General features: G+C 28.9%; 58 protein-coding genes (2 of these 58 only partly in view). 54 read left to right on the top strand and 4 right to left on the bottom strand.

What is annotated here, in order from left to right; genetic code table 11:
* The 48 genes from secY to FGL08_RS11375 all read left to right on the top strand — a co-directional run.
* Positions 1 to 744: the 3' portion of a preprotein translocase subunit SecY gene (secY, locus tag FGL08_RS11610; RefSeq protein ID WP_138210947.1), read on the top strand. The gene continues 534 nt to the left of window position 1, outside the view; only the last 744 of its 1,278 coding nucleotides appear in the window; its start codon lies beyond the left edge, outside the window; its stop codon occupies positions 742 to 744.
* A 19-nt stretch (positions 745 to 763) separates the two neighbouring features.
* On the top strand, positions 764 to 1,414 hold the full coding sequence (locus tag FGL08_RS11605; RefSeq protein ID WP_138210946.1) for an adenylate kinase: 651 nt from the start codon (positions 764 to 766) through the stop codon (positions 1,412 to 1,414).
* 174 nt (positions 1,415 to 1,588) lie between these two features.
* Positions 1,589 to 1,867: a KOW domain-containing RNA-binding protein gene (locus FGL08_RS11600; RefSeq protein WP_138210945.1), complete on the top strand. Its 279-nt coding sequence runs from the start codon at positions 1,589 to 1,591 to the stop codon at positions 1,865 to 1,867.
* Positions 1,868 to 1,874: 7 nt separating this feature from the next.
* Positions 1,875 to 2,093, top strand: a complete 219-nt coding sequence (infA, locus tag FGL08_RS11595) for a translation initiation factor IF-1 (RefSeq protein WP_138210944.1) — start codon at positions 1,875 to 1,877, stop codon at positions 2,091 to 2,093.
* A gap of 16 nt (positions 2,094 to 2,109) precedes the next feature.
* A complete protein-coding gene (gene rpmJ / locus FGL08_RS11590) occupies positions 2,110 to 2,223 on the top strand; it encodes a 50S ribosomal protein L36 (RefSeq protein ID WP_003373491.1) in 114 nt (37 codons plus the stop codon).
* A 193-nt stretch (positions 2,224 to 2,416) separates the two neighbouring features.
* Positions 2,417 to 2,785, top strand: coding sequence for a 30S ribosomal protein S13 (gene rpsM, locus FGL08_RS11585; RefSeq protein WP_138210943.1), 369 nt, complete (start codon positions 2,417 to 2,419; stop codon positions 2,783 to 2,785).
* 19 nt (positions 2,786 to 2,804) lie between these two features.
* The gene (gene rpsK, locus FGL08_RS11580) at positions 2,805 to 3,200 is read left to right on the top strand and encodes a 30S ribosomal protein S11 (protein ID WP_171012063.1); all 396 of its coding nucleotides are present in this window, start codon (positions 2,805 to 2,807) and stop codon (positions 3,198 to 3,200) included.
* 29 nt (positions 3,201 to 3,229) lie between these two features.
* Positions 3,230 to 3,850, top strand: coding sequence for a 30S ribosomal protein S4 (gene rpsD, locus FGL08_RS11575; RefSeq protein ID WP_138210941.1), 621 nt, complete (start codon positions 3,230 to 3,232; stop codon positions 3,848 to 3,850).
* A gap of 67 nt (positions 3,851 to 3,917) precedes the next feature.
* On the top strand, positions 3,918 to 4,865 hold the full coding sequence (locus FGL08_RS11570) for a DNA-directed RNA polymerase subunit alpha (RefSeq protein WP_138210940.1): 948 nt from the start codon (positions 3,918 to 3,920) through the stop codon (positions 4,863 to 4,865).
* Between the two features lie 12 nt (positions 4,866 to 4,877).
* Positions 4,878 to 5,219: a 50S ribosomal protein L17 gene (gene rplQ / locus FGL08_RS11565; protein WP_138210939.1), complete on the top strand. Its 342-nt coding sequence runs from the start codon at positions 4,878 to 4,880 to the stop codon at positions 5,217 to 5,219.
* Positions 5,220 to 5,314: 95 nt separating this feature from the next.
* Complete coding sequence (locus FGL08_RS11560) at positions 5,315 to 6,163, top strand: energy-coupling factor transporter ATPase (protein WP_415578609.1); 849 nt, start codon at positions 5,315 to 5,317, stop codon at positions 6,161 to 6,163.
* The gene (locus tag FGL08_RS11555) at positions 6,148 to 7,020 is read left to right on the top strand and encodes an energy-coupling factor transporter ATPase (protein ID WP_138210937.1); all 873 of its coding nucleotides are present in this window, start codon (positions 6,148 to 6,150) and stop codon (positions 7,018 to 7,020) included. The genes FGL08_RS11560 and FGL08_RS11555 overlap by 16 nt, the downstream gene beginning before the upstream one ends.
* Before the next feature lie 23 nt (positions 7,021 to 7,043).
* Entirely contained in the window at positions 7,044 to 7,844 is an 801-nt protein-coding gene (locus tag FGL08_RS11550) for an energy-coupling factor transporter transmembrane component T family protein (RefSeq protein WP_138210936.1), read from the top strand.
* A gap of 93 nt (positions 7,845 to 7,937) precedes the next feature.
* Positions 7,938 to 8,672 carry a tRNA pseudouridine(38-40) synthase TruA gene (gene truA / locus FGL08_RS11545; RefSeq protein ID WP_138210935.1) on the top strand — a complete coding sequence of 245 codons (735 nt, stop codon included), beginning with the start codon at positions 7,938 to 7,940 and terminating at the stop codon, positions 8,670 to 8,672.
* Between the two features lie 155 nt (positions 8,673 to 8,827).
* The gene (gene rplM / locus FGL08_RS11540) at positions 8,828 to 9,262 is read left to right on the top strand and encodes a 50S ribosomal protein L13 (protein WP_138210934.1); all 435 of its coding nucleotides are present in this window, start codon (positions 8,828 to 8,830) and stop codon (positions 9,260 to 9,262) included.
* A gap of 22 nt (positions 9,263 to 9,284) precedes the next feature.
* Positions 9,285 to 9,677 (top strand): 30S ribosomal protein S9, encoded by a 393-nt coding sequence (gene rpsI / locus FGL08_RS11535; protein WP_138210933.1) that lies wholly within the window; start codon positions 9,285 to 9,287, stop codon positions 9,675 to 9,677.
* A 302-nt stretch (positions 9,678 to 9,979) separates the two neighbouring features.
* A complete protein-coding gene (locus FGL08_RS11530) occupies positions 9,980 to 11,608 on the top strand; it encodes a Na/Pi cotransporter family protein (protein ID WP_171012062.1) in 1,629 nt (542 codons plus the stop codon).
* A 259-nt stretch (positions 11,609 to 11,867) separates the two neighbouring features.
* A complete protein-coding gene (gene cwlD / locus FGL08_RS11525) occupies positions 11,868 to 12,533 on the top strand; it encodes an N-acetylmuramoyl-L-alanine amidase CwlD (RefSeq protein WP_138211334.1) in 666 nt (221 codons plus the stop codon).
* 313 nt (positions 12,534 to 12,846) lie between these two features.
* Positions 12,847 to 13,830, top strand: a complete 984-nt coding sequence (locus tag FGL08_RS11520; protein WP_138210932.1) for a GntR family transcriptional regulator — start codon at positions 12,847 to 12,849, stop codon at positions 13,828 to 13,830.
* Positions 13,831 to 13,986: 156 nt separating this feature from the next.
* Complete coding sequence (gene glmS, locus FGL08_RS11515) at positions 13,987 to 14,409, top strand: methylaspartate mutase subunit S (protein ID WP_138210931.1); 423 nt, start codon at positions 13,987 to 13,989, stop codon at positions 14,407 to 14,409.
* A 42-nt stretch (positions 14,410 to 14,451) separates the two neighbouring features.
* A complete protein-coding gene (glmL, locus tag FGL08_RS11510) occupies positions 14,452 to 15,846 on the top strand; it encodes a methylaspartate mutase accessory protein GlmL (protein WP_138210930.1) in 1,395 nt (464 codons plus the stop codon).
* 24 nt (positions 15,847 to 15,870) lie between these two features.
* On the top strand, positions 15,871 to 17,328 hold the full coding sequence (locus FGL08_RS11505) for a methylaspartate mutase subunit E (protein ID WP_138210929.1): 1,458 nt from the start codon (positions 15,871 to 15,873) through the stop codon (positions 17,326 to 17,328).
* 110 nt (positions 17,329 to 17,438) lie between these two features.
* Positions 17,439 to 18,680 carry a methylaspartate ammonia-lyase gene (locus tag FGL08_RS11500; RefSeq protein WP_138210928.1) on the top strand — a complete coding sequence of 414 codons (1,242 nt, stop codon included), beginning with the start codon at positions 17,439 to 17,441 and terminating at the stop codon, positions 18,678 to 18,680.
* A gap of 137 nt (positions 18,681 to 18,817) precedes the next feature.
* Positions 18,818 to 19,660 (top strand): fumarate hydratase, encoded by an 843-nt coding sequence (locus FGL08_RS11495; protein ID WP_138210927.1) that lies wholly within the window; start codon positions 18,818 to 18,820, stop codon positions 19,658 to 19,660.
* Positions 19,661 to 19,757: 97 nt separating this feature from the next.
* Entirely contained in the window at positions 19,758 to 20,315 is a 558-nt protein-coding gene (locus FGL08_RS11490; RefSeq protein WP_138210926.1) for a Fe-S-containing hydro-lyase, read from the top strand.
* 18 nt (positions 20,316 to 20,333) lie between these two features.
* Positions 20,334 to 20,600, top strand: coding sequence for a citrate lyase acyl carrier protein (gene citD, locus FGL08_RS11485; protein ID WP_138210925.1), 267 nt, complete (start codon positions 20,334 to 20,336; stop codon positions 20,598 to 20,600).
* A gap of 12 nt (positions 20,601 to 20,612) precedes the next feature.
* On the top strand, positions 20,613 to 21,485 hold the full coding sequence (locus tag FGL08_RS11480) for an HpcH/HpaI aldolase/citrate lyase family protein (protein WP_138210924.1): 873 nt from the start codon (positions 20,613 to 20,615) through the stop codon (positions 21,483 to 21,485).
* 30 nt (positions 21,486 to 21,515) lie between these two features.
* Positions 21,516 to 23,054, top strand: a complete 1,539-nt coding sequence (gene citF / locus FGL08_RS11475) for a citrate lyase subunit alpha (RefSeq protein WP_138210923.1) — start codon at positions 21,516 to 21,518, stop codon at positions 23,052 to 23,054.
* A gap of 171 nt (positions 23,055 to 23,225) precedes the next feature.
* Positions 23,226 to 24,818 carry a MutS-related protein gene (locus tag FGL08_RS11470; protein ID WP_138210922.1) on the top strand — a complete coding sequence of 531 codons (1,593 nt, stop codon included), beginning with the start codon at positions 23,226 to 23,228 and terminating at the stop codon, positions 24,816 to 24,818.
* A gap of 157 nt (positions 24,819 to 24,975) precedes the next feature.
* Positions 24,976 to 25,533, top strand: coding sequence for a 5' nucleotidase, NT5C type (locus FGL08_RS11465; protein WP_138210921.1), 558 nt, complete (start codon positions 24,976 to 24,978; stop codon positions 25,531 to 25,533).
* A gap of 295 nt (positions 25,534 to 25,828) precedes the next feature.
* On the top strand, positions 25,829 to 26,122 hold the full coding sequence (locus tag FGL08_RS11460; protein ID WP_138210920.1) for a hypothetical protein: 294 nt from the start codon (positions 25,829 to 25,831) through the stop codon (positions 26,120 to 26,122).
* Positions 26,123 to 26,207: 85 nt separating this feature from the next.
* Complete coding sequence (locus FGL08_RS11455; protein ID WP_138210919.1) at positions 26,208 to 26,516, top strand: hypothetical protein; 309 nt, start codon at positions 26,208 to 26,210, stop codon at positions 26,514 to 26,516.
* 22 nt (positions 26,517 to 26,538) lie between these two features.
* Complete coding sequence (locus FGL08_RS11450; RefSeq protein WP_138210918.1) at positions 26,539 to 26,859, top strand: hypothetical protein; 321 nt, start codon at positions 26,539 to 26,541, stop codon at positions 26,857 to 26,859.
* A 697-nt stretch (positions 26,860 to 27,556) separates the two neighbouring features.
* Complete coding sequence (locus FGL08_RS11445) at positions 27,557 to 28,189, top strand: sugar transferase (RefSeq protein WP_138211333.1); 633 nt, start codon at positions 27,557 to 27,559, stop codon at positions 28,187 to 28,189.
* 33 nt (positions 28,190 to 28,222) lie between these two features.
* Positions 28,223 to 29,323 carry a UDP-galactopyranose mutase gene (gene glf / locus FGL08_RS11440; RefSeq protein WP_138210917.1) on the top strand — a complete coding sequence of 367 codons (1,101 nt, stop codon included), beginning with the start codon at positions 28,223 to 28,225 and terminating at the stop codon, positions 29,321 to 29,323.
* Positions 29,323 to 30,111: a DUF4422 domain-containing protein gene (locus FGL08_RS11435; protein ID WP_138210916.1), complete on the top strand. Its 789-nt coding sequence runs from the start codon at positions 29,323 to 29,325 to the stop codon at positions 30,109 to 30,111. The genes glf and FGL08_RS11435 overlap by 1 nt, the downstream gene beginning before the upstream one ends.
* An 11-nt stretch (positions 30,112 to 30,122) precedes the next feature.
* On the top strand, positions 30,123 to 31,079 hold the full coding sequence (locus FGL08_RS11430; protein ID WP_138210915.1) for a polysialyltransferase family glycosyltransferase: 957 nt from the start codon (positions 30,123 to 30,125) through the stop codon (positions 31,077 to 31,079).
* 31 nt (positions 31,080 to 31,110) lie between these two features.
* On the top strand, positions 31,111 to 32,349 hold the full coding sequence (locus tag FGL08_RS11425; RefSeq protein WP_243117982.1) for an O-antigen ligase family protein: 1,239 nt from the start codon (positions 31,111 to 31,113) through the stop codon (positions 32,347 to 32,349).
* On the top strand, positions 32,328 to 33,989 hold the full coding sequence (locus FGL08_RS11420) for a cytidylyltransferase domain-containing protein (RefSeq protein ID WP_138210914.1): 1,662 nt from the start codon (positions 32,328 to 32,330) through the stop codon (positions 33,987 to 33,989). Before FGL08_RS11425 ends, FGL08_RS11420 begins: the two co-directional genes overlap by 22 nt.
* Positions 33,990 to 34,023: 34 nt before the next feature.
* Complete coding sequence (locus FGL08_RS11415) at positions 34,024 to 35,091, top strand: N-acetylneuraminate synthase family protein (protein WP_138210913.1); 1,068 nt, start codon at positions 34,024 to 34,026, stop codon at positions 35,089 to 35,091.
* Positions 35,092 to 35,120: 29 nt separating this feature from the next.
* On the top strand, positions 35,121 to 36,038 hold the full coding sequence (locus FGL08_RS11410; RefSeq protein WP_138210912.1) for a GDP-mannose 4,6-dehydratase: 918 nt from the start codon (positions 35,121 to 35,123) through the stop codon (positions 36,036 to 36,038).
* Positions 36,039 to 36,078: 40 nt separating this feature from the next.
* A complete protein-coding gene (locus tag FGL08_RS11405; RefSeq protein ID WP_138210911.1) occupies positions 36,079 to 37,509 on the top strand; it encodes a lipopolysaccharide biosynthesis protein in 1,431 nt (476 codons plus the stop codon).
* Between the two features lie 1,080 nt (positions 37,510 to 38,589).
* A complete protein-coding gene (locus tag FGL08_RS11400; protein WP_138210910.1) occupies positions 38,590 to 39,270 on the top strand; it encodes a YveK family protein in 681 nt (226 codons plus the stop codon).
* Between the two features lie 10 nt (positions 39,271 to 39,280).
* Positions 39,281 to 40,051, top strand: a complete 771-nt coding sequence (locus FGL08_RS11395; protein ID WP_138210909.1) for a tyrosine-protein phosphatase — start codon at positions 39,281 to 39,283, stop codon at positions 40,049 to 40,051.
* 26 nt (positions 40,052 to 40,077) lie between these two features.
* A complete protein-coding gene (locus FGL08_RS11390; protein WP_138210908.1) occupies positions 40,078 to 40,767 on the top strand; it encodes a CpsD/CapB family tyrosine-protein kinase in 690 nt (229 codons plus the stop codon).
* Between the two features lie 190 nt (positions 40,768 to 40,957).
* The gene (locus FGL08_RS11385) at positions 40,958 to 41,263 is read left to right on the top strand and encodes a sugar transferase (protein ID WP_138210907.1); all 306 of its coding nucleotides are present in this window, start codon (positions 40,958 to 40,960) and stop codon (positions 41,261 to 41,263) included.
* A 631-nt stretch (positions 41,264 to 41,894) separates the two neighbouring features.
* Positions 41,895 to 42,359 (top strand): VanZ family protein, encoded by a 465-nt coding sequence (locus FGL08_RS11380; RefSeq protein ID WP_138210906.1) that lies wholly within the window; start codon positions 41,895 to 41,897, stop codon positions 42,357 to 42,359.
* Between the two features lie 255 nt (positions 42,360 to 42,614).
* Positions 42,615 to 44,213 carry a M4 family metallopeptidase gene (locus FGL08_RS11375; protein ID WP_138210905.1) on the top strand — a complete coding sequence of 533 codons (1,599 nt, stop codon included), beginning with the start codon at positions 42,615 to 42,617 and terminating at the stop codon, positions 44,211 to 44,213.
* Positions 44,214 to 44,581: 368 nt separating this feature from the next.
* Here the strand turns inward: FGL08_RS11375 and FGL08_RS11370 are convergent, their stop codons facing one another.
* A complete protein-coding gene (locus FGL08_RS11370; protein ID WP_138210904.1) occupies positions 44,582 to 45,082 on the bottom strand; it encodes a nitroreductase family protein in 501 nt (166 codons plus the stop codon).
* Positions 45,083 to 45,414: 332 nt separating this feature from the next.
* Here FGL08_RS11370 and FGL08_RS11365 point away from each other — a divergent pair, with 332 nt between their 5' ends.
* From FGL08_RS11365 to FGL08_RS11355, 3 genes are all read left to right on the top strand, one after another.
* Positions 45,415 to 46,629, top strand: a complete 1,215-nt coding sequence (locus tag FGL08_RS11365) for an exonuclease SbcCD subunit D (RefSeq protein ID WP_138210903.1) — start codon at positions 45,415 to 45,417, stop codon at positions 46,627 to 46,629.
* A 2-nt stretch (positions 46,630 to 46,631) separates the two neighbouring features.
* Complete coding sequence (locus FGL08_RS11360; protein ID WP_138210902.1) at positions 46,632 to 50,156, top strand: SbcC/MukB-like Walker B domain-containing protein; 3,525 nt, start codon at positions 46,632 to 46,634, stop codon at positions 50,154 to 50,156.
* A gap of 75 nt (positions 50,157 to 50,231) precedes the next feature.
* On the top strand, positions 50,232 to 51,590 hold the full coding sequence (locus FGL08_RS11355) for an MATE family efflux transporter (protein WP_138210901.1): 1,359 nt from the start codon (positions 50,232 to 50,234) through the stop codon (positions 51,588 to 51,590).
* A 72-nt stretch (positions 51,591 to 51,662) separates the two neighbouring features.
* Here the strand turns inward: FGL08_RS11355 and FGL08_RS11350 are convergent, their stop codons facing one another.
* Positions 51,663 to 52,631, bottom strand: a complete 969-nt coding sequence (locus FGL08_RS11350) for a CPBP family intramembrane glutamic endopeptidase (RefSeq protein WP_138210900.1) — start codon at positions 52,629 to 52,631, stop codon at positions 51,663 to 51,665.
* 188 nt (positions 52,632 to 52,819) lie between these two features.
* Between FGL08_RS11350 and FGL08_RS11345 the strand changes: the two genes are divergently transcribed.
* The 3 genes from FGL08_RS11345 (at position 52,820) to FGL08_RS11335 (ending at position 55,777) form a co-directional block, all read left to right on the top strand.
* The gene (locus FGL08_RS11345) at positions 52,820 to 53,014 is read left to right on the top strand and encodes a hypothetical protein (RefSeq protein ID WP_138210899.1); all 195 of its coding nucleotides are present in this window, start codon (positions 52,820 to 52,822) and stop codon (positions 53,012 to 53,014) included.
* Between the two features lie 232 nt (positions 53,015 to 53,246).
* Positions 53,247 to 55,067 carry a sensor histidine kinase gene (locus tag FGL08_RS11340; protein ID WP_171012061.1) on the top strand — a complete coding sequence of 607 codons (1,821 nt, stop codon included), beginning with the start codon at positions 53,247 to 53,249 and terminating at the stop codon, positions 55,065 to 55,067.
* Positions 55,068 to 55,078: 11 nt separating this feature from the next.
* The gene (locus FGL08_RS11335) at positions 55,079 to 55,777 is read left to right on the top strand and encodes a response regulator transcription factor (RefSeq protein ID WP_138210897.1); all 699 of its coding nucleotides are present in this window, start codon (positions 55,079 to 55,081) and stop codon (positions 55,775 to 55,777) included.
* A 52-nt stretch (positions 55,778 to 55,829) separates the two neighbouring features.
* On the opposite strand, the gene FGL08_RS11330 is transcribed toward FGL08_RS11335, so the two are convergent.
* Both FGL08_RS11330 and FGL08_RS11325 read right to left on the bottom strand, forming a co-directional pair.
* Positions 55,830 to 56,066, bottom strand: a complete 237-nt coding sequence (locus FGL08_RS11330; RefSeq protein WP_138210896.1) for a DUF2164 domain-containing protein — start codon at positions 56,064 to 56,066, stop codon at positions 55,830 to 55,832.
* 20 nt (positions 56,067 to 56,086) lie between these two features.
* Positions 56,087 to 57,671, bottom strand: the 3' portion of a protein-coding gene (locus FGL08_RS11325; RefSeq protein ID WP_138210895.1) for a phospho-sugar mutase. The gene runs 143 nt beyond the window's last position; 1,585 of the gene's 1,728 nt are visible here — the last part of the coding sequence; the start codon falls outside the window, past its right edge — the gene reads right to left on this strand; the stop codon is at positions 56,087 to 56,089.

The raw sequence follows: 57,671 nt of genomic DNA, 5'->3' as shown, positions 1-57,671 counted from the left end.
ATAATATTTATAAATATTATTTCTAGGTTTCCTAACTCTTTATCAAGAATATTTGCGACTAAACAAACAGGGGGAGCTACATTTGTAGCTGTAATTCTTTTATTAATAGTGTTTGCTGCTATGCTACTGATGGTTATAGTAGTAAACTTAAGTGAAAGAAGAATACCTGTACAGTATGCTGGTAAAGCAGCTGGAGGAAAAATGTTTAAAGGTCAATCAACTCATATTCCAATAAATATAAGTTCTTCAGCAGTAATTTCTATAATCTTTGCAATGTCAGTTATAAGATTTCCTATAACTATAGCAGATCTTATGCCAAACTCATCATTTGCTAAGTTTGTAAAAACAAGCCCATACAGTTTTTTTAGAGAAAATACATGGCAGTATGCATTATTATATACAGTATTAATAGTGCTTTTCACAATGTTTTATACTCAGATAACATTCAAACCAGATGAAATGTCTGAGAATATGCATAAATCATCAGGGTTTATTCCTGGAATTAGACCGGGTGAGCCTACTACTAGATACCTTGAAGGTGTTCTAAATAAAATGGCTATACTAGGAGGGATTTTTGCAGCTATAATAGCAATATTCCCAATAGTGGTTGAAGGGTATACACCTTTCAAAAATATAGCTTTAGGAGGAACTGCATTACTTATTGTAGTAGGAGTTGCTGTTGAAACAATGAGACAACTAGAATCACAATTAGTAATGAGACATTACGAAGGATTCTTAAAATAAAAGTTCGGAGATGATTGCATTGAAGATAATTTTATTAGGTCCTCCGGGGGCTGGTAAAGGTACTCAGGCTAAGTCAATAAGTAATAAATATTCTATACCACATATATCAACTGGAGATATATTTAGACAGAATATAAGTGAAAAAACCCCACTTGGAATAGAAGCCAAAAGATACATTGATAGTGGTGCATTGGTTCCAGATGACTTAACGATTAGTATTGTAGAAGATAGAATTGTTAAGGATGATTGTATAAATGGATTTTTACTAGATGGTTTTCCAAGAACAGTAAAGCAAGCTGAAGCATTAGAAAAAGCTTTATCAGAAAAAGCTAATAAAATTGATTTAGCTTTGCAAATTGATGTTCCGAGAGAAGATATTGTTAGTAGAATGACCGGAAGAAGAGTATGTCTATCTTGCGGAGCTAGCTATCATGTTGAATTTAATCCACCTAAGGTAGATTCACAATGTGATCTTTGTGGTGAGAAGGTTATCCAAAGAGCTGATGATACAATTTCGACTGTAAACAAAAGATTGGATACGTATGAAAATCAAACTAAACCATTGATTGACTTTTATAATAAAAGAAATCAATTAGCGGTTGTAGATGGAACAAAACCAATAAATAGCGTATTTAATGAAATTTGTGAGGTATTAGAGTCTAAAAGATAGATTCTAATAATGTTGCTTAAAAGGTAAGGGAGAGTGCAAAAGGTAATCTCCCGATCTATTGGATTATTCTATACCTTCTAAATATGAGAATATTTATGTAGAATAGTATTTTTAGGCTCATTGTGGGAAAAATAGTAATAATTCTTAGGTTTACTATAACAGAGGTGAAAAGTATTGGAAACTGATAATCCTTTAGGGCAAGTTGTGTACTCTAAAGTAGGAAGAGACAGTGACAATTATTATGTAATCATTGATGTATTAAATGATGATTATGTTTATATAGTGGATGGAAGATTAAGAAAGATTGAAAAACCTAAGAAAAAGAGATGTAAGCATCTTATTTTTACAGGAATTTTTTCGGAAGAGATAAGAGCTTCCATTCTAAATGGAAAGAACATTAGTAATTCTAAGATTAAAAAGATCTTAGATACTATTGCCAATAAGGAGGTTTGATTACCTTATGTCAAAAGACGATGTAATTGAAATGCAAGGTGTTGTTACCGATTCTTTACCTAGTGCAACATTTCAGGTTGAATTAGAAAGTGGTCATAAAATTATAGCTCATATTTCTGGGAAGCTAAGAATGAACTTTATAAAGATATTACCAGGTGATAAAGTTAAAGTAGAACTATCTCCTTATGATTTGACTCGTGGTAGAATTGTATGGAGAGAAAAATAGTAAGGAGGGTTAAGCGATGAAAGTAAGACCATCTGTAAAACCTATTTGCGAAAAATGCAAAGTTATAAAAAGAAAAGGAAGAGTAATGGTTATCTGTGAAAATCCAAAGCATAAACAAAAACAAGGCTAAAATCTTGTTTAAATAAAAGTTTTTAAAATAACATGTAGTTTGTTATAATATAAAGGTTAAAAATACTTTAGGAGCGGCTGCTAATAGAGTAAATTTACTCTATTATCCTAGTGTTTTATATATAGACACACAAAGTTTTAAATTACACACTAATTAAATATTTTATTAAATACCTAGGAGGTGTAAATAACATATGGCAAGAATAGCAGGTGTTGACCTACCAAGAGAGAAAAGGGTTGAAATCGGTCTAACTTATATATTTGGAATTGGATTACCAACTTCTCAAAAGATTTTAAAAGAAACAGGCGTTAACGCTGATATAAGAATAAAAGATTTATCTGAAGATGAAGTAGCGGCTTTAAGAGATTATATCAATAAGCATTTTACAATTGAAGGTGACTTAAGAAGAAAAATTGCTTTAGATATAAAGAGATTAAACGAAATTGGTTGTTACAGAGGAATCAGACATAGAAAAGGACTTCCAGTTAGAGGTCAAAAAACTAAGACTAATGCAAGAACAAGAAAAGGTCCTAAGAAGACTATCGCAAATAAAAAGAAATAATTAGATAGGAGGGATGATCGTGGCACCAAAGAAAGTTAAAAAATCAAGAAGAAGAAGAGAGAAAAAAAATATAGAGCATGGTTGTGCGCATATCAAATCAACATTTAACAACTCAATGGTTACATTAACTGACCGTGCAGGTAACTGCTTATCATGGGCTAGTGCTGGTGGATTAGGATTTAAAGGTTCAAGAAAAGGAACTCCATATGCTGCGCAAATGGCTGCTGAAACTGCTGCAGGAGTAGCAATGGAACACGGATTAAAGAGTATAGAAGTTTACGTTAAAGGACCAGGATCAGGTAGAGAAGCAGCAATAAGATCTTTACAAGCGGCTGGACTTGAGATTACTTTAATTAAAGACGTAACTCCAATACCACATAACGGTTGTAGACCACCAAAGAGAAGAAGAGTCTAGTATTATTGATGTAGGAGGTGTAATTTTTCATGGCAAGATATACAGGTGCTGTTTGTAGACTATGTAGAAGAGAAGGAATGAAGTTATTCCTTAAAGGTGATAGATGTTATTCAGATAAATGTTCTGTTGCAAGAAGAGGTTATGCACCAGGACAACATGGCCAAAGTAGAAAGAAATTATCTAACTATGGTCTACAATTAAGAGAAAAGCAAAAGGCTAAGAGAATATACGGTGTACTTGAAAAACAATTTAGAAGATATTATGTAAAGGCTGATAAGTTAAGAGGAATAACTGGTGAAAACTTATTAGTACTTTTAGAAACAAGATTAGACAATGTTGTTTATAAATTAGGATACGGTAGTTCAAGAAATGAAGCTAGACAATTAGTAACTCATGGACATTTCTTAGTAAATGGAGAGAAAGTTGATATTCCATCATTCAGCGTATCAGTTAATGATGTAGTTTCAGTTTGTGAAAAGAGTAGAGCAACTGAAACATTTAAGACTTTCAATGAGAACCCAAAAACTCTTCCAAGCTGGATTGAAGCTAATCATGAAAACTTTGAAGCAAAGATAGTTTCATTACCAACTAGAGAAGAAATAGATATTCCTGTTAACGAAACATTAATCGTTGAGTTATACAGCAAATAATAATTTAATTTAAAATCAGTTGCCCTCAGATGAGGTTTAAGTTCCTAAACGAAGGAGGGTTATATAGTTGTTAGAAATAGAAAAGCCAAAAATTGAGTGTGTTGAAACAAGTGAAGATGGTTCATACGGTAAATTTGTTATTGAACCATTAGAGAGAGGTTATGGTATTACTTTAGGTAATTCCTTAAGAAGAATACTTCTTTCATCATTACCAGGAGCAGCTGCTAACTGTATTAAAATAGATGGAGTATTACATGAATTCTCTACTGTAAAAGGTGTTAAAGAGGATGTTGCAGAATTAATACTTAACATAAAAGAGTTAGCTATAAAAATGCACGGAGAAGGATCAACCACTGTGTATATTGATGCACAAGGACCAGGAGAAGTTAAAGCTGGAGATATTAAAACTGGTGGCAATGTAGAAATTATAAATAAAGATTTACATATTGCTACATTAGATAGTGATTCAAAACTATATATGGAAATCAACGTAAATAAAGGGAGAGGATATGTTTCTCAATCTAAAAACAAATCAGATGATCTTCCAATAGCCGTTATTCCTATTGATTCCATATATACACCAGTTAAAAGGGTTAATTATATAGTTGAAAATACTAGAGTAGGTCAGATTACTGATTACGATAAATTAACTTTAGAAGTTTGGACTAACGGAACAATAAAACCTGAAGAAGCTATAAGTTTATCTGCTAAGATTCTTATTGAACATTTCAAACTATTTATGACATTAACGGATCATGCTGATGATGTTGAGATAATGGTTGAAAAAGAAGAAGACAAAAAAGAAAAGGTTCTTGAAATGACTATTGAAGAACTTGATCTTTCTGTAAGAAGTTATAATTGCCTAAAAAGGGCAGGAATTAACACTGTTCAGGAGTTAACTGAAAGAAGCATGGAAGACATGATGAAAGTTAGAAACCTTGGAAAGAAATCTTTAGAAGAAGTTCAACATAAATTAAAAGAGTTAAACTTAGGCTTGAAAAAAAGTGAAGAATAAGGAGGGAGAGCTATGGCAGTACAACGCAAGTTAGGACGTCCTACAGATCAAAGAAGAGCAATGTTAAGAAACTTAGTAACTAGTTTCTTAAAGCACGGTAAAATCGAGACAACTGAAACAAGAGCTAAAGAAACTAAGAGATTAGCTGAAAAAATGATAACACTTGCTAAAAGAGGAGATCTTCATTCAAGAAGACAAGTACTTGCTTTCGTAACTGAGAAAGAAGTAGTTGAGAATTTATTTACAAATATAGCTCCAAAGTATGCTGAAAGAAACGGTGGATATACAAGAATCTACAAAGTAGGTCCAAGAAGAGGGGACGCTGCAGAGGTAGTTGTTTTAGAATTAGTTTAGCTTGTGTATAGGGGATTAAGTGAATTATGCTTAGTCCCCATTTTAATATAATCTAAAGATTTAAATACAATTTTAATTGCAAAGTAGGAATGTATATGGAAAAATTAGATATCATTATAAGATGTGAAGACTTAACATATAGTTATATTGATGAAGAGGGAAGAGAAATAAAGGCTTTAGATGGTGTTAACTTAGATATACATGAAGGTGAATTTGTGGCCATTTTAGGACATAATGGATCAGGAAAATCTACTTTAGCGAAATTGTTAAATGGATTATTAACACCTAAGCATGGAAAATTGACTGTATACGGTATGGATACAAAAGATAGTGAAAATGTTTGGGATATAAGAAAAAAAGTTGGAATGGTTTTTCAAAATCCGGATAATCAAATTGTGGCTACTTTAGTAGAAGAAGATGTAGCTTTCGGACCTGAAAATCTAGGAGTTCCTCCTGAAGAAATAAAAAAGAGAGTTGATGAATCGCTTAAAATCGTTGGTATGAATGAGTATAAAAAGCATTCTCCAAACCTATTATCAGGTGGCCAAAAGCAGAGGGTTGCTATATCTGGGGTTTTAGCAATGGATACTGAATGTATAATATTTGATGAATCTACAGCTATGTTAGATCCAATGGGAAGACGTGAAGTTATAAATACTGCATTTAAGCTTAACAAAAACTTTAATAAGACTATTATATTAATTACCCACCATATGGAGGAGGTAATTAATGCAGATAGAGTGATCATACTTAATTCTGGAAAGGTGTGTATGGAAGGTATACCAAGGAAGGTATTTTCAAATGTACCTACAATAAAAAGTTTTGGTCTAGATGTTCCAGAAGTGACTGAATTAGCTTATGAGCTTAAAAAATTTGGAGTTAACATAGAAGAAGATATAATAAGTATAGAGGAAATGGTGGATGCATTATGTTCATTGAGGTAAAGGATTTATCCTACATTTATATGCAAGGAACACCCTTTGAAAAAAAGGCTTTAGATAACGTAAGTTTAGGAATTGATGAAGGCGATTTTGTAGCAATAATTGGACATACTGGTTCAGGAAAGTCTACGTTAATACAAATGTTAAATGGGCTTTTAAAACCATCATTAGGGACAGTTTACCTAAATAACGTGGATATATTTGACAAAAAAAGTAATTTAGCAGATATAAGAAAGGAAGTTGGAATTGTTTTTCAATATCCAGAATATCAATTATTTGAGGAGACTATAGAGAAGGATATTGCGTATGGGCCTACTAATTTAGGTATAGATATAGAGGAAATAAGAGAAAGAGTTAAACTTTCCATGAATATGGTTGGCCTTAATTATCAAGTTTATAAAGATAAATCTCCCTTTAATCTTAGTGGAGGACAAAAGAGAAGAGTTGCTATAGCAGGAATACTTGCTATGAAACCTAAAGTACTTATACTGGATGAACCTACTGCTGGATTAGACCCTAAGGGAAGAAATGATATACTAAATACCATAAGAGATTTAAATCAAAAGTACAATATTACAATAATTTTAGTATCTCATAGTATGGATGACGTATCTAAATTTGCAAATAGTATAATTGTAATGTCAGAGGGGAAATGTGTTTTAAAGGGTACTAAGGAAGAAATTTTTAAAGAGGTGGATTTACTGCAAAAAATTGGACTTACGGTGCCTACAGTTACTTCACTTATAAATGAATTGAATAAAAAAGGTTTTAATATAAAAGATAATATTTATACTGTGGATGAACTTAAAGAAGAGTTGGTTGGGATTCTAGATTTGAAAGTGAGGAGGGACAAAAAGTAAGTTTGAACTTGCTTTTAGAATAAATGATAAAAGATATAACGTTAGGACAATATATACCAGGAGATTCTTTTATACATAAACTTGATCCTAGATTTAAGATAATAGCCTCTTTGCTATTTATTGCTCATCTGTTTCTAATTAATAAATTTTATAGCTATATATTTGTATTTGCATTCATAGGAATTGTCATATATATATCAAAAATTAAGTTAAGATATATTTATAAAGGTTTAAAACCTATATTTATACTCTTAGTATTTACAGCTATTTTAAATATATTTATGACTAGCAGGGGAGAACTTTTATTTAAATGGGGATTCCTAACCATATATAGTGAGGGGGTAAGGGTAGCATCTTTTATGATTATAAGACTTATATTCCTTATAATAGGTACATCACTTTTAACTCTTACTACTTCTCCTATACAACTTACAGATGGACTTGAAAGCTTATTTACTCCGCTTAAAAAGTATAAGTTTCCAGCACATGAACTTGCTATGATGATGACTATAGCATTAAGGTTTATACCAACTCTTATAGAGGAAACTGACAAGATTATGAAAGCACAGATGTCTAGAGGTGCGGACTTTTCCACAGGAGGAATAATTAAAAGAGCGAAGAGTCTACTTCCTATACTGGTACCCTTATTTGTGAACTCCTTTAAAAGAGCAGATGAATTAGGAATTGCGATGGAAGCTAGATGCTATAGAGGTGGCGAAGGAAGAACGAGAATGAATGTATTGAAGTATGATAGAAGAGATTACTTATCTATTATAATATTTTCTATATACTTAGTTTTTGTTATAAGTACAAGATTTATATAGGATGACTGAAACTATTTAATTAAGGGCAATCTATTAATTCCAAATTAAGTATATATATTAATATACTTTAGATTTAGAGGTAATGATAGTATTATGAAAAATATAAAATTAACTATAGAATATGATGGAACAAATTATTCTGGATGGCAAAAACAGAACAATTCTTTAAGTGTACAAGAAGTTATTGAAAAATCTTTAGAGGAGCTTTTATTGCATGAAGTACAAGTGGTAGGTTGTAGTAGGACAGATACGGGAGTTCACGCTAAAGAGTATATCCTTAATTTTAAAAGTGATACAAGTATACCACCAGAGAAGATAAAATATGCTTTAAATACTAAGCTACCTAGAGATATTGTTGTTTTAAATTCTGAGGAAGTGAGTGGAGAGTTCCATTCTAGATATAGTTCAAAAGGTAAAACATACTTATATACAATTTTAAATAGGGAATTTCCTACAGCTATAGATAGAAATTATGTATATCATCATAAGAACCATCTAAATATAAATAAAATGAGAGAAGCATCAGAATATATATTAGGAAAACATGACTTTTCAGCATTTAAGAACAAAGGAAGTTCTGTTAAAACATCTATAAGAACAGTTACAGATTTAAAAATAGAAGAAGATAATAATAAAATAAAAATATATGTATCTGCAGATGGTTTTTTATATAATATGGTTAGAATAATAGTAGGTACTTTAATACTTGTAGGTGAATCTAGAATTGAAGCAGAATATGTTAAAGACATAATTGATTCAAAAGATAGAAATAAAGCTGGTAAGACAGCTCCGCCACAAGGTTTAGTTTTATTAAAAACATGGTATTAATAAAATGAAAAAATATTTAATATAAAACATTTTAAATATGTTGACACACCCGGCTAGATGTATTATAATTATTAAAGTTGTTATGTGTATATAGATCCACTAGCCCCGGGTCTTTTGCATAGATATATTCATGTAAAATTCAGGGAGGGAAAAAAATGAAATCATACATAGCTAAAAGCGAACAAGTAGAAAGAAAATGGTATGTAGTAGATCTTGAAGGTCAAACGTTAGGAAGAGCGGCAAGCCAAATAGCATCAATATTAAGAGGAAAGCATAAACCAACATATACTCCTCATGTAGATACTGGGGATTTTGTAGTAGTTGTAAATGCAGATAAAGTTGTTTTAACTGGTAAAAAGTTAGATCAAAAATTATTAAGACATCACTCTCTATATCCAGGTGGATTAAAAGAAATGTCTTACAGAGATGCATTAGCTAAAAAGCCTGAGTTTGTATTCGAAGAAGCAGTAAGAAGAATGCTTCCAAAAGGAAAATTAGGTCGTCAAATGTTTAAAAAGTTAAAAGTTTATAGCGGTCCAGAGCACAATAATGCAGCTCAAAATCCAGAAAAACTAGAATTAAGATACTAATTATCTGAAGGGAGGAAATAACATGGCAAAAGTACAATATTTCGGAACAGGTAGAAGAAAAACATCAATAGCTAGAGTAAGACTAGTACCGGGCGAAGGTCTAGTAAAAATAAACAACAGAGATATGGACGATTTCTTTGGTTTAGATACTTTAAAAATCATAGTTAACCAACCATTAGAATTAACTGGTACAAAAGAGAAATTTGATGTATTAGTTAACGTTCATGGTGGAGGATTCTCAGGTCAAGCAGGTGCTATAAGACACGGTATAGCTAGAGCTTTAATAAAAGCTGATGAAAACTTAAGACCAGAATTAAAGAAAGCTGGATTCTTAACTAGAGATTCAAGAATGAAAGAAAGAAAGAAATACGGTCTTAAAAAAGCAAGAAGAGCTCCTCAATTCTCAAAGAGATAGTTGTTTGGAATTCTTATTCAAAAGGAAGGGTATATACCCTTCCTTTTTTTTATAATAATTTTACATAACTATTTGTAAAGTTGGTAACCTTTAAATAATTGAAAAGAATATATGAATAATTTGTTAACGTAAATAAAGATAATGTTAAAAGTATAGAAAAAATATTAACATAAACCATAATATTTTGTATTATTTATTATGAAAGAAAATATAAATCTTCTAAGAAAATTATTAATTAGGAGAATTAAATTTACATAACAGTATAAACTATTAAACAATAGCTAGTTAACAGGAGGGATTTTATGAGCCAGGGTTTTAAAATGGCTATCGAGTTATTCGGAGGTCTTGGACTTTTCCTATATGGAATGAAATTAATGGGGGATGGTCTTCAAAATGCAACAGGTGAAAAACTAAAGTCAATTTTTGAAAAGATAACCTCAAATCCTATTAAAGGTGTAGTAACGGGAGCATTAGTTACTGCCATAATACAAAGTAGTAGTGCTACTACGGTTATGGTTGTTGGTTTTGTTAATGCTCAACTCATGAATCTTTATCAAGCAACAGCAGTAATTATGGGGGCAAATATAGGAACCACTATAACGGCTCAGATTGTAACCCTAGATATTGAAGCATTTATACCTATATTTATAGGGGTAGGAACATTAATTGTTTTATTTACAGAGGCTAGTAAAGGTAGAGAGCTTGGAAACATAGTTTTAGGTTTTGGTATATTATTTTTAGGTATGAATTTAATGAAGACTTCCATGGAACCTTTACAACAGTCAGAGCTATTTAGAGAAATATTAGTTAAGTTAGATGGAAATGTTTTCTTAGGTATTCTAGCTGGATTAGCTATAACTGCAATTATACAAAGTTCATCGGCAACCACAGGAATATTAATTTCATTGGCTGGAACTGGTGTTTTAAAGATAACTATGGTAATTCCTATTTTATTTGGATGTAATATAGGAACTTGTGTTACGGCATTACTTTCTAGTATAGGAACATCTAAAACAGCTAAAAAAGCTGCAGTGATACACTTATTATTTAACCTTCTTGGTACAATAATATTTATACCACTATTTAAACCTCTAGCATGGGCTGTGACAAGCTTACCATTCATAGGTTCATCAGTGGTTAAGAATCAAATAGCTAATGCACATACAATTTTTAATATAGCAAACACTTTAATTCTTCTACCATTTATAAAATATTTAGTTAAACTAGCTAATACTTTAATTAAAGGTGAAGATGAAACTGAAAAGTATGGTACTCAATACATAGATGATAGACTGTTAGAAACTCCTGTTATAGCAGTTGGCCAAACAGTAAAAGAAATAAGTAGAATGGCAAATAAGGCTAGAAAGAATTTAGAAATTGCCATGGAAGCATTTGAAAAAAATGATGAAAAATTAATCAAAAAGGTTTATAAAAATGAAAAACTAATAAATCTTTTAGAAGATGAAATAGTTAATTTTCTTGTTAAACTTTCAAAGGAAGATTTAGCTGATCATGAAACAGATATAGTGACTTCAATGTTCCATGTTGTAAACGATATTGAAAGAATAGGTGATCATGCTGAAAATATAGCTGACCTTGCAGGGGAGAAAATGTTAAAGAGGCTAAAGTTCTCGAACGATGCCAATTCTGAATTAATGGATATGTTCCAATATACAATAGATGTGCTAACTGTTAGCGTTGAAGCTTTTGAGGAAAAAAACATTATGAAAGCTGAGAAAGTAAAACAGATTGAAGAAAGAATAGACTCTTTGGAAAAGGAGTTAAGAAGTACTCATATAAAGAGATTGAATCAGGGTTTGTGTAACGCTTCAGTCGGAACTGTATTCTTAGATCTTATAAGTAATTTAGAGAGAATAGGCGATCATGCAAATAACATTTCTGATACTGTTATTAATATAACAACAAGTTAATAAGTAAAATTGAATTAGTGAGATATTTATAAAAAACAGTTTGTATGAAAAATACAAACTGTTTTTTTTATAATAAAATATATTAAATAAAAACTTAGATATTATTAATAATATTTAGGTTTAGAGAATACATTTGATATTAGGGTAGAAAGAGAAAGGAGAAATAAAGTTGAAGTTAAAGAATGATACAAAAATAAGAAAGCTAAAGGAAGTTACTAAAAATAAAGCCTTAGACAATAAGAAATTGATATTAAGTGTAATGGTAGTACTTTTATGTATAATAGGAATTTTAGGAGTGAACCATAATCATATAACAAATGTGATGAAGAAAACGGAAAGCAAAAGTATTTTAATTGATCCAGGACATGGAGGTATGGATGGAGGTGCTGTTTCGCCTAGGGGAACTATAGAGAAAGACTTAAATTTAAAAACAGCTCTTTATACAAAAGAGGAATTAGAAAAAATAGGTTTCAAGGTTTATATGACTAGAGAAGATGACAGAGGACTTTATGATAACAAAGGAACTGTAAGAGAAAAAAAAATACAAGATTTAAAGAATAGGTGTAAAATGAAGGAGGAGACGTCTCCAGATATATTCTTAAGTATTCATATGAATAAGTTTCCTCAAGAAAAGTATAGTGGAGCCCAGGTATGGTACTCTAGACATGAGAAAAGTAAGATATTAGGCAATATAACGCAAAAAAATTTAAAAAATGATTTAGATCCTAATAATAATAGAGTTGAGAAAGAAGCTAAGGACCAATTTAAGATATTAAGATCCAATGATAATATGCCTTCAATCATTGTAGAATGCGGTTTTTTGTCAAATTATGAGGAAGAAAAGAAATTGAAAAGTGAGGAATACCAAAGAAAGATAGCTAAAAGCTTGGCTAAATCTATAGTTGAATATTATAATAACAGGTAATGGACTTTTTAACAAGTCCATTACCTGTTATTTTAAGTATAAAAAGATAATAGAATATATTAAAATAAGATTAAGTGAGTGTTATTTTTATAACTAATTTTTATAACTACATAAAAAATAAACAAAGTTCAAATTACTTAAAATAGACCTATTAGGGCTTATATGTACTATATATTCAATTGAATCTTAAAAATACTTACACTGTTTATAATTTGAGGTTGAATTGAATTTATTTTTTGAAAATTGTTGATACTGTAAAAATAATATGATATTATTAAGGTGTCTTATGGATTAATCCATTAGTCCATTTAAAATGGAGGAGATTGAAATAGATATAATAGTTAATAAAAAAAGTGGTGTACCTATATATTTACAAGTAAAAAAAGAAATCTTAAATCAAATCCGAGGTGGAAAGATAAAGGTCGGAAGTAAAATGCCAACAGAAAGAGAATTGGCACAGTTATTAGGAGTTAGTAGAAACACCATTAGTTCAGCATACAACGAGTTGGAGAAGGATGGAATAATAAAATCATACCAAGGTAAAGGTACATTTGTAATAGAAGAGGTGTCTTCATGGAAGGACAAAAATTTAAAAGATAAGATTGTTAAGGTATTAGACCTAGCATTAGAAGAGGCTTTAGAAAATGGTATGAAGACAGAAGAATTCTTGGAAGTTGTAAATGAAAGAGTTAATGAGAAGAAAGAAATAATGAAAAAGATTGTATCTGTATATGTTGAATGTAATATTGAACAAGCTAAAATGTTTAGTGAACAGTTAACTAAAACAAGTAATATGAATGTAATACCACTTACTATATCAGACCTTCAAAAAATGGATAATAAAACATCAGATATTTTAAAAAAGTGTCAAGTTATTATAACTACTTTTAATCATGTAAATGAAATTACAGAACTTACAAAGGATAATAAAAAACATGTTTTAGGTGTAGCTATTAATCCAGATCTTGGTACCATAGTGAAAATAGCTAGATATCCAGAAGGAACTAAGCTTGGATTTATATGTATATCCGATCAATTTATGTTTAAGATAAGAAGAGCTTTAGAAAATTCAGGATTAGGAAATGTAAATATGGAATTTACTAATACCTATGATAATAAAGAGTTAAGTAAATTTATAGACGATATGGATGTAGTAATAGTTTCACCAGGTAGATATAAGGACGTAAAAGATTTAAATAAAAGTAATAAAGAAATAATTGAATTCATATATACTTTAGATGATGGATCTGTAAAGGTGATAAAGTCTAAGTTAATAGAATTACAATATAATAATTAATAGGTGCTTTACATAATAGATATTTAACATAGGGGATAAAGAGGAAATTAGAATATCAAGTAATGATATTTTAATATATAAATTTTAATATAATAAATTATATTAAAGGGTTACATAATAAAATATTTATTATTAATTTAGGAGGCCTTGGTTGATATGGAAAAAAATAATGGCAAGACTGTAGTAATTGGGGTTATAGGTTCTGATTGCCACGCTGTTGGGAACAAAATAATTGATTATGCACTAACAGAAGCAGGATTTAACGTAATTAATATTGGAGTTTTATCACCACAAGAAGACTTTATAAATGCAGCGGTTGAAACAAATGCTGAAGCAATAGTTGTATCTTCTTTATATGGTCATGGAGAAATTGACTGTAGGGGATTAAGAGAAAAATGCGAAGAAGCTGGTCTAAAAGATATAAAATTATGCGTTGGTGGTAATATAGTTGTTGGTAAACAAGATTGGAATGAAGTTCACCAAAGATTCACAGATATGGGATTTGATAGAGTTTATGCACCAGGAACTCCAATCGAAGTTACAATTGGAGATTTAAGAACTGATTTAAACATAAAATAATTTGGGACAAACTGTACCTAAAAAATTCAGAGGTGAAATAAAGTGAATGCTTACCTATTATTAGATTTTGGTAGTACTTATACCAAACTAACAGTTGTGGATATAGACACTGAAGAAATTGTAGCTACAGCAAAAGACATTACTACAATCGAAGATGATATAATGATTGGATTTAATAATGCCTATAAAAAAATAGAAGAGCAATTACAAGGAAAAGAAGTTAATTTTGTTAACAAATTAGCGTGTTCATCTGCAGCTGGCGGTTTAAAAATGATAGCTGTTGGACTTGTGCCAGACCTTACAGCAGAAGCTGCTAAAAGAGCTGCTTTAGGCGCTGGAGCAAGAATATTAAATGTATATAGTTTTGAACTTACAGAATCAGAAGTAGAAGAAATAAGAAATTCAAAATTAGATATTATTTTACTAGCAGGTGGAACAGATGGAGGAAACAAGGATTGTATAATTCATAATGCTAAGATGATAGCAGAAGCTAAGCTTGGTGTTCCAGTAGTTGTAGCAGGTAATAAAGTAGCAAATGACGAAATAAAGAAGATCTTCTATGAGGCAGGAATTTATTATAGTATAACAAGAAATGTAATGCCCAAATTAAATGTCTTAAATGTAGAACCTGCAAGAGAAGAGATTAGAAAAATCTTCATGGGTAATATAGTAAAAGCAAAAGGACTAGGGAATGCTGAAAACTTTATAAGTGGAATATTAATGCCTACACCAGCAGCAGTTTTAAAAGCCGCTGAAGCATTAAGCCAAGGCACCGATGAAGAGGAAGGTATAGGAGATTTAGTAATAGTGGATATAGGTGGTGCAACAACAGATATTCACTCACTAGCAGATGGGGAACCATCAAAACCGGGTGTTACTGTTAGAGGACTAGAAGAACCCTTTGCAAAAAGAACTGTAGAAGGGGATTTAGGAATGAGGTATTCATCATTATCGCTTCTAGAGGCATCTGGTACTAGAAAACTAAGAAATTATTTGAATGATAAAGAAAGAAAGATTAATATTTCAGAAAATTGTAAATATAGATCAGAAAATATAAGAATGGTTCCTAAGACAGAGGAAGAAATTTTCTTTGATGAAGCTATGGCAAAAGTAGCAACGGAGCTAGCTATGTCAAGACACGTAGGAACTGTTGAATGTGTGTATACACCAGTAGGTCCTATATACACACAAGTTGGTAAGGACTTAATGCCAGTTAAATATATAGTTGGTACGGGGGGAGTACTTGTTCATAGTAAGAATCCTTCAGAAATATTAAAAGCTGGAGTTTTCTCAAAAGAAGAAGGAACTCACCTAAAACCAGAAAATCCAGGGTTTATGTTAGATAAAACTTATATTTTATCTGCAATGGGTTTATTAGCTCAGGAATTGCCTGATTTAGCCGTAAGATTAATGAAAAAATATTTAGTGAAGTTATAGTTTATATCTAGGGGGTAAAAAGCTGTGGAGTTAAAAAATAAAAAATGGACTGAAGAAGAATTTTTCGAAATGAGAAAAGAAATTTTAGGGCACTGGTCAACTGGTAAAGAAGTTGAGAATATTCAAGATGGTATAGAATATTGCAAATCCTTACCTGATCATAAAAACTTTGCAAAGAAGTTAGTAAAAGCTAAGGAAGAAGGAATAACTTTAGCACAACCAAGAGCAGGTGTTGCTTTAATAGATAAGCATATTGAATTATTAACTCATTTACAAAATGAAGGTGGAGCAGATTTATTACCAAGTACAATAGATAGTTATACAAGATTAAATAGATATGATGAGTGTGAAGTTGGTATAGAGGAAAGTAAAAAAGCAGGAAGATCATTACTAAATGGATTCCCAGGAGTAAACCATGGTGTTACTGGATGTAGGCAAGTTGTAGAAGCTGTTAATTTACCAGTAGAAGCAAGACATGGTACACCAGATTCTAGATTATTATCAGAAATAATCCACGCAGGTGGTTGGACTTCAAATGAAGGCGGTGGAATTTCTTATAATATTCCATATGCTAAAAATGTACCGCTTGAAAAGTCAATATTAGATTGGCAATATTGTGATAGACTTGTTGGATATTATGAAGAACATGGGGTTAGTATTAATAGAGAACCATTTGGACCACTTACAGGAACATTAGTACCACCAAGTACATCAAACGTTGTTGCTATTATTGAAGCATTACTTGCAGCAGAACAAGGAGTTAAAAATATCACAGTAGGATACGGACAATGTGGTAACTTAATCCAAGACGTAGCTGCAATAAGAGCATTAGAAGAGCAATGTGAAGAATACTTAAAAGAATATGGTTATAATGACGTAGTACTAACTACAGTATTCCACCAATGGATGGGAGGATTCCCTTCAGATGAAGCTAAAGCTTTTGGTGTAATTTCAACTGGAGCTGCTGCTGCGGCACTTGCAGGAGCTACTAAGGTTATAGTTAAAACTCCACATGAAGCTATAGGAATACCAACAAAAGAGGCAAATGCTGAAGGTATAAAGGCAACTAAAATGACATTGAACTTATTAAGAGGTCAAAAGATGCCAATGTCTAAAGAATTAGAAACAGAAATAGCTATAATAAAAGCTGAAACTAAATGTATGTTAGATGAATTATTTAGATTAGGTAATGGAGACCTTGCAATAGGAACAGTTAAGGGATTTGAAGTAGGTGTTGTAGATATTCCATTTGCACCAAGTAAATATAACTATGGAAAGATGATGCCAGCTAGAGATAATGAAGGTTGTGTAAGATATTTAAAATTCGGTAATATTCCATTTACTAAGGAATTAAAAGAATATAACATGACTAAGTTAGAAGAAAGAGGAAAATTTGAGGAAAGAGAAGTAGGATTCCAAATGACTGTTGATGATATATTTGCAGTAGGAAAAGGAGTTCTTGTTGGAAGACCTCAAAAATAATAAAACATTTAATAAGACTAAATTAATAATAAATTAATATAGAATTGGCTTCAGGGTGGATATCTCTGGAGCCTAAAACAAAATCTTTAAAAGAATGGGGGCTTTTAAGAATGAAAATTTTAGACGTGGTATGTTCAGCAGGTAGAACAGGTTTTTATTTTGACGACCAAAGAGCAATAAAACAAGGTGCTGGTCATGATGGGTTCACATATGTAGGTGAAGCAGTAACAGAAGGATTTACATCTATAAGACAAGCTGGGGAATCTATATCAGTTATGTTAATATTAGAAGATGGGCAAGTAGCACTTGGTGATTGTGCTGCAGTTCAATATTCTGGAGCAGGCGGAAGAGATCCATTATTCTTAGCAAAAGATTTTATTCCAGTTATAGAAGAAAAAATAGCTCCAAAATTAATTGGAAGAGAATTAAACAGTTTTAAAGAATTAGCTGAAGAATTTGATAAAATGGAAATAGACGGTAAGAGATTACATACTGCTATTAGATATGGTATAACTCAAGCATTATTAGATGCAGTTGCAAAAACTAAAAAAGTTACAATGGCAGAAGTAGTTAACGAAGAGTATAAAGCTGGCGTTGAAATAAAGAGAATTCCAATATTCACTCAATCAGGTGATAACAGATATGAAAACGCTGATAAGATGATTATAAAAGGTGCTGATGTATTACCACACGCATTAATCAATAACGTAGAAGAAAAGTTAGGTTTAAAAGGACAAAAACTTTTAGACTATGTTAAATGGTTAAGAGATAGAATAATAGAACTTAGAACTTGTGAATCTTACTCTCCAATATTCCACATTGATGTATATGGAACAATAGGAGCTGCATTTGACTGCGATACAAATAAAATGGCAGACTATCTTGAAACTTTAGCAGAAGCTGCAAAACCTTTCAAATTAAGAATAGAAGGACCAATGGACGTAGATGATAGACAAAAACAAATGGAAGCTTTAAGAGACTTAACAGCTGAAGTTGATAGAAGAGGAATAAATGTAGAATTAGTTGCTGATGAATGGTGTAATACATTAGATGACGTTAAATTCTTTGCAGATAACAAAGCAGGACATATGTTACAAATAAAAACTCCAGACCTTGGTGGAGTAAACAACACAGCAGAAGCTATAATATACTGTAACGAAAAAGGTGTAGGTTCTTATTGTGGAGGAACTTGTAACGAAACAAACAGATCTGCTGAGGTAACAACAAATATAGCAATAGCTTGTGGTGCTACTCAATGTTTAGCTAAACCAGGAATGGGTGTTGACGAAGGATACATGATTGTAAACAATGAAATGAATAGAGTAGTTGCACTTGTAAATAGAAGAAAATAGTATTTTAACGTAAAAGGCGGTTTGCTATAAACTGCCTTTTACCTTATTGTAGTTAAAAGACTCTACATAAAATTAAAAGTTTGTTACAATATAAATAGGAAATTTATATATTTAAATTGAATTGGAGGAAAATCATAATGAGAGAAATCCATGTATCCGATATTACAAAGGCAGTAAGAGACCTATGTATAGAAGCAAATTATTATCTATCAGAAGATGTTAAAAATAAAATTAAAAAATCTAGGGAAGAAGAAAAGTGGAATACAGCTCAAGGTGTACTAGATAATATTATAATAAACTTTGATATAGCTAAAAATGAAAATGTACCAATATGTCAAGATACAGGAATGGCTTGTGTATTCCTAGAAATAGGACAAGATGTTCACGTAATTGATGGAACTATTGAAGATGCAGTAAATTCAGGTGTTGCACAAGGCTATGAAGAAGGATTTTTAAGAAAATCTGTAGTTAAAGATCCTTTGGATAGAGTTAACACTAAAAATAATACACCAGCAGTTATTTATTATGATATAGTTCCAGGAGATAAATTTAAAATAACAGTAGCTCCAAAAGGTTTTGGTTCAGAAAATATGAGCCAACTGAAAATGTTAAAACCATCAGATGGAATAGAAGGCGTTAAGGAATTTATCCTTAAAGTTGTAAAAGATGCAGGTCCAAATCCATGTCCACCTATCATAGTAGGAGTTGGTATTGGAGGAACTTTTGATAGAGCAGCGAACTTAGCTAAAAAATCTCTTTTAAGAAGTGTTGATGAGAGAAATCCAAATCCTATGTATGCAAATCTAGAGGAAGAATTGTTAGAAAAAATAAATAATTTGGGTATAGGTCCACAAGGCTTTGGTGGAAAGACAACAGCTCTTGCAGTGCAAATAGAAACATATCCAACTCATATAGCAGGACTTCCAGTTGCAGTTAATATTCAATGTCATGTAGCAAGACATGCATCAAGAGAGATATAAATAGAACTCTTTAAATGTAACTGCACAATTAATTAAAAATTAGAAAATCTAAACTTTAATAGTTATAAAAGAAGAAAATAAGTTTGGGGGAATAATAATGGTAAAAAAAATAACTACTCCATTAACACAAGAAAAAGTTAAAGACTTAAAAGCAGGTGATTCTGTTTTAATATCAGGGATTATATACACAGCTAGAGATGCAGCTCATAAAAGACTTGTTGAGTTATTAGAAGAGGGTAAAGAGCTTCCATTAGATGTTAAAGATTCTATAATATATTATGTTGGACCAACACCAACAAAACCAGGTAAAGTATTTGGATCAGGAGGACCTACTACAAGCTATAGGATGGATGCTTATGCACCAAGCTTATTAGATATTGGTCTTAAAGGAATGATAGGTAAAGGATTAAGATCTGATGTGGTTATAGAATCTATGAAAAAAAATAATGCTGTTTATTTTGGTGCCATAGGTGGAGCAGCAGCTTTAATTGGAAAATCTGTTAAAAAAGCAGAAATTATAGCGTATGAAGATTTAGGAGCGGAAGCTATAAGAAGACTTGAAGTAGAAGATTTGCCTGTAGTTGTTGTAATAGATAGCGAAGGAAACAATCTATATAAAGAGGGTCAAAAAGCTTACTTAGACTCAATAAAATAAAAGTTTTGAGGTGAGATTATGCAAACATTAAAACCAGCTAAAGCAGGGACTATGGAATCTAATGATATTTATATAATGATAATGCCAAACCAAGACGGTGGCATTGAATTACAATTAGAGAGTATTGTTATGAAACAATTTGGTGAAGAAATTGAAAGAGTTATAAGAGAAACTCTAAAAGAACTAGATGTTAAAGATGCTATAGTGAAAGCACAAGATAAAGGTGCACTAAACTATACAATTAAAGCTAGAGTAGAAACAGCTATAAAAAGAGCTAGGGCTTAGGGGGTGAAAACTATGAAAAGATTAAGAAGAACAATGATATTTATGCCAGGGAACAATCCAGGTATGTTACAAAGTGCAGATATATTAGGAGCAGATTCTATAATATTAGACCTTGAAGATGCTGTTAGTTTAACAGAAAAAGATAGTGCTAGAATATTAGTTAGAGAATCTATAAAAAATATAGGGTATAAAGACGTAGAAGTTGTAGTTAGAATAAATCCATTAGATACAGAATATGCAATGGAGGATATTGACACTATAGCAAGAGTAAAGCCAGATACAATACTAGTTCCAAAAGCTACAGAGGAAGCTATATCTAAAACTGATGCAGAACTTACAAGGATAGAAAAAGAAGAAGGTTTTGATGAAGGTAGCATAAAGTTAATCGGTCTTGTAGAATCAGCTTATGGAGTAGAGAATGTATATAACATTATTAAAGCTTCAAATAGAATGGAAGGAATCCTACTTGGTGGAGAAGACTTAACATCAGACATGGGAGTTAAGAGAACAAAAGAAGGAAATGAAATCTTTTATGCAAGAAACAAAGTTGCAACTGCATGTAAGGCATTAAGAGTTGATTCTATAGACACTCCATTTACAGATACAAATGATTTTGAAGGCTTAGAAAAGGATACAAAAAAAGCAAAAAGCTTAGGATTTACAGGAAAAGCGTCTATAAATCCAAGACAAATAGATACTATTCATTCAGTATATTCACCAACTGAGGCAGAAATAAAGCATGCCAAAAGAGTAATGAGTGCAATGGAAGAAGCTAAGAAAGAAGGTAAAGGGGTATTTTCTTTAGATGGGAAAATGGTCGATGCCCCAATAATAAATAGAGCAAAAACAACTTTAGAACTAGCTGAAATTCTTGGACTTATCTAAAAACCATATACAAAAAGTGAGGGATATAGCATGAAAAATATTCTTGGAAGAGAGTTACCTCAATTTATAGAAGGTTATGGAGAAGTTAAACCTTATGAAGGTGCCTTCAAAAATGTTGGGGAATGTGAAAAGAGATCTATTAAAATAAAGGCTACAAGGCCAATGGATGAAAAATTAATCAATTCATTAGATCAATTACTAGATAAATTAGATATTAAAGATGGTATGACAATTTCATTCCATCATCATTTAAGAAATGGTGATTACGTTCTTAACATGGTAGTAGATGCTATAGCGAAAAGGGGAATAAAAGATCTTACAATAGCAGCAAGCTCTATATTTCCAGTACATGCACCATTAGTAGAATATATTAAAAATGGAGTAGTTACAGGATTATACGCAGGGTATATGTCAGGACCTGTAGCACAAGCTGTTTCAGATGGAATTCTTAAAAATCCAGCTATAATGCATACTCATGGTGGAAGAGCAAGACTTATGGAAAGCGGAGAACTTCATGTAGATGTCGCATTTATAGCAGCACCTACAGCAGATGATTACGGAAATGTAAATGGTGTCCAAGGGCCATCAGCATGTGGTTCTCTTGGATATGCAGAAGCTGATGCAGAATTTGCAGATACAGTTGTAGCAATCACAGATAATCTTGTTCCATACCCAGCTTGTCCAATACAAATAACACAAAGCTTAGTAGACTATGTACTTAAAGTAGATAGCATAGGGGATCCAGCAGGAATTGTATCTGGAACAACTCAAGTTACAAAAGATCCTGTAGGATTAAAAATAGCTAAAATGGCATCAGAAGTTATGGTAGCATCAGGTTTAGTGAAAGATGGAATGTCATTCCAAACAGGTGCAGGGGGAATATCTCTTGCAGTTGCAGCAGAACTTAAAGATTATATGAAAAAAGAAGAGATAGTAGGAAGTTTTGCAGCAGGTGGAATAACAGGATATATGGTTGAAATGCTTGAAGAAGGATTATTTAGAAATTTATTTGATGTACAATGTTTTGATCTTAAAGCAGTAAAATCAGTAAGTGAAAATCCAAAGCACATGACAATGTCATCATCAATGTATGGAAATGCTCAAAATAAGGGTGCAGTTGTAAATAAGCTAGATATAATGATTTTAGGTGCAACGGAAATAGATACAGACTTTAATGTAAATGTAACTACAGCTTCTGACGGTACTATTATGGGAGGTTCTGGTGGTCATAGTGATACTGCAGCAGGTTCAAAGCTTGCTATAGTTGTTACAAAACTTGTAAAATCAAGAACTCCAATAATAAAAGATAGAGTTACAACAGTTACAACTCCAGGAGAAAGCATAGATGTTGTAGTAACTGAAAGAGGTATAGCTGTAAATCCTAATAGAACGGATCTTATAGAAAAATTAAAAGAAACTAGACTTCCTGTAATGACTATAGATGAATTAAAAAATTTAGCTGAGAGCATGACAGGGAAACCAAAAGAACTAGAATTTAGCGATGATGTAGTAGCAGTAATAGAATATAGAGATGGAACAGTAATAGATGTAGTAAAAAAAGCTAAATAATATATGATTTATAAAAATAACTCTGAAACTAATATAAGTATCAGAGTTATTTTTATATTTTACTATTTTATTTTTTAAGTAAGATTATTATGTTAAGTTAAAACCAGTTTACTAATAAATATATCTATAGTAACATATTGTTATCAATCTATTAAAGGAGAATTATGGCATATGAATATTATAAGTAGTTTTTTTTATAGAAAAAGACTTAGGTGGGTTAGAGAAGAGTGGGGGCAAGGACGAAAGGGCAAGAGAGATTTTAAAAGTATAGGGAGTTTGTTTGAGTCTTTAATAAAACATAATGATAAAAATAGTTTTTATATAGATGATCAATCATGGGAAGACTTAAATATGGATCAATTGTATTCTAAATTGGATAGAACTTTTTCATTTTGTGGTAAGCAGGGATTATATAATATTCTAAGAACTCCCTTTCTAGAAGAAGAGGGTCTTAAGAAGAGAGATAAGATTATAGATTTTTTTAAGGAGAATACAGAAAAACGTGAGAGGGTTTTAATAGAGTTAACTAAATTAGATATTAGAGATACTGGAGTTGTGGAGTTATTCTTTAGTGAATTAGAAGAAAATAAGTGGTTAAAAATTTTATATAGTGTTCTTGCTGTAATTCCTTTAACACTTGGAATATTAATTTATATATATGGGATAAAAAGTAAATTCATTTCTTATTTAGTTTGCTCACTCATTATTAATTCAGTTATTCACTATAAAAGTGAAGGAAAATTAAATTACAAAATCAATGCTATGTCTACTGTTAGTAGAATTATTAAAGTGGCTAAAAACATTAGTAAACTTAATGTATACGAAATTGAAGAATATAATAAAAAATTAGAGGATTACACCCAAAAATGTAGTAGAATATCGAAAAATAGTTCCTCACTTGGTCAAATCGAAGGGTTAGATAGTATTATGGAGTATTTCAATATTGCTTTTTTAGTTAAGGAAAGGGCATATTTTTCTGTTGCTAATGAAATAAATAATCATAAAGATGAATTAAAGGAAATTTACATACTTCTAGGGGAACTAGAGGCTTTGATATCTGTTGCTTCTTTTAGAGAACAGTATGGAGAGAAGTTAATTAAACCTATTTTAAGTAATAAGGGTAAATTTATTAAGGCTAAAAACATTACTCATCCTATAATAGATGAGCCTGTAGCTAATTCTATACATATGGTTGATAGGGGCATAATATTAACTGGCTCTAACATGTCTGGAAAATCTACGTTTTTAAGGACTATAGGAGTAAATGCACTATTAGCTCAAACCATATATAATTGTAGTGCCGAAAGTTATGAGGGAAGTTATTTTAAAATAATAACTTCTATAAGCCCTGAGGATAATTTGGTTAGTGGCAAGAGTTATTACTTCGGTGAAGTTGAATCTTTACTTAGGATAATAAAATCTGAAGAAGAAAACACTCCAACTTTAAGTCTTATAGATGAGATATTTAGAGGAACAAATCCTGTAGAGCGTGTAAGTGCAGCTACTGAAATTTTAAAATATTTAAATGAGCATAATACTTTAGTTGCTGTAGCGACTCATGATTTAGAACTTACTAAACTTTTAAAGGATAAATATGATTGTTATTATTTTAGAGAAGAAGTGAAGGATGACAAGCTTATTTTTGATTATCTAATAAAAGAGGGTGTTTCTCCTACAAGAAATGCTATAAGAATTTTAAGTATGATGGGTTACCCACAAGAAATTGTGGATAATGCTGAATGTAGGATATCAAGCTGTGAATAATTTATCTTCTTAAGAACTTTACATAAAATTAAGAGGATAATAATATAACAGTTTAACTTCTTAGAGTATAATATATACTATCTATTATAGACTACAATTACAAGTAGATAATGAAAGTTAGGATATACACTTAATAAATACGAAAGGAGTAATATATATGAAGCTAAATATAGGAGTAGACATTGATGGAACTATAACAGATCCATACTACTGGCTAAAGTATATAAATATGTATTTTAAAACAGAACTAAAACCAGAACATATAGTTAAATTTAATATATGTGAAATACTTAATATAGAAGAACAAGATTATCTTGAATTTTATGATATGCATGGGGAAGAGATGCATAGTGATAACATAATTCGTGACAATGCAAAAGAAGTATTAAATAAATTACATGAAGATCATAATATATACTATATTACAGCAAGACCAGAGAAGTTTAAAAAGGTGACAGAAGAGTGGTTGTATAGTAATGAACTTCCCAAAGCACCTGTTCATATGATGGGACACCATAATAAAGTAGAGAAGGCTAGAGAATTAAATTGTGATTTTTTTGTAGAGGATAGATATAGAAATTCTGTATTTCTTGCTAAAGAAGGTATTAAAGTTTTAATGCTTGATACAAATTATAATAGATACCCTCTAATATCTAATATGGAGAGGGTATATAACTGGAATGATATTTATAATCATATAGTAGTTAAAATATAAAAATTAAAATTAAATAGTTGTTTTAGAAAAGTAGAGTACTATATTTCATAGCAATTTAAGGAGTACTTATTAAATAAAATTAGTAGTTTTATTTAGTGAGTATTTTATTTAGATAAGAGCTTGTGAAATAAGTACTCTTTTATTTTTAGAAAATAGACGTTTTACATTATTATACATTAAGCAATGACTGGCTATTTCTATGTAATGAATTTATATTTTTGTGTCAAAAATTATAGTATAAACATATAAAGATAATAGGATAGTATATGAAAAAAATTTATAGATGGTGATTGATATGAGAATAGATAAAGTTTGTGATAAAGGAGATATTAGAGAGTGTATAGATGAGTCTATTTGTGAGATTTTAAATATTGAAAAGGAAATTTTATGTCATATAAAAGATGTAGTGTGTGATATATCGGAACATATAAAGAGTATAGATTCAACTGATGATAAGGTGAGGCTTTTAAATGACATTGTATCCATTTATTGTATAAAAGAAAAGTCTTTTGTAACGGTTATGGATTCTATAGAAAATTTAAGGAGTACGGAGAAGTTTATAAGTAATATATGCTCTAAAAAGTTTTAATATAAATGTTATACAGTTTACTAATGATGACTATAATTATTGCCTATAGAGATGAGATGTTAAAATGGTTTTTGGGGGTATGGAAATGGATGATATAGGTACTTTTAATGAGGAAATTATATGTTGTGATGATATAGTAGATTTGTTAGAGCAAGAGGCTAATATACTTTATGATATATCAAAGTTATTTTCTGCAGAGATTGATGGACAAGATATTAATTCTTTTTTAGTTGGGGTAAATGGATGCAAAAACATTTGCATAAAGTCTGAATATATCAAGCAAATTATGTGTGCTTTGTCCTCTAAGGATTATTCTGTGGCTAATATTATTGATAGCCTCGCGACTCTAACTTTCCTAAGGAAGAATAATATAAACATTAAAGAGGATTGTTAGGAAGCTTAAAGGAGGATTACGTATGGAATGTATGGACAGAAGGGATCTTTGTTTGCAAAAGATAATAAATTCAGAGATTAGAACTTTAAAAGGTATGGAAGAAATTTTAAGGGAAACTATTGATGAGCAAATAAGAATACTTAATGATAGTGATTATTTAGGAGATGAGGAAATTAAAAATTTGATATTTTCAATAAAAAAATTGATTTCCTCCTTTGCTGAAAAAGAAAATTCTATAGCAGAGATAATAAAATCTATTACTAAGCTTCAAGCAGCTTTTATGAATGTAGAACCAGACAGTTTGGAAAAAGTAAATATGGATTGTCATATGAGGAGGTTTTAGAAAAATAAATTACAAGTATGAGAGAAAAGAACATAATCTGCTATGTTTCTTTTCTCTTAAATTTTTATATACATATTTTATAATTCAAATAAATTTTTTAATAATTATGCCATATCAAAGGTGTTTTATATGAGATAGGAATTATGTTACATATATAGTTCCTCTTTGTATTGTGTAATAATGATAAAATGTATACAAATAACTAATAAAATTCAATAAATAATAATAATATGTTAAATAAATTTCAAAAACATGTTATAATTTACTAGTCAAATAAAAACAATTTATGAATATTGTTATCATATACGGGAGGGAAAAAATAATATAGAATATATAAATATAAAAAATACTAAAATACTTCAAAATCTGATTAATTGTGAATTATTTATTAAAGAATAAATATATAATTACGATAAGTGTAAAGACATATTTATTAAAAGGTAAAAATAAATCTTTATGTTATATTTAAAAATATACATTTAACGTGTGGGGCAAGTTAAAATTTTGGACAAGACTCTAACATCATAAAAACTAATTAAATAGTTTTTTAAAATAAAATTAAATTAAAGTATATTAAGGTTATAAGGCAATAGAAATTAGGAGGTATATAGATTTGCAAGAATATCAAAATGTTAAACTAAAGCCAGCAGAGGTTTCCTTATTGGAACAAAAGGAATTTATAAATGAAAAGTATTATATGGATGATCTAAAATACGAAAGAGGGATAATTTATAACCTCACAAAAAGAATAATTGATATCTTTGGATCACTTATAGGACTTATACTTTTAAGCCCTATTTTTATAATAATTAGTGTGCTTATAAAAATTAATTCACGTGGGGCAATATTTTTTTCTCATAAGAGGATTGGAAGGGCTGGAAAAATTATAAATGTATATAAATTTAGAACTATGGTTCCAAATGCCGAAGATTTAATTGAAAAATTACCAGAACATCAGAAGAAGGAGTTTATGGAGAATTTTAAACTTGAAAATGATCCTAGGATAACTAGTATAGGAAAATTTCTAAGAAAGAGTAGTCTTGATGAGCTACCACAATTATTTAATATATTAATTGGTAATATGTCAATTGTTGGACCACGTCCTATAGTGGAAAAAGAATCAATTAAATATGGACAAGATGCTAGTAAACTTTTAAGTGTTAAGCCAGGGTTAACAGGAATGTGGCAAGCTAATGGTAGAAGTGATACCACATATGAAGAGAGAGTTCAAATGGATATGGATTATATAGATAATAGAAGTTTTTGGTTAGACATTAAGATTATATTTCAAACAGTTATAGCAGTAATTAAGAAAAGGGGAGCAAGATAAAAAGACCAATACTTTATCAGGAGGAATAATTAAATGTATGACTATCTTATAGTAGGAGCCGGACTATTTGGTTCTATATTTGCATATGAGGCAACAAAAAGAGGGAAAAAGTGTTTAGTTATTGATAAAAGAAATCATATCGGTGGAAATATATATTGTGATAATATAGAAAAGATAAATGTTCATAAGTATGGAGCACATATATTTCATACTAGCAATAAAGAGGTGTGGAACTATGTAAATGAATTTGTAGAATTTAATAGATTTACAAATTCACCTATAGCTAATTATAAAGGAGAATTATATAACCTTCCTTTTAATATGAATACTTTTAACAAATTATGGGGAGTTATTACTCCAAAAGAGGCAAAAGAAAGAATAGAAGAGCAAAAGAAAGCAGCAGGAATAAAGGAACCTAAAAACTTAGAAGAGCAAGCAATTTCTCTTGTAGGTGTAGATATATATGAAAAATTAATTAAAGGATATACAGAAAAGCAATGGGGTAGACTTGCAACTGAATTACCTGAATTTATTATAAAAAGATTACCGGTTAGGTTTACTTATGACAATAACTATTTTAATGATACATATCAAGGTATTCCTATTGGTGGATATAATACTATTATTGAAAATATGTTAGAAAATTGTGAAGTTAGACTGAATGAGGATTTCTTCAAAAATAGAAAAGAATTAGAGAATATAGCAGACAAAATAGTTTATACAGGGATGATTGATGAATTTTATGATTATAGATATGGAATTTTAGAATATAGAAGTTTAAGATTTGAAACAGAAGTTTTAGATTTAGCTAATTATCAAGGAAATGCCGTTGTAAATTATACAGATAAGGAAACACTATACACAAGAATTATAGAACATAAGCATTTTGAATTTGGAAAACAGGAAAAGACAATAATAACTAAAGAATATCCTAGTGAATGGAAAAAGGGAGACGAGCCTTATTATCCAATAAATGACAAAAAAAATATAGAACTATATAAAAAATATAAGGATTTAGCTATGAAAGAAGATAAAGTTCTATTCGGTGGAAGATTAGCAGAATATAAATATTATGATATGCACCATATAGTTGGAAAAGCTCTTGAAAAAGTAAAAGAGGAGTTTGGAGATTAATGGATATAAAAATACTTGTAGCAACACATAAAAAATATAATATGCCTAAAGAAAGTATGTATTTACCAATACATGTTGGATGTGAAGGAAAAAAAGACTTAGGATATACAGGGGATAACACCGGAGATAGTATTTCCTTAAAAAACCCTAATTATTGTGAATTAACAGGACTTTACTGGGCGTGGAAAAATTTAAAATGCGAATATATTGGTCTATGTCATTATAGAAGATATTTTACTAATAGTAATTTATTTAGAAGAATTTTAAATAAGAATAATAAAATGGATCTAATATTAAGTAAATTAGAAATTGAGAATCTACTAAAAGAATACGATATTGTTTTGCCTAAAAAAAGAAATTATTACATAGAAACAATAGAATCACATTATAAAAATGCTCATCACATAAAAGATTTAGAAGAAACTAAAGAAATTATAAGTGAGATATATCCGGACTATATTTCTAGTTTTGATAAAGTAATGAAATGGAAAAAGCTTCATTTATATAATATGTTTGTAATGGATAAAGAGGGTTTTGATAAATATTGTGAATGGTTATTTAATATATTATTTGAACTTGAAAAAAGGGTAGATATATCTTCGTATGATAATTATCAAAAAAGGATATATGGATTTTTAAGTGAAAGGTTATTTAATGTTTGGATTGTTAAAAATAAAAAAATGGTATGTGAAATGGATGTAGTAAATATGGAAAATATTAATTGGCCATTAAAAATAGTAACTTTTATTAAAAGGAAGTTTAAGAATTATAAATTAAAAAATATATAATTGGAGGAATTATGAACTTTTACGTATGTGCTACGCCCTATCATTTATTTGTTACATTATGTGATATATCTATCAAAAATATGAAAAGTTACATATATTTATCTACACACGATGAGAATATCTTTAAAATGTTTTTGGATTATAAGGAAAAGATTGCTGAATTTAAGAATGTAGAAAAGGTTTGGATGAGAAAACGAAATAATATCCATGAAAGACTATTTATAGAAAGCATTAAGGATAAGCTAGAATATAAGAGGTTAAAAGAAGAAATAACAAGTTCAAATGTTATTATATTTCCATGGAATCCATACTCTCTATTTTCACCGTCAGAATATATATTTAATCATGCTAAAAAAGTAAAGTTAATAGAAGAAGGGGCTAATCTATATATAATGAAGAAACCGTCTAAAGCATTTATGTTTATAAAGAGATATGTATATAGAAGGAATCTAAATTTTTATAAGGATAAGAAGGTTACAAAAATTATGGTTCAATTTCCAGAGCGATATCCAAAGCATTTGAATAATAAATTAGCACACTTGGATTTAGAGGGTATAATTAATAAAATAGATAATGTTAATAAAAATATTATAGTAAATGTTTTTACAAATAAATTAAATAAAGATTATTTTAAAAATAACAGTTTATTAATTTTATCACAGCCATTATCAGAAGATGGATATATAAAAGAAGAGAAAAAGATAGAACTTTATAAAAATATAATATATGAATATGGAGAAGGTTACAATATTATATTAAAAAAACATCCTAGAGAGAAAACAATATATAATTTCTCTAACGTGTTGGAATTGGATGGGAATTTTCCTAGTGAATTATTTAAGTTGCTAAATATAAAGTTTGAAAAAGCCATAGGGGTTTGTACAGGTTCAGTTAAATTTGTAGATTCCAAAGAAAGTTTTAATATAGATGAGAACTTCTTAAAGAAGTGTAAGGTAGAAAAAAAGTGAAATTTTCATTTTTAAACAAAAGGAGAAGGAAATGGAGAAGTTAAGAAGTTTAAATTTTCATATGTTATGTTTATATGTATTGCTAGCATTTTGTGCAATACCAATGGAGTTTCAAGGAAAATTTAAGATTTTTTTTGTAGGAATATTTTTTTTGATAAATGGTATTTACATATTTATAAATAAAATTGAAATAAAGGTTAAAAAAGTAGATATAATACTATATGCTCTTATTACTATTGTAAGTATTGCTATTTTAATAATAAGTCCATACACTATTGTGTTTACTATGAGTATATTTGGATTTTTAGTGATTTTACAGCTATCTTTTATTCCTAGATATAAAATATCTCAAGAATTTTTAAATAAAAATATATATATGATATTTATTATATCTATAATTATACAACTAATATTGGGGAGATATAATAGTCTAAATGGTAGAATATCTTTAAGTATAATTAGAGATAAGAATTTCTCTGCTATGGTTATGTTACTATTTTTTATGTATTGTGTAAAAAATAAGTTTTATCTAGGAAAGATATTGTCTATAGGTACTATTTTAATATTGAATAGTAGAGCCAGCGTACTTACATTAATATTGTTTTTTGTTGTTAAATTATTTAGAAATACAATATGGCTAATATTACAAAAGCTTAGATTAAATAGGATATATAAATTATTTGTTCTTATGCTTATTTTTATTATATCTATTAGTTATATATGGATTTTCAAAGTGACTTCTACATATGCTGTTAAAGGGTATCAACAGGGGTTAAATGATATCTCTAATAAAATGAGATTTGCTGCAAATATATATGCTATGGATATATTAAAAGATAACAAAGAACAATTAATGATTTATGGGTATGATAGTGATTTTAAAGATGCTTTTAATATATATGATCATGGAGTAAGTGATTATAGAAGGTTTATGGGAGTTAGACTTGTCCAACCTCATAATTCTATTATAAATATAATTGTAAGAACTGGGATTGTATTTTCTTTATTATATTTTTATATATTATCAAGAATTATAGATAAATTATATACAAAGGATAATTTAGAATATATATTACCGTATTTATTTAGTACATTATTTTTACATGAATTATTAAATAGTAGATTTTTATTGTTTTGGATTATAGTATTATGTTTACCTATAAATAAAACTATTAAAAATAAAAAGTTGGAGAGCTTATTTACTAAGATTAAAGTATATAAAGTGAATATAAAAAATGGGGTGGGAAAATGTATAACAATAAAAAAATAGCTGTATGTATTCCAGCTAGGGGAGGATCTAAAGGTATTCCAAGAAAAAATGTAAGATTATTAGCTGGTAAACCATTAATAACATATGTAATAGATGAGTTGAAAAAATCATCTATTATAGATTACATATTAATAACTACAGATGATGATGAGATAAAGTTTATTGCTAACAAAAAAGGTGTTAATATAATAGACAGGCCTTCAACTTTAGCTGATGATAAAACTCCATTAGATCCTGTTATATATCATGCCGTAACAACCTTAGAAGATAATATAAAAGAAGATTTAGATATTATTATTACAGTACAACCTACCTCACCATTACTAAAAGTACGTACTGTTGAATCAGCAATAAAAAAGATACTAGATGAAAATGCAGATACAGTAATAAGTGTAGTAGATGATAGACATTTAGCATGGACAACCAATGAAGAAGATAAATATATACCTAAATATGAGAAAAGATTAAATAGACAATACTTACCTAGCGAGTTTAGGGAAACAGGTGCTATATTTGCGACAAAAAGAGAATTTATAAGTGAAAATTCTAGAATGGGGAAAAATATAGACTTAATAGAAGTTAGCAAGGATGAAAGTATAGATATAGATAATTATGCGGATTGGTGGGTGGCAGAGAGATTATTAAAAAGAAAAAAAATAGTCATAAGAGCAGATGCGACTAATGAAATCGGGACAGGACATATATATAGAGGACTAAATATAGCTAGCAAAATAACAGAACATGAAGTTATTTTTTTAATGAATTCTAAGTGTAAATTAGGAATAGACATAGTATCTAAAAATAATTATCCTATAGTTACATTTGAAGATAACTTATGGGATACAATAGATAGGCTAAGTCCAGATATAATCATAAATGATATATTAGATAGCAAAAAGGAGTATATGAAAGAGTTAAAAGACAGGGGTATATTTACCATAAACTTTGAAGATCTTGGAGATGGAGCTAGGTATGCAAATTTAGTATTTAATGCCTTATATGAACACAAAATACCCTTGAAAAACTCACATTCTGGATATAAATATTATATTTTAAGAGATGAATTTTATGGATATAAAGATAGAGAAATAAAAGAAGATATAGATAATATATTAGTGACTTTTGGAGGTACAGACCCATGTAATTTAACAGAAAAGACCTTGGATGGATTGCTAAATATTAATTATGCTAGGGATATAAATGTAGTATTAGGTTTAGGCTACGAAGATAAAAAAAATATATATGAAAAGTATAAACAGTTTAAAAATATATTTATATATGAGTCTGTAAAGAATATGAGTGAGTATATGTATAATGCTGATTTAGTTATAACATCTGGTGGTAGGACCATGTATGAAGTAGTTTCATTAAAGACGCCTTGTTTAGTTTTATGTCAAAATGAAAGGGAACTAACGCATGTATTTGGACATTCTGGAAATGGTATTATAAATTTAGGTATGGGGAAATATATAACAGATGGTATGTTAAGGAATAACTTAAATGAAGTTATAAAAGATTTTTCATTAAGAAAAGAAATGAAAGAAAGAATGAAAAGTATTGATTTAACTAATGGATTTAAAAACATTTTTGATTTAGCTAAAGAAGAATATCATAAGGTTAAATTTAATTTTCATGTATAAAAATTAAAGTTTTACATAAAAAGGAGATATATAAATGAAAGGAATAATGGAAAAAATAAGAGATTCTAAGAGAGCTTTTATAATAGCTGAAATAGGAGTTAATTATTATGATATTGCTCAGAAGGAAGGTATAAGTGCACTGGAAGCTGCAAAATTAATGATAAAAGAGGCTAAAGAAGCTGGGGCACAGGCTGCAAAATTTCAAACGTATAAAGCAGGTAAAATAGCTTCTAAAAAAGCACCAGCTTATTGGGATACTACTGAAGAAAGCACTAGATCACAATATGAGTTATTCACTAAGTTTGATAAATTTGGTGAGAGGGAATATGTTGAATTAGCGAAGTATTGTGAGGAGATAGGTATAATATTTATGTCAACTCCATTTGATTTTGAATCAGCAGATTATTTAAATGAGTTAATGCCTATATATAAAATATCTTCTTCAGATTTAACTAATTTACCATTTATAAAGCATATTGCTAAAAAGGGAAAACCTGTATTTATATCTACAGGTGCAGCTACTATAGGAGAAATAGAATCTGCTGTAAATGCAATATTAGAAGAGGGTAATAAAGATATAGCTATAATGCATTGTGTTTTAGATTATCCTACTAAATATGAAAATGCTAATTTAAATATGATAAATCATTTAAAGCAGGTGTTCCCGGGATATATTTTAGGATATTCAGATCATACTAAACCAGATAAAAACATGTTAGTTTTAACTAAAGCATATGAATATGGAGCGAAAGTTATAGAAAAACATTTTACCTTAGATAAAACTTTAACTGGAAATGATCATTACCACGCTATGGAGCCTAATGATTTGAGGATATTTAATAATAATTTAGAAATGTTAAATTTAATAGAAGGGGGATATTGTAAAAGACCTTTAGAGTGCGAAAGTTCTTCAAGAAAACAGGCAAGAAGAAGTTTAATTGCTAAGCAGGAAATAAAAAAAGATGAAGTGATAACTAAAGAAATGATTACTTTTAAAAGACCAGGTACAGGAATATCTCCAGTCGATTTAGAGAGGGTATTAGGCAGAAAAGCGAAAGTTAATATAGAAGAGGATACTATATTGACTTGGGATTTATTTTAGTTATTATTTTAAAAGAGGATGAGTATACTATGAAAATATTAGTTACCGGCGGAGCAGGGTTTATAGGATCTAATTTAGTAGATAAATTTATAAGTATGGGAAACGATGTATGTATAATTGATAATTTATCTACTGGAAATATAAATAATGTAAATAAGAAAGCTAGATTGTATATAAATGATATACTTGATTCTAATATAGCTAATATATTTAAAAAGGAGGAATTTGATATAGTTTATCACTTTGCTGCCCAAATAGATGTACAAAAGTCTATAAAAGATCCTATGTTTGATTCTAAAGTAAATATATGCGGAACCATAAATATATTGAAAAATTGTGTTGATTATGGAGTAAAGAAGATAGTATATCCTTCCTCAGCTGCTGTTTATGGACAACCAGAATATTTACCTATAGATGAAAAGCATAGGGTGAAACCTATATCTTCTTATGGATTATCAAAATATACACCAGAAGAATATATAAGATCTTTTAGCGAATTATACGACCTGGATTTTACCATATTTAGATATGCTAATGTTTATGGTATAAGACAAGATCCTAAGGGGGAAGGTGGGGTAGTATCTATATTTATGGATAGGTTATTTAAAAATTCTCCACTATGCATATTTGGAGATGGGAAAGCTTTGAGAGATTATATATATGTAGAAGATATAGTAGATGCTAATATTGCAGCTTTATGTAATGGGAGTAGAAATCTATTTAATATAGGTACTGGCGTTTATACTTCTGTTAGGGACTTAGGGCAAACGATGATAGATATTATGAATGTGAAATCCAACATAGAGTATAAAGCTTATAGAAAAGGAGACATAGAAAAATCTTATTTTAATATAGAGAAGGCTAAAGCGGAACTTAAATGGAAACCAAAATATAATTTGCAGGAGGGACTTATAAAGACTATAAATTATTATAAAAACAATATATAGAGTAATACTTATTTAAGAGTATTACATAAGGTGATAAAGTATGTTACGAAAATTTAAAAATATATTTAAAAACAATAAATTTAGTGTGATTTTTAAATATTCCTTTATTAAGTATATTGCATTAATGGTAGGGTTTTTAAAAGAAATAGTAAATGCTAGGGCTTTGGGCCCAGAATTACTGGGGGTCTTAGGCAACTTATTGTTAATATTAAATTATTTATCATATGCTAATTTAGGCATTTTATATTCCATGAATAGAGAATATGTACTTTATAAGGATAAAGATGAAGAAAAGGCGAGGCAGGTTATCTATACCTCTTTTACAAGTCTATTTATACTTTCTATTTTTTTTATAGCATGTGGTTTTTTATCAAAATTATTTATTTTTAAGGATGTTACGGGAAAATACTTGATATATATTTTTTTTATTGCTATTTTTCAACAGTTTAAAATGTTTTTTATTAATTATTTTAGATTGGTTGATAATTTTAAAAAGATTAATTCTATTGAACTTGTTAATAATGTAGGGACATTTTTATTAATAGTACTATTTATAAAGGATTATAAAATAAATGCAGTGTTGTATTCTATGATTATCTGTGGATTTATAACATTAATATATGGTATTATTAATTGTAAAAACATAAAAATTGGCATAAATTTAAATATATTAAAAGATTTAATTTATATAGGAATACCCTTATTAATTTATAATTTAGGATTTTATATTTTAACAACAGTAGATAGAATAATGATTTTAAAATATTTAAATTATGAAGAACTAGGCTATTATACATTTTCAAATCAAATAGTTAGTGCGACATTAGTTTTTATAACGTCTATTTTATTTTTATATTATCCTAAAGCTATAAAAATACTAAATATAGATGAAAATTTTGATGGCGAAAAAGCTTATAATAATATACAAAGATATACTAAGTATGTGGAATTATTAGGAGTTTTATTGAGTATAGTAGGTATAATATTAATAAAGCCCTTTGTAAATATTGTCGTACCTAATTATGAGGTGAGTATAAATATTTATAGGGTACTAGTATTAGGTGCAATAGTTTCACAAGTTTCATATTTTGCAAATGTATTTATAGTATCAAATAAGAAACAAATATATCTAATTTTTCTTCAATTTTTAACTATAATATTATCTATAATATTAAATTATATATTTTTAAAATTAGGTTTTAAGGTTACAGGAGTATCTATAGCTACTATGGTTACCAATATAATATATTCTGTAATGCAATATTTGATTTTCTTAAAAATATTAAACCAAAGAAAATGTCATTTTAATATAGTTTTAAAAACTTATTATAAGTTTATTTTATTTGTAATTATATTATTAATTATAAATACTTTAAAAATAAACTATTACTTATATATAATAATTTTATTAGTATTTGTATTTATGTTATATAAAAAAGATATTAAAAATATCATTAATAAGTATACTTAGTGTGAAAGTCTAAGTTTATTAAAACTAAATCCAGTAGTTAAGCTGTGCTTTTGCTTACTACTGGATTTAGTTTATCAAAAAATATTCTCTTATGCCATATATTAACTCTTTGACAATTACAAATTGTTTATGTAAGTTTTATTAATATTAATAATAAGGAGATTTTTATGGAAAACAAGAAGTTAGATAAGTTAGTCTATTTAACTCCTTCCTTGATATGGAGGGGATTTATTGATTATGACAACCTAAATATATTAGTTAATAAGAGTGCACATGTAACTTAATACTATTTTTATTTAATAATTTGTAGTTGTTAGAAAAGATTTCTACTATTGTTTTTATTCGAATAACTTTTTATATTAACTTTCTTAAATTGAGCTACTATGGTATAATGTTCCCGTCCCAAATGGTAGACTTATACTTATATGTATAGCTTATATGTAGGTATATGGTTAATAGTTACTACTAGACACCTAACCATTTATCCTAAAAAAGTATGCTATTATCAACTATTTTTGTAAGTGAATGTTTTATTAATCTTTTTATTTTTAGTGATAATTATACTAAAACAAGGTTGTTGACTATTTTCATTTATAGATTGCTGATATAAGCAGAAAGAAATTACATATAATTTATACTCATTAGTTAAACACTAATATATAATAAAAAGATATTATTAATATATCAAAGAAAGAACTATATTGCATATATAGTTCCTTTTGTCGTACAAAATAATAGGGTTTACAAAACAAATATTAGTTATATAACAAATTAAATCTAAAAATGTATTAAATGAATTACAAGAGACTGTTTTGATTTTCCAGTAAGCTAAAAGAGGTTTATGAATAATATTGTTATGTATGGAGAAAAAAGAGAAGATGTAATATAAGATTACTAAAATATTTCAAAATATAATTAATTATGCATTAATTATTAAAGAATAAATATATATTTACGATAAATGTAAGTATATATCTATTTAAAAAGTAAAAATAAACCTTTTTACTATATTTTAAAATATAGAATTTTAAAAATGATTTAAGAAAGTAAGATTACAATTAGTTATCTAGGAGGAAGAGCATGGAACAAGAAATTACAATAGATTTGCATAAAGTAAGTGAAATACTAGTAAAAAGAAAAAAACTCATAGCAATAATTACAACAATATCACTTTTAATTACAGGAATAATAAGTTTCTTTATAATTAAACCTACATATGAAACTAAGGCTACTATAGTTATAGGAAAAGAAGAAGAAAAGAATGATAAACAAAATTCTTATAATGATATTATGATGTTTCAAAAACTAGTAAAGACTTATGCACAAATAGCAGAATCAAGAACAGTTATAGAAAAAGTGGCGCAAAAGGTAGGTAATGGATTAACCTATGAAAAACTTAAGGGTAGAATAAAAGTTATCCCCCAACCGGACACTCAAATTATGGAGATAAAGGTTTTAAGTAAAAAGCCGGAAGAGGCATATAGTGTACTAAATTCATTAGGAGAAATTTTCATTTCTGAATCTAAAAGAATTTACCCAACTGGACAAATTGAAATTTTGGACAAGGCTGTAGTACCAGAAAAACCAATAAAACCGAACAAAAAACTTAATATGGCAATAGCATTATTATTAGGTTTATTCCTATCTACAGGAGCCTCTTTTTTACTGGAATATTTGGATAGGACTTTAAAATCAGAAGAAGATATAGAAAGATACTTGGATTTACCAGTGCTTGCAGTGATACCTAAAATAGAAAAGTAGGTGAAGTTGAGTGTTAGATATTCATAGTCACATTATACCACGAGTAGATGATGGAGCAAAAAATTTAAGTGAATCATTAAAAATGATTTATATGGCTATTAAGGGAGGAACTAAGACCATAATAGCCACTCCGCATTATTATAGAGGATTTTACGAAGTTCCATATAGTGAGCAAGTTAAGAATTTACATGATTTAAAGATAGAAGTAGTAGATAAATGTTTAGATATAGAAATAATCTTAGGACAAGAAGTTTTTTTAGATCATAGTGTGGTGGAACTTTTAGAGAGTGGAAAAATAGGACCTATAAGTAATACAAACTATATGTTGGTTGAAACTGATATAAGAGAATACGATAAATCAATTCTTGACTATATTTATGAACTTAGGGTAAGAGACATAACACCTATATTGGCACATCCAGAACGATATATTTACATTCAAAATAATCCTACGATTTTAAATGAGTTTGTGAAAGAAGGATGCTTATTTCAAGTTAATGGAGGAAGTATCAAGGGGATATTTGGGGAAGATGTAAAAAGGACATCTGAAATTTTAATAAATAATGGGTTTTGTAACTTTTTAGGATCTGATGCTCATAGTACTAATAAAAGAAATACAGATTTAAAGGAAGTCATAAAAGAACTGCAAGATATAAATAAAAATGGATATGAAAAAGTTATAGAAAATGGGGATTTACTTTTATCAAACCTGCCTATAGAGGCTGAGTTTGAAAAGCTAGAAAAAAGAAAGAGTTTCTTTAGTTTTTTTAAAAGAAAATAGAACGTCTAATTTTGGAGGAAATCTATATGAAATTAAATAAGGATAGTAAGCTAATAACATTTATAGAACCAAAATCACCAATATCAGAGGCATATCGTACTTTAAGAACTAATATTCAATTTTCCTCTTTCGATGAAGAAATAAGGGTAATATATACAACCAGTGCATTGCCAAGTGAAGGGAAATCCACTACATCAGCTAATTTAGCCGTAACATTTGCCCAAGGAGGAGCTAAAACACTATTAGTAGATTGTGACTTAAGAAAGCCAAACGTACATAAAATTTTTGGACTATCAAATACTAGGGGACTTTCAAATTTACTTGTAAAAGAACAAGGATTAGAAAAAATAATATATCAAAGTGGAATTGAAAATTTGCATATCTTAACATCAGGATTAAAACCGCCTAACCCTTCAGAACTGCTAGCTTCTAACAAAATGAAAGAGTTTATAGAAGTTTTAAAAAAGTATTATGATATTGTAATTTTAGATGCTCCACCTGTTGCTGTAGTTACAGATGCACAAATAATTTCCCAGTATTCACAGGGAGGAATTCTTGTGGTAGCTTCCGGAGAAAGTGAAAGAGAAGTTATAGTTAAAGCTAGAAATTTATTAGAAAAGGTGGGTAGTAAAATACTAGGAGTAGTGCTTAATAAGGCAGAAAAGAAGAGTGGTAAGGGGTATTACAATTATTACTATGACTCAGATGCAAAATAAAAGTTAAATTATAGTAGGGTTAAAAGGCAATAAGAACTAGGCGATATATAGATTTTCAAGAATATCAAAATGTTAAAGTGAAGTCAGCAGAGGTTTTATTATTGAAATAAATGCAATTTACAAATGAAAAATATCTTATGGGTAATCTAAAATATGAAAGAGTGATATTCGATAATTTTACAAAAAAACAATTGATATCTTTGGATCACTTATAGGTTTTATACTTTTAAGTCCTATTTTTATAATGATTTGTGCAATTATAAAAAATGATTCAAAAGAACCAACAATATTCTCTCATAAAAGAATTGGGAAGACTGGAAGGATTATAAGCGTATATAGATTTAGAACTATGGTTTCAAATGCTGAAGATTTAATTGAAAAATTGCTAGAACACCAGAAGAAGGGGCTTATGATAGCTAGAAGAAACACATATTTAGATATAAAACTTATATTTAAAACTATTTCAGTAGTTATACAGATAAGGGGAGCAAAATAGGTCAAAGGAACTTAAGAAGTGTAGGAAGTTCCAATAAAAACTTTTAAGGGTCGATTGAGAGATGAAAATGCAGTATAATAAGGAGGGAGTTGGTATAGGGGAAGGTAAAAATTCTAAACAAAATAATTTATAGCTTTTAGTGAAGTTGTATGAATTTAGATAATTATAATATGGGTTATTATTTATAACGATGTCAATATTATTTATAGCGATAATTTCATATATATTGATATGTTAGTTCGTTATATGAAGTTGCACTCATATTTATTATATGATATTGCAAAATAATATAATTATATTTATAATGTTTATAGTATTTATTCTTAGAATACAAATATATAATTTAAACATATAAGAAATTTAGAATAAGTTAATTATCATTTCCACGTATAGTTACACATGGTTATTTCTTTATTCCTTACAATGATATTTTTGATTATCTTATCTATAAAAACTAAGCTTATATAATTTAGTTTAACTACAACAATCATGTTGTAGTTTTGATTTTTTCGGTGATGTTATTCTTTTACGAGAAGTAATTTATCTTATAAGCTTATTTTATTTTTCTGTCTTCGAGAAGGATAATATTAATAGAACTTTACAGAATTTAAATATGTAATTGGAGGCTTTTATGGAAAACAAGAAGCTAGATAAATTAGTTTATTTCACCCCCTCCTTCATATGGATGGGAATTATTTTTTATTTTTCTCATCAAGTAGGGGATGTTTCATCTAAAAATAATCATTTTATTGTAAGTTATGTAGATAAAATAAGCAGCTCTTTAGTGAAATTTATTGGTTATGATAACCTAAATGTACTGGTTAGAAAGAGTGCACATGTAACTGAATACTTAATATTATTTTTATTATTATTTTATGGCTTTTATAGATTTTATAAAAATACTAGGTATAAGTGCTTATGGAAAAGTAGTGTTCTCAGTGCTTTGAGTACTATTTTATATGCTTGTACCGACGAATTTCATCAAATTTTTGTAATAGGTCGAGAGGGGAAGATTTTTGACGTTTTTGTTGACTCTATTGGAGCACTAATAGGAATTATAATTGTAACAATTTTATTTAGAAAGAAAAATGGTTAGAGAGCTTGCTATGACTTATGTTATATGTCATAGCATTTTTGTTTTATAAGAGGATTATTAGGAAATATTACGGGAATCAAAATAAAATCAATAGAATTTAATGTAAATTTTAACTTAAAAATATAAACTGAATATAAAATATACAAAAACCGGAAAATAATTAGCGAGAATGTTGAGAAAATTACAAAAAGTGTATTTACTTTACCATTTATTAGTACTACAATAGGGTTATAAATAATAAAGAGGAGGAGTAAAATGAAAAAAAAATTTTTAAGTTTTATTATTATTTCTGCCATATCACTTAACATTTCTTCTATGACTGTGGGGGCAAAGCAAGTGAAAGAAATCAAACCTCCAAAAGATAAAGAATCTATTTCTGTATTAAAAACAGATTTAGAAAAAACCAAGAATATAAAATCTAATAATAAGGAGGGGGATGATGTAACAAAAGTAGTTAAGAGTGCTTTAAAAGAAGAAGGCAATTTAGGAGATTTTAAGGTTGATAATAAAGAAACTGATGTAAAAGGTAAAAAGCACTTGCGTTCACAAATGTTTATAGATGGTATTCCTGTATATGGTAGTCAAGTTATAATTCATACTAATAAAGATGGACAAGTATATAGCGTAAATGGAAAAGTAGATAAACAGCCTAAAGCTCAATCTTTTAAGAACCGTGTAAGGATTAAGGACGATAAAGCTATTAAAATAGCAGAAGACAGTTTAGGTAAGGAAATAAAGAAAAACAAAAATTATCATTCTGAAAGTAAGTTGTACCTATACAAGGTTAATGGAGATTTACAACCTGTGTATTTGGTAAAGATATCATCTACAGAACCAGAAGCTTCATTTTGGCATATGTTTGTAAGTGCTGAAAATGGAAAGATAGTTGATAAGTATAATGCTTTATCATGCCAAGCTACACATGCTCAAGTAAGAGGAGTTAATAGCAGTGGAGAGCATAAAATCTTAAATGGTATGTTTGAAAATGGAAGATATTTTTTAGCAGATTCAACAAGACCTTCAAATGGATATATATTAACATATGATGCTAATAACCAAGAGTATGGTTTCCCAGGTAGCTTATTTAGTAATTTAACAGGCATTTTTGATAGTGATAGACAAAAGGCAGGAGTAGATGCTCACCATAATCTAACTCAAGTATATGATTATTATAAAAATGTTTTAAATAGAGATAGTTTTGATGGAAAAGGTGCTAGTATAATATCTTCTGTGCATGTAGGAAATAATTTAAATAATGCTTTCTGGAATGGTAGACAAATACTTTTTGGTGATGGAGATGGAGTTACATTTAGTAACCTAGCAAAATGTTTAGAAGTTACTGCCCATGAATTTACACATGCAGTTACTCAAAGTACTGCAGGTCTAGAATATAGATTTCAATCTGGTGCTCTAAATGAAGCTTTTTCTGATATTTTAGGTATAGCTGTTCACAGTGATCCAAATGATTGGGAAATTGGAGAAGATATATACACTCCTAATGTAGCAGGAGATGCTTTAAGAAGTATGTCAAATCCTAGATTATATAGACAACCAGACCATATGAAGGACTATTTATATTGGGATTATTCAATGGATAAAGGTGGAGTTCATTATAATTCAGGTATTCCAAATAAAGCAGCTTATTTGATGGGAAAAGAAGTTGGAAAAGATTCAATGGCTAAAATTTATTATCATGCTTTAGTGAATTATTTAACTCCTCAAAGTACATTTGAAGATGCTAGAAATGCAGTAGTATCATCTGCAATAGATTTACATGGTGAGAATAGTAAAGAACATAAACTTGCTATAAAATCTTGGGCAGATGTAGGAGTTGGAGAAGAGGCAGTAAGATAATAGAGAATATGAAGGATTCCATTATAATAAATATATAATGCCTGTTTTTGATAGATTAAGTAATACCATAAAGTAGAGAATATAAAAAATAAAAATCTACTGCATTGTATTTTAGATAAATAGGTGCGGAATATAGAACAAACTAAATTATATTAAAAATAAGTATAGGAATATAATTAATAGGTAAGGTAAATCATTTTTCTAAGATAGTTGCAGTAGGTAGTATAAAGTATTAGTAGTAGAGTATATTAGTAAAAGGAAAAAATCCCTCACATATAAAAATACGCTATGTATATTTGTTACCTAAAAATTGAATTATAAAAAAGGTGTCTGAAGGCTAATATAAAACCTTTCGGCACCTTTTTACATTACCAGTTATTATAGTGGATTCTTTCTTTATCAAATCTATCGTAATGTTTTTTTTCTTCATTAGGATATCCTATAGATATAAAACAAAAAGGAACTATATCATCTGGTAAGTTTAATACCTTTTTAGCACCTTCCATCAGGTCTTCTACTGGATACACACCAAGCCAAACAGCACCAAGGCCAAGGTGTTCTGCTTCTATTAGTATATTTTCTGTGGCTGCTGAACAATCTTGCGGCCAATAATGTTTAAAATCTCCAAGATTCATATTAGCACATACACAGATTGCAAGTGGAGCCTCATACAGCATTTTAGCATAAGGATGGGTAGTTGCAATTTCATCTAACTTAGTTCTATCTTCTATAACTATAAAGTGCCAAGGTTTTTGATTTACAGCAGAAGGGGCTGACATTCCAGCACGGAGTAGATTTTCCAACATATCTTCAGAAATTTTTATAGGCTTATATTTTCTAATACTTCTTCTTCTAAAAATAGCTTCCATAAATATAGTCACCTCATATAATATATTCTTAATCTATATTAGTATTTTATCATATAAAAAACAAAATCTCACTTTATTAAGTGAGATAAAGAAAATCAATATGTTAACGATTTTTTATAGGATACTACTTTTTTATATATTTAATTTTTAAAGGTTATATTGTATAGTAATATATTAATGTAAATAGACAGAAGATTCAACAAATATATTAAAATATAATCGAACATAATTTATCTATAGATGAAATTAATAATAAAAAACAAATTATGGATTTTGTCTTTTATTCTTATTCATGTCATAATGTATTTAGAATCTTTTAAAGGAGGATATTTATGAAAATATTACACACCTCTGATTGGCACCTAGGGAAAAATTTAGAAGGGTTTAGTAGGTTAGATGAACAGGAAAAATTTTTAAATGATTTTAAAATACTAGTAGAGGAAAAGGATATAGATCTAGTAATTATAGCAGGTGATATATACGATAATAGTAATCCACCAGCAAGAGCGGAGAAAATGTTTTATAAAGTACTTAAGGATATTACTAAAGGTGGAAAAAGAATGGTTCTAATAATAGCAGGTAACCATGATAATCCAGAAAGATTAGTTGCTGCTAATCCTCTTGCATATGAACAAGGAGTTATAATGTTTGATACACCTAAAAGTATTGTAAATATTGGTGATTGTGGGAATCATAAAATTGTAAATAGTGGACAAGGGTATGTGGAAATCGAAATAAATGGGGAAAGGGCAGTCATCGTGACTATTCCTTATCCAAGTGAGAAGAGATTGAATGAGGTATTATATAAGTCCATAGATGAAAAGGAAAGACAAAAATCTTATTCAGATAAAATAAAAGATTTAATAGATGGATTAAGTGAAAACTATAGGGATGATACTATAAATCTTTTAGTTTCTCATTTATATGTTTTAGGGGGGGAAGAGTGTGATTCTGAAAGAAACATACAGTTAGGAGGAAGTCTTGCTGTAAGTGCATCTATTTTTCCTAAGGAAATTCAGTATGTAGCTTTAGGTCATTTACATAAGCCTCAAACTATGAAAAAAGCTTCTCCTATAATAAAATATGCAGGCTCTCCACTTCAATATAGTAAGAGCGAAATCGGATACACTAAGGGTGCTTATATATTAGATATAGTTAAGGGAAGTGAACCGAAGATAGAAGATGTTTACTTTAATAATTATAAGCCTATTGAGATTTGGAAGTGTGATTCTATTGAGCATGCCATAGATATGTGTAGGAAAAACTCTGAAAGAGATGTTTGGGTTTACATGGAGATAAAAACTGATAGATATTTGGGAGAAGAAGATATAAAAGCCATGAAGGCATTAAAAAAAGATATCTTAGAAATAAGACCTATTATTATAAATCAGGAAGACTTAGAAGAGGATTTTCAAGGTTATACGGAAAAAAGTTTTAAAGAGATGTTTGTAGATTTTTATAAAAAAGAGAGAGAGGTTCCTCCAAGTGACGAGGTTATGGATTTGTTTCTTGAAATAGCGTTAATGGAAGAAGAGGAGGGGGAATAATAGTGAAACCTATAAGGCTTGAGATAAAGGGGTTAAATAGTTTTATTGAAAATCAGGTTGTGGATTTTGAAAAGTTAACATCTAAAGGTTTATTTGGAATATTTGGACCTACTGGTAGTGGTAAATCTACTATATTAGATGCTATTACATTGGCTTTGTATGGCAAGATATCAAGAAATAGTACAAATTATATAAATACTAATTGTGACGAACTTATAGTAGGCTATGAGTTCGAAATTTTAAGAGATGGTGAACGAAAGAATTATATCGCAGAAAGGTGTATTAAAAGAGATAAACATGGAAGTATTAAAACAAAATATGCAAGGTTAGTTGAAAATAAGGTTAATGTTATTGCAGAAGGACCTATGGAGGTTAACAATACTTCACTTCAAATCATAGGACTTAATTGTGATGATTTCACCCGTTCTGTAGTACTACCACAGGGTAAGTTTAGTGAGTTTTTAAGTCTAAAAGGAAAAGATAGAAGGAATATGTTAGAGCGAATTTTCGCTCTTGAAAAGTATGGAAACAACTTGTATAGAAAAGTAGCATCCATTAATAAGAAATATGTTGATGAGAAAAATGTTCTAATTGGAAAACTTAAAAAGTATGAAGATCTAACTTATGAGATGTATAAAGAAAAAAATAATGAAGTTAAAATTCTAAATGAAAAAGAAGAATTACTAAAGAGAAAAAAAGAAGAAGTAGATAAAGAATATATAGAACTAAAAGAATTAGGAGAGTTAACTGAGGAAATTTATAGCTATAAAAATAGAGAAACCATACTAAATGAAAAGCAGAAAGTAATTGATACGGACAAGGTTAGATTAGAAAAGGGTAAGAGTAGCCTTAAGATAAAGCCTTTTATAGAGGAATTAGAGCTTAATAAAAGCAATTTAGAAAATGAAGAAAAATATCTTTTGGATATAAATAGGAAGTTAGATGAAAATAAATTTACATTAAAAGAAATCGAGGATGAATTTAAAAAGGTAGATCAGGAGAAGACATATAGACTTCCAAGTTTAATAGGGGACAAGGAAAATGTGTCTAGGGCTTTAGAATTGTATAAAAGATGTAATTCTATTAAAGAAGAAAGAGAGAAATTAGTAGAACAATATAAGATACTTAGGGGAGAAAGTAATACTAAAGAAAATGAAAGAAAAGAAATAGTACTGGAAATTGGAAACTTTGAAGAACAGGAGCAAATTCTAAATAAAAAAATAAGGGAATTAGAGTACGGAGAAGAAGAAAAAGATTTATTAGAAGAAGCTGTAATGATATATAGAGAAGTTCAAAGCAAGCATGAACTTTTAAAGGAAAAGGAAGAAAAAGAGAAAGAAAAGAAAAAAAATATAGAGAGCTTAAAGAAGGATTATGAAATATGTTTAAAATCCAAAAAAGAAATTTTGGATAAAATAGATATAGAAGAGGAAAAAAAGACAGATTTGACGAAAAATTTCCCAGGACATAATAATTTGTTACTTTCTTTTAAGGATGAAATAGGAGTTTTAACTGAAAAGGTTAAAAATAAGGAAGTTTTAGAAGAAAAAATTGAAAACTTAGGATTAATAATAAAGGAGAAGAGTTTAAGAAAGGTTAATTTAGAAGAAGAGGTAGATAATCTTCAAAATAAGTATAAATTATTGGAAGAAAAGTACAAGGCAGAGGAAGAAATTTATGAAAAGCTTAAAATAGATAATCTTTCTTATATTATAAGAAAAGAGTTAAATGATGGAGACACATGTCCAGTCTGTGGTTCCATTCATTATAAAAATGAAGTAGAGGAAATAGATTCTGGTGAATTGGAAGGCATAAAGTATAATTTAGACAATATTAGAACATCTAAAGAAGAGGTGAAAGAAAAGCTAAATAGTGCGAAAAATAATCTTATTATAATTAAAAGGGAAGAAGAGGATTTAGTTAAAGAAATAAATTCATATAAGGAAGATTCCTTAGGCATAGGCGACCTAAAAACTTTAAAAGTTGATTTAGAGAATAAGAACTTACTTTTTAATAAGACTCAACTTGATATAGAGAACTTTGAAAAGGAAAAAAATAATTTAGAGTTAAATTTATTAGACTTAAATAAACAAAAAGATAAAATATTTTCAAGTGAAGCTATGTTAGGAGAAAGATTGAACGGCGAGGAAAAAGCTTTAACTAGTTTGTTAGATGAAATTAAAGTTTTAAAAGATGCCTTAGATAATTTTATACAGAAGCTAGAAGGTATTAAAAGAGAGATAAATGTACAAAATGTAGAAGGAAAATGGATAGAAATTAAGGAAAATGAGAAACAAATAAAGCGTTATAGAGAACAAGTAAGTTTAGATATAGAAAATAAGAAAAAGTTATTATTGGTTAAAGAAAATTTAACAAAAGAAATTGGTGACCTACAATCTGAAATGAAATCTATAGAAGAGGTGGGCAAAGAAAAGAAAAGTAATATAGATGTTTTTGAAAAAGAAATATCAGGAATTACAAAAGGGGAAGCACCCGAGAAAGTTTTAAGAATAATATTAGATGAAATTGATAGAATAAATACTTCTTATGATAAATATAAAAAAGAAATTGAAACTGTAAAAGATAGAGTAAAGGGATTGGAAGATGAATTTATAAAGAAAAATCAGATAAAGGAAGATTTAGAGAAAAGATGTGTTAAAATAGAGGAACAACTTAATAATCTTTTTAAAGAAAATGATTTTATAAACATAAAGCATTGCTTGGAATCTTATATAAGTAAGGAAAAACTAGAAGATATAGAGAATGAAATTAAATCTTATGAAGACGAGAAGAGTATCTTGCTGGGTAATATAAAAAGAGTAGAAGATAGATTAAAAGGAAGATATGTAGAAAAGGAAAAGATTAAAGAGGTAAAAGATAAAAAAGAAACTATAGAAACTTCACTTATGGAAACTGTTAGAGAAAAAGCTACTCTTGAAAAGCATATAATGGATATAAAGAAAGATTTAGATGAACTTAAGGTTTTAAGAAATGAAGAAAAAACTTTAGACCATAAATTGAGTCTTTTAGACGATATAATGAAACTTTTTAAAGGGAATAAATTTGTGGAATTCGTGGCTATGAATAGACTTAAGTATATAGCTTTTGAAGCATCGAAAAGGCTTAAGGATATAACTTGCAACAGATATGCCCTAGAGATAGATGGTGAAGGTAATTTTACCATAAGGGATGATATGAATGGAGGAGTGGTTAGAGATTGTACTACTTTATCTGGTGGAGAAACCTTTCTAACTTCTCTTGCCCTAGCATTATCATTGTCCTCACAGATACAATTAAAAGGTAGCTCTCCATTAGAATTTTTCTTTTTAGATGAAGGTTTTGGTACTTTAGATTCTAATCTTTTAGAAGTAGTTATAAGTTCCCTTGAAAAACTTCATAATAATAAGATGTCTGTGGGTATTATAAGTCACGTAGATGAGCTTAAGGGCAGGGTTCCTATTAAACTTATAGTAAATCCTAATAAGTTTGGAGAAGGCGGAACAAAGGTCAAAATAGAACTGAGTTAAATAATAAAGGCCTTATTGAGGCCTTTATTATATTAAATACTTATATAATAAAAAATATAGAAAGGAAGTGGGTATTTGGAAAGATCAATTCAATTAAAAAATGAGAGTATAGGAAAATTATTATTTAAATTTTCTTTACCTGCCATAGCAGGTATGATAGTAAATGCTTTTTATAATGTAGTAGATAGAATATTTATTGGGAATTTTGTAGGAGCAAAGGCACTTTCAGGACTTACATCTACTTTTCCAATAGCTTTTATAATTATGGCATTCGGTATGCTTATTGGTATAGGTTCTGCTGCATGTATTTCAATAAGATTAGGTCAAAATAAGCATGAGGAATCTGAGAGGATTTTAGGAAATGCTTTTACTTTAATTATAATAATTTCTTTAATTTTAACTATCCTTGGATTAGTATTTAAAGAACAAATTCTTTTAGCATTTGGTGCAAGTAAGGAAACTTTAAGCTATGCTATAGAGTACATAAACATAATAGTGATAGGTATAGTTCTTCAAAACATAGGTTTTGGTTTAAATAATATTATAAGGGCAGAAGGAAACCCCAAAATTGCAATGTATACCATGTTAATAGGTGGAGTTTTAAATATTATTTTAGATTATATATTTATGGCTTTCTTTAATATGGGAATAAAAGGCGCTGCTTTAGCTACTATTATTTCACAAGGGGTAAGCTCATTATGGGTGCTAAGATATTTTTTTAGTGCCAATAGTACCTTAAAGTTAAAAAAAGAAAATCTAAAATTAGATATAGGATTAATTAAGAATATTATAGCAATAGGTATGTCACCTTTCGCTATGCAACTAGCTGCAAGCTTGGTTACGGCTATTCAAAATAGAACATTAAACGCTCACGGTGGTTATATAGCAGTAGGTGTAATTGGTGCTATAAATAGTATTACTATGTTGATATTTATGCCGGTTTTCGGAATTAATCAAGGGGCACAACCTATTATAGGTTATAACTATGGGGCAAAAGAATACAAAAGAGTTAAAGAAGCTTTAAAGTTAGCTATTTTAGCAGCTACAGTAATATTTATAATCGGGTACATAGTTATTCAATTATTCCCTAAATATATGATACTACCTTTTGGAAATGATCCTGAATTACTAAAGCTAGGTACATATGCTATTAGAATTAATTGTATGGTTATGCCGATTGTAGCATTCCAAGTAATCGCTGCAAACTTCTTTCAGGCTATTGGAAAAGCACTTATTTCAATGATACTATCTCTTTCTAGGCAGGTTATTATATTAATACCATTACTTATTATACTTCCTAAATTTTTAGGATTAAATGGAGTATGGATTTCAACCCCTATATCAGACTTTTTAGCATCTGTTTTAACTGCAATATTTCTAGTAAAACAGATAATGATATTAAATAAAGAAGAGAAGTTATTAAAATCTGAATAAGAATATTAATAAAAAATCCCATGAAAAAATGTATGAAAAATCATCATTTAATCATGGGGTTTTATTTATAATTTAAACCATCATACTTAAAATAATTATAAACATAAATAATATGAAAGATATAAGTATAGGTGAGTACGCAATAATTTTACTCTTTTTAGGGTTTAGATGTGCGAACTCATCATTGTCATTACTTTCTTCTAAGTTAAAGGTATGTTCTTTAAAATTAAATCTTTCTTCATAGTTATTTTTAATTTTTAATTTTCTAAGAATTAGGGCTATAACTAGTAAACATACTGAAGCTACTAATCCTGAAATCACTAAGGCTGTAATATATTGTTTGTCTATTACCGATGCGGTATTAGCTGCTTCTTTTAGAGTGTTACTATCTAAAGCACCCTTAAGTTTTACTGTGAGTATAAATACTAGGGAACTTAATCCGTTAAATAAAAAATGTACAAGCATAGATGAAAATAGGGAATTTGTATATACAACCAAATAAGAAAAAATCACACCTAGTATAAAGGCATATAAAAATTGAGGTGGATTTAAGTGTAGTACGGCAAATAAAAAACCATTTACTACTGCAGCCTTGTGTATATTTATTTTTTTGTATCCGTCAAGAATTACGCCTCTCATAACCAGTTCTTCTCCTATAGCTGGCATTACAGCTAAGGTGAAAAAGAATAAAAGGGCTGATCCAGAATACGTATTTCCCATAGCTTCTGGGATATTATTTTTAAACCATACACTAGTTAGTAGATTACAAAATGAAGTAACTGGTAATAGAAGTAAGAATATAAGACCACAATTTAATGCGTTGTCAAATCCTAATTTGTTTAATTTTAATGTATCTTTGAATGATTGTTTATTTACTAATATATAGATTACAGCGGGCATGTACACAAATAAAATACTTCCTATAATTAATACTAAATTAATTGGAATATACTTACTTAAAGGAGCTCCGAATAAAACTAAAGAAATTTGAAGGACTATTATTATTAAAAATAAAATGTTAACTTTAAAAGCTCGTTTCAAAAAATACACCTCCTAAAAAAACTTAAAATTATTATAACATAAAAAAGCTTAATATAGTAGTTTTGTAAGATATCTGCAAAATATGATAGTAGTTTTCAATGTTAGATAGTAACATAAATTATTAGGTTTAATATATTAGTATTGAGAGGTTATTTAAACCTTTTAACTTTTAACAATGGAGGGATACCATGAGAAACTCATCAGATATAAGAGGATGCTTTAGGGAATGTGAAAGAGTAACAGTAGTTTTTCCTAATGATATTTGTATAACTGGAGAAGTGGTAGGAACCTGTGGTAAGTTCCTAATCATAAGACAAAGATGTAATAGATGTGTTCATGTAAATTTAAGGAGAGTTCTTTTTATAAGAACTTGCTGTGACTAATATAATCTATGATTGATTATATGTTAGAATAAAATTACTATTTTTAATTATTAACTAATAAGCTTAAGCTGTACTTCTATGTTAAATAGAGTACAGCTTTCTTGTTTAAAAGAATATTAAGAATTTGTAAGAATTTAAGAAGGTTTTTGTTAATGAAATGATGTTAAAATAATTATACGAGGTGTTTAGAATATTATACAATTTAAATACAAGTTCTTAGGAGAGGATGATTATGATTTTTAGAAGGTTATTTAGAAGAAAGAATAAGTCACCTAATGAAGAGGTAATGGGACTTAAAAGATTAAAGGCTAAGGGAATGAACTTCTACTTAGACAAGAAATCTTTAATTCAAAAAAGTTTAAGACTTGAGCTTTTAACGATTACTTTAATTTGTATAGTCCTATCATTTATAAGCTTTAACATATTTAATGGTTTTTTGAAGAATAAGATTTCAAAACAAACTTATATAAGTTACTATGATGATAATATCAAAGAAGAAAATAAAGTGCGTGAACTTTTATCAAAACTTATAACTATTTCAAACAAGGATTACAATAAATACTATAACCAAAATAAGGGAGCAATAGATAGTAGTATTAATTCTTTAAGAGAAAATTTTACTAAGAAAGAGGAGTTTAATCATCAAGAATTAGAATTTATATTAAGTAATTACGGGGTAGATCTTAATGAGAATAATAGAGATAATTACAGAAATAAATTAAAAGAACTTATTTCAAAAACCATGCAGAAAAATAGTGCTACAGAAAATGTCAGAGAAGAAATAGAAAAGTATTTAGGTTCTGAGGAATTTATTAAGGAATCTATAAACGAAAAGATTATATATAGGGATGCAAATGTATTTCTAACAGATTTAGATGGAAATGTTAAGTTTTCCTCTAAGGCTACTTATGCTGAAAAAATAAATGTATACAATATTATAGATAAAATGTCTAAGTCTAAATTAAATTACAGAAATGAGGATCAAGTCTATGATAGAGGTGGAAGTAGAAGTAGCTATAGGGGAGAGAGGGAATTTTACGGTTTTTATCCTATTAAAATAGGTAGTAGTAATTATTATTTGGTTTATGAAAGTATGCTAGATGGAGTTGAAATGACTACATATACAGATGCCAGTGCATTTCTATCGTTTATACTATCATTTATTACATTTATAGTGATATTTTTAATGATAACAAAGAGAAAAATATCTTATATAGAATATATATCTAGTTCTTTAAGAGAAATATCAAAAGGAGATTTAAACTATAATGTAGAGATTAAAGGATATGATGAGCTTGCAGTACTAGCGTCAGATATAAATTATATGGAAAGAGAAATAAAAGAGAAAATGGAAAATGAGAGGTTGGCAGAAAAAACTAAAAATGAACTTATAACTAATATATCACATGACTTAAGAACTCCTCTTACTTCAGTTATGGGATATATAGGATTAGTTAAGGATGGAAAATATGAAAGTGAAAAAGAAAGAGAAGATTTTTTAAATATTGCTTATAATAAGGCAGATAAACTTAAAAACTTAATAGAGGATTTATTTCAATTTACGAAAATGAATAATGAGGGAATAAGTTTAAAGAAAAATGATATTGATATAAATGAACTTATAAGACAACTTATGGTTGAACTTTCTCCAAGTGCAGAGAAAAAGAATATAGAAATAGTTGACAGTATGGAAAATAATAAGGTTATAATGAATGTAGATGGAGAAAAACTATCTAGAGTATTTGAAAACTTATTAAGTAATGCTATAAAGTATAGTGAAGAAGAGCAAAAAATTAAAATATTTTGTAAGGATACTAGTATAAATACTGTAATTACAGTTGAAAATACCTGTAATAATGATATAACTAGAGAAGAGCTGGATAAGATATTTGAAAGATTTTATAGAGGCGATAAATCTAGGAATTCAGATACTGGAGGTAGTGGACTAGGACTTGCTATAGCTAAAAGTATAGTAGAATTACATGGTGGGGACATATGGGCAGAACTGAATGGAAATATAGTCTCCTTTAAAGTAAGACTTTATAAAAAATAGGCGGTGATCTTTTGAATAATAATTGCATTCTTATAGTGGATGATGAAAAAGATATAAGAGATTTAGTTGGTATATATCTTAAAAATGAAGGCTTTGATGCATTAAAGGCAGAAGACGGAATAGAGGCTTTAGAAATATTAAAAACTAATAAGATAGATTTAATTATATTGGATATAATGATGCCTAAATTAAGCGGAATAGATACATGTATGAAAATAAGAGAGCAAAATAATATACCAATTATAATGTTATCTGCAAAAAGCGAGGATATGGATAAGATATTAGGATTATCCACAGGGGCTGATGATTATTTAACAAAACCATTTAATCCATTAGAACTTATGGCTAGGGTGAAGTCGCAGTTAAGACGATATAAGGTTTTAAATACGTGTGAAACTAAAGAAAAAAATGAAAACATAATAAATATAGGAGAGATAGAGATAGATTTAAATGGATACAAGGTAAGGAAAAACGGAGATGAAATAAAACTAACTCCTATAGAATTCAACATATTAAAATTACTATCTACTAATAGGGGCATGGTGTTTAGTACGGATAGGATATACGAGACAGTATGGAATGAAGATTGTTTTGATTCAGGAAACACAGTAATGGTTCATATAAGACGACTTAGAGAAAAAATTGAAGAAGACCCAAGAAAAGCTCAGTATATCAAAACTGTATGGGGGGTAGGTTATAAAATGGAATAAAAGTAATAAGAAAGCATTATGAATTCTAATGAAACTCATAATGCTTTCTTAGTTATCTTACACTTTTTTGAAGAGAAAGAAGGTCTTCTATCTTATCTGTCATATAAATATAGGAGTCATAAACACCTTGATTGTAGAACTCAGGGCCTAGTTTTTCTATTATAAAGTCTAAAATAAAACCGGCTGCCAAATCTCCAAAGTCTTCATCATGCTCTTTTTCAAAATACTCCTGAATCAAGGAAATCATATTCTCCCTTTTTTCTTTACTTAATTTAATATTAGTACTCAAATTAAAAGCCCCCTTGAAAATTATTCTATAGAGTTTAATTTTCCTAATACTATTTCTTCCATTTTAATTATCTTGTCATCTGCCTCTTTTAAGCTTGAACCTTTTGAATATAAATAGATTTTAATCTTAGGTTCTGTTCCAGATGGTCTTACAGCATACCAGCTTTCATCGTTTAGGAAAAATCTTAAAACGTTTGATGATGGTATTTCACTTAAGGATTCTTTATTTGTAAGTAAGTCAAAAGATTTTCTGTATTTGTAGTCAATGTATTTAATTAGTTCTGCAGTTCCCATAGTTTTAGGGAAGTCTTTTCTGTACTCAGTCATCATTCTTTCGATTCTTTCTTTTCCTTCAATTCCTTCTAATACTAGAGAAATCTGTTTTTCCCTATAGTAACCATGTTCTTCATAAATTTCATTTAATACATCTATTAAGGATTTTCCTTGCTTTTTATAGTAAGCAGCAGCTTCACATAGGAACATAGCTGACATAACACCATCCTTATCTCTAACGAAAGTATCTGTTACATATCCTATGCTTTCTTCGTATCCAAATATAAACTTTTTATTATTTTCTAAAAGCATTGGAATTTGGCCACAAATATTTTTAAATCCTGTTAGAGCTTCATAAGTTTCTACACCAAAAGATTTAGCTATAGTTTTTCCAAGATCTCCTGTAACTATAGATTTAACTATAGAAGCACCATTAGGAAGTTTTCCTTTCTCCTTCATGCTGCTTACTATATAGTTAATTAAAATTGCTCCAGTTTGGTTTCCGTTAAATGCAACATATTCACCATTAGTGTCTTTAACCTCTATTGCTAGTCTATCACAATCTGGATCTGTAGCTATAAGAAGTTCAGCATCAATCTTTTTACCAAGATCCTCAGCGTATTTGAATGCTTTTGTATCCTCCGGGTTTGGATATCCTACAGTTGTGAAATCTGGATCAGGATTTTCTTGCTCTGGAACTACAGTGATATTGGTAAATCCTCTTTCACTTAACACTCTTCTTACAGGTTTATTTCCAGTTCCATTAAGAGGGGTATATACTATTTTAATATCCTTATCTATTTCCTCTTTAGTGTCTCTTAAAGCTAAAGCTTTGACTTTCGCTAAATACAGATCATCTATTTCTTTACCTATAACTTTAAAAAGTCCTTTTTCAGTGGCTTCTTTTTCATCTATCTTCTTTACTTCTGCAAAATCTTTTATTTTCAGTATTTTATCTAAAATAGGGTCAGCTATTTCAGATAAAACCTGCGCACCATCTTCCCAATAAACTTTATAGCCATTATAATCTTTAGGGTTATGACTTGCAGTAACTACTATCCCTGCAATTGTATTTAGATGTCTTACTGTAAATGAAAGTTCTGGTGTTGGTCTTAAATCTTCAAATAAATAAGCTTTAATTCCATTAGCACATAGAACGAGGGCAGCAGTTTTTGCGAATTCTTTAGAAAAGTGCCTGCAATCATATGCAATAGCGACACCTCTATTCATAGCATCAATACCTTTTTCACATATAAATGAAGCTAATCCTTGTGTAACTTTTGCAACATTATATATATTCATTCTATTTGTTCCAGCACCAAGTTTTCCTCTA

The sequence above is a fragment of the Hathewaya histolytica genome, assembly GCF_901482605.1.
In the GTDB taxonomy this organism is placed as follows: Bacteria; Bacillota; Clostridia; order Clostridiales; family Clostridiaceae; genus Hathewaya; species Hathewaya histolytica.
This window is presented reverse-complemented; position numbering and strand designations above follow the sequence as displayed.

Bases quoted from the DNA above. Each gene is read 5' to 3' on its own strand.
- infA (WP_138210944.1), top strand. From the start codon at position 1,875: ATGTCAAAAGACGATGTAATTGAAATGCAAGGTGTTGTTACCGATTCT.
- rpmJ (WP_003373491.1), top strand. From the start codon at position 2,110: ATGAAAGTAAGACCATCTGTAAAACCTATTTGCGAAAAATGCAAAGTT.
- rpsM (WP_138210943.1), top strand. From the start codon at position 2,417: ATGGCAAGAATAGCAGGTGTTGACCTACCAAGAGAGAAAAGGGTTGAA.
- rpsD (WP_138210941.1), top strand. From the start codon at position 3,230: ATGGCAAGATATACAGGTGCTGTTTGTAGACTATGTAGAAGAGAAGGA.
- rplQ (WP_138210939.1), top strand. From the start codon at position 4,878: ATGGCAGTACAACGCAAGTTAGGACGTCCTACAGATCAAAGAAGAGCA.
- FGL08_RS11560 (WP_415578609.1), top strand. From the start codon at position 5,315: ATGGAAAAATTAGATATCATTATAAGATGTGAAGACTTAACATATAGT.
- FGL08_RS11555 (WP_138210937.1), top strand. From the start codon at position 6,148: ATGTTCATTGAGGTAAAGGATTTATCCTACATTTATATGCAAGGAACA.
- FGL08_RS11550 (WP_138210936.1), top strand. From the start codon at position 7,044: ATGATAAAAGATATAACGTTAGGACAATATATACCAGGAGATTCTTTT.
- truA (WP_138210935.1), top strand. From the start codon at position 7,938: ATGAAAAATATAAAATTAACTATAGAATATGATGGAACAAATTATTCT.
- rplM (WP_138210934.1), top strand. From the start codon at position 8,828: ATGAAATCATACATAGCTAAAAGCGAACAAGTAGAAAGAAAATGGTAT.
- rpsI (WP_138210933.1), top strand. From the start codon at position 9,285: ATGGCAAAAGTACAATATTTCGGAACAGGTAGAAGAAAAACATCAATA.
- FGL08_RS11530 (WP_171012062.1), top strand. From the start codon at position 9,980: ATGAGCCAGGGTTTTAAAATGGCTATCGAGTTATTCGGAGGTCTTGGA.
- cwlD (WP_138211334.1), top strand. From the start codon at position 11,868: ATGGTAGTACTTTTATGTATAATAGGAATTTTAGGAGTGAACCATAAT.
- FGL08_RS11520 (WP_138210932.1), top strand. From the start codon at position 12,847: ATGGAGGAGATTGAAATAGATATAATAGTTAATAAAAAAAGTGGTGTA.
- glmS (WP_138210931.1), top strand. From the start codon at position 13,987: ATGGAAAAAAATAATGGCAAGACTGTAGTAATTGGGGTTATAGGTTCT.
- FGL08_RS11500 (WP_138210928.1), top strand. From the start codon at position 17,439: ATGAAAATTTTAGACGTGGTATGTTCAGCAGGTAGAACAGGTTTTTAT.
- FGL08_RS11495 (WP_138210927.1), top strand. From the start codon at position 18,818: ATGAGAGAAATCCATGTATCCGATATTACAAAGGCAGTAAGAGACCTA.
- FGL08_RS11490 (WP_138210926.1), top strand. From the start codon at position 19,758: ATGGTAAAAAAAATAACTACTCCATTAACACAAGAAAAAGTTAAAGAC.
- citD (WP_138210925.1), top strand. From the start codon at position 20,334: ATGCAAACATTAAAACCAGCTAAAGCAGGGACTATGGAATCTAATGAT.
- FGL08_RS11480 (WP_138210924.1), top strand. From the start codon at position 20,613: ATGAAAAGATTAAGAAGAACAATGATATTTATGCCAGGGAACAATCCA.
- citF (WP_138210923.1), top strand. From the start codon at position 21,516: ATGAAAAATATTCTTGGAAGAGAGTTACCTCAATTTATAGAAGGTTAT.
- FGL08_RS11470 (WP_138210922.1), top strand. From the start codon at position 23,226: ATGAATATTATAAGTAGTTTTTTTTATAGAAAAAGACTTAGGTGGGTT.
- FGL08_RS11465 (WP_138210921.1), top strand. From the start codon at position 24,976: ATGAAGCTAAATATAGGAGTAGACATTGATGGAACTATAACAGATCCA.
- FGL08_RS11460 (WP_138210920.1), top strand. From the start codon at position 25,829: ATGAGAATAGATAAAGTTTGTGATAAAGGAGATATTAGAGAGTGTATA.
- FGL08_RS11455 (WP_138210919.1), top strand. From the start codon at position 26,208: ATGGATGATATAGGTACTTTTAATGAGGAAATTATATGTTGTGATGAT.
- FGL08_RS11450 (WP_138210918.1), top strand. From the start codon at position 26,539: ATGGAATGTATGGACAGAAGGGATCTTTGTTTGCAAAAGATAATAAAT.
- FGL08_RS11445 (WP_138211333.1), top strand. From the start codon at position 27,557: ATGGATGATCTAAAATACGAAAGAGGGATAATTTATAACCTCACAAAA.
- glf (WP_138210917.1), top strand. From the start codon at position 28,223: ATGTATGACTATCTTATAGTAGGAGCCGGACTATTTGGTTCTATATTT.
- FGL08_RS11435 (WP_138210916.1), top strand. From the start codon at position 29,323: ATGGATATAAAAATACTTGTAGCAACACATAAAAAATATAATATGCCT.
- FGL08_RS11430 (WP_138210915.1), top strand. From the start codon at position 30,123: ATGAACTTTTACGTATGTGCTACGCCCTATCATTTATTTGTTACATTA.
- FGL08_RS11425 (WP_243117982.1), top strand. From the start codon at position 31,111: ATGGAGAAGTTAAGAAGTTTAAATTTTCATATGTTATGTTTATATGTA.
- FGL08_RS11420 (WP_138210914.1), top strand. From the start codon at position 32,328: ATGTATAACAATAAAAAAATAGCTGTATGTATTCCAGCTAGGGGAGGA.
- FGL08_RS11415 (WP_138210913.1), top strand. From the start codon at position 34,024: ATGAAAGGAATAATGGAAAAAATAAGAGATTCTAAGAGAGCTTTTATA.
- FGL08_RS11410 (WP_138210912.1), top strand. From the start codon at position 35,121: ATGAAAATATTAGTTACCGGCGGAGCAGGGTTTATAGGATCTAATTTA.
- FGL08_RS11405 (WP_138210911.1), top strand. From the start codon at position 36,079: ATGTTACGAAAATTTAAAAATATATTTAAAAACAATAAATTTAGTGTG.
- FGL08_RS11400 (WP_138210910.1), top strand. From the start codon at position 38,590: ATGGAACAAGAAATTACAATAGATTTGCATAAAGTAAGTGAAATACTA.
- FGL08_RS11390 (WP_138210908.1), top strand. From the start codon at position 40,078: ATGAAATTAAATAAGGATAGTAAGCTAATAACATTTATAGAACCAAAA.
- FGL08_RS11380 (WP_138210906.1), top strand. From the start codon at position 41,895: ATGGAAAACAAGAAGCTAGATAAATTAGTTTATTTCACCCCCTCCTTC.
- FGL08_RS11375 (WP_138210905.1), top strand. From the start codon at position 42,615: ATGAAAAAAAAATTTTTAAGTTTTATTATTATTTCTGCCATATCACTT.
- FGL08_RS11370 (WP_138210904.1), bottom strand. From the start codon at position 45,082: ATGGAAGCTATTTTTAGAAGAAGAAGTATTAGAAAATATAAGCCTATA.
- FGL08_RS11365 (WP_138210903.1), top strand. From the start codon at position 45,415: ATGAAAATATTACACACCTCTGATTGGCACCTAGGGAAAAATTTAGAA.
- FGL08_RS11345 (WP_138210899.1), top strand. From the start codon at position 52,820: ATGAGAAACTCATCAGATATAAGAGGATGCTTTAGGGAATGTGAAAGA.
- FGL08_RS11340 (WP_171012061.1), top strand. From the start codon at position 53,247: ATGATTTTTAGAAGGTTATTTAGAAGAAAGAATAAGTCACCTAATGAA.